Annotated in this window: 52 protein-coding genes and 2 pseudogenes (1 of these 54 running past the window's edge); 36 read left to right on the top strand and 18 right to left on the bottom strand. The window is 69.2% G+C overall.

Annotated elements, in window-relative coordinates; translation table 11 throughout:
- From ABD374_RS20300 to ABD374_RS20255, 10 genes and pseudogenes are all read left to right on the top strand, one after another.
- Window positions 1–486: the final stretch of a hypothetical protein gene (locus ABD374_RS20300; RefSeq protein ID WP_344496999.1), read on the top strand. 1,161 nt of this gene lie to the left of the window's left edge; the window shows 486 of its 1,647 coding nt (coding positions 1,162–1,647); its start codon lies beyond the left edge, outside the window; the stop codon is at window positions 484–486.
- A 6-nt stretch (window positions 487–492) separates the two neighbouring features.
- The gene (locus ABD374_RS20295; protein ID WP_344496998.1) at window positions 493–2,019 is read left to right on the top strand and encodes an SCO6880 family protein; all 1,527 of its coding nucleotides are present in this window, start codon (window positions 493–495) and stop codon (window positions 2,017–2,019) included.
- Entirely contained in the window at window positions 2,016–3,452 is a 1,437-nt protein-coding gene (locus ABD374_RS20290; RefSeq protein ID WP_344496997.1) for an ATP/GTP-binding protein, read from the top strand. The genes ABD374_RS20295 and ABD374_RS20290 overlap by 4 nt, the downstream gene beginning before the upstream one ends.
- 62 nt (window positions 3,453–3,514) lie before the next feature.
- Entirely contained in the window at window positions 3,515–3,835 is a 321-nt protein-coding gene (locus tag ABD374_RS20285; RefSeq protein WP_344496996.1) for a DUF6238 family protein, read from the top strand.
- Window positions 3,835–4,098: a hypothetical protein gene (locus ABD374_RS20280; protein WP_344496995.1), complete on the top strand. Its 264-nt coding sequence runs from the start codon at window positions 3,835–3,837 to the stop codon at window positions 4,096–4,098. The genes ABD374_RS20285 and ABD374_RS20280 overlap by 1 nt, the downstream gene beginning before the upstream one ends.
- A 43-nt stretch (window positions 4,099–4,141) precedes the next feature.
- The gene (locus ABD374_RS20275; RefSeq protein WP_344496994.1) at window positions 4,142–5,590 is read left to right on the top strand and encodes a type IV secretory system conjugative DNA transfer family protein; all 1,449 of its coding nucleotides are present in this window, start codon (window positions 4,142–4,144) and stop codon (window positions 5,588–5,590) included.
- Entirely contained in the window at window positions 5,587–6,090 is a 504-nt protein-coding gene (locus ABD374_RS20270; protein WP_344496993.1) for a hypothetical protein, read from the top strand. The genes ABD374_RS20275 and ABD374_RS20270 overlap by 4 nt, the downstream gene beginning before the upstream one ends.
- The gene (locus tag ABD374_RS20265) at window positions 6,090–6,524 is read left to right on the top strand and encodes a hypothetical protein (RefSeq protein WP_344496992.1); all 435 of its coding nucleotides are present in this window, start codon (window positions 6,090–6,092) and stop codon (window positions 6,522–6,524) included. The genes ABD374_RS20270 and ABD374_RS20265 overlap by 1 nt, the downstream gene beginning before the upstream one ends.
- A 1,028-nt stretch (window positions 6,525–7,552) precedes the next feature.
- Complete coding sequence (locus ABD374_RS20260) at window positions 7,553–8,152, top strand: RICIN domain-containing protein (protein ID WP_344496991.1); 600 nt, start codon at window positions 7,553–7,555, stop codon at window positions 8,150–8,152.
- 123 nt (window positions 8,153–8,275) lie between these two features.
- Window positions 8,276–8,452, top strand: a pseudogene (locus ABD374_RS20255) (transposase); the annotation flags it as partial.
- Window positions 8,453–8,472: 20 nt separating this feature from the next.
- On the opposite strand, the gene ABD374_RS20250 reads toward ABD374_RS20255, so the two are convergent.
- Together ABD374_RS20250 and ABD374_RS20245 are read right to left on the bottom strand one after the other, a co-directional pair.
- Window positions 8,473–9,360, bottom strand: a complete 888-nt coding sequence (locus ABD374_RS20250) for a phosphotransferase (RefSeq protein ID WP_344496990.1) — start codon at window positions 9,358–9,360, stop codon at window positions 8,473–8,475.
- A complete protein-coding gene (locus tag ABD374_RS20245; RefSeq protein WP_344496989.1) occupies window positions 9,357–10,748 on the bottom strand; it encodes a helix-turn-helix domain-containing protein in 1,392 nt (463 codons plus the stop codon). Before ABD374_RS20245 ends, ABD374_RS20250 begins: the two co-directional genes overlap by 4 nt.
- Window positions 10,749–10,923: 175 nt before the next feature.
- On the opposite strand from ABD374_RS20245, the gene ABD374_RS20240 reads away from it, so the two are divergent.
- The 10 genes and pseudogenes from ABD374_RS20240 (at window position 10,924) to ABD374_RS20195 (ending at window position 20,306) form a co-directional block, all read left to right on the top strand.
- Window positions 10,924–11,397: an ATP-binding protein gene (locus ABD374_RS20240; RefSeq protein ID WP_344496988.1), complete on the top strand. Its 474-nt coding sequence runs from the start codon at window positions 10,924–10,926 to the stop codon at window positions 11,395–11,397.
- A 38-nt stretch (window positions 11,398–11,435) separates the two neighbouring features.
- Window positions 11,436–11,888: a DUF6415 family natural product biosynthesis protein gene (locus ABD374_RS20235; RefSeq protein WP_344496987.1), complete on the top strand. Its 453-nt coding sequence runs from the start codon at window positions 11,436–11,438 to the stop codon at window positions 11,886–11,888.
- Window positions 11,885–12,354: pseudogene (locus ABD374_RS34680) on the top strand (DUF6302 family protein). The gene ABD374_RS20235 and the pseudogene ABD374_RS34680 overlap by 4 nt, the downstream one beginning before the upstream one ends.
- Window positions 12,355–12,407: 53 nt before the next feature.
- Window positions 12,408–12,611 (top strand): DUF5999 family protein, encoded by a 204-nt coding sequence (locus tag ABD374_RS20225; protein WP_344496985.1) that lies wholly within the window; start codon window positions 12,408–12,410, stop codon window positions 12,609–12,611.
- Window positions 12,608–13,255 carry a hypothetical protein gene (locus ABD374_RS20220; RefSeq protein WP_344496984.1) on the top strand — a complete coding sequence of 216 codons (648 nt, stop codon included), beginning with the start codon at window positions 12,608–12,610 and terminating at the stop codon, window positions 13,253–13,255. Before ABD374_RS20225 ends, ABD374_RS20220 begins: the two co-directional genes overlap by 4 nt.
- A gap of 203 nt (window positions 13,256–13,458) precedes the next feature.
- Window positions 13,459–14,694, top strand: coding sequence for a methyltransferase, FxLD system (fxlM, locus tag ABD374_RS20215; protein ID WP_344496983.1), 1,236 nt, complete (start codon window positions 13,459–13,461; stop codon window positions 14,692–14,694).
- A 50-nt stretch (window positions 14,695–14,744) separates the two neighbouring features.
- Complete coding sequence (locus ABD374_RS20210; protein WP_344496982.1) at window positions 14,745–14,948, top strand: FxLD family lanthipeptide; 204 nt, start codon at window positions 14,745–14,747, stop codon at window positions 14,946–14,948.
- 95 nt (window positions 14,949–15,043) lie between these two features.
- Entirely contained in the window at window positions 15,044–18,109 is a 3,066-nt protein-coding gene (locus tag ABD374_RS20205; protein WP_344496981.1) for a lantibiotic dehydratase, read from the top strand.
- Window positions 18,106–19,335, top strand: coding sequence for a lanthionine synthetase C family protein (locus tag ABD374_RS20200; RefSeq protein WP_344496980.1), 1,230 nt, complete (start codon window positions 18,106–18,108; stop codon window positions 19,333–19,335). The genes ABD374_RS20205 and ABD374_RS20200 overlap by 4 nt, the downstream gene beginning before the upstream one ends.
- A 2-nt stretch (window positions 19,336–19,337) precedes the next feature.
- Window positions 19,338–20,306, top strand: coding sequence for a thiopeptide-type bacteriocin biosynthesis protein (locus ABD374_RS20195; RefSeq protein ID WP_344496979.1), 969 nt, complete (start codon window positions 19,338–19,340; stop codon window positions 20,304–20,306).
- Window positions 20,307–20,344: 38 nt separating this feature from the next.
- Here the strand turns inward: ABD374_RS20195 and ABD374_RS20190 are convergent, their stop codons facing one another.
- A complete protein-coding gene (locus ABD374_RS20190) occupies window positions 20,345–20,695 on the bottom strand; it encodes a DUF6233 domain-containing protein (protein ID WP_344496978.1) in 351 nt (116 codons plus the stop codon).
- Between the two features lie 218 nt (window positions 20,696–20,913).
- On the opposite strand from ABD374_RS20190, the gene ABD374_RS20185 reads away from it, so the two are divergent.
- Window positions 20,914–21,321 (top strand): actin-binding ADF family protein, encoded by a 408-nt coding sequence (locus ABD374_RS20185; protein ID WP_344496977.1) that lies wholly within the window; start codon window positions 20,914–20,916, stop codon window positions 21,319–21,321.
- A gap of 271 nt (window positions 21,322–21,592) precedes the next feature.
- Here the strand turns inward: ABD374_RS20185 and ABD374_RS20180 are convergent, their stop codons facing one another.
- On the bottom strand, window positions 21,593–22,105 hold the full coding sequence (locus tag ABD374_RS20180) for a hypothetical protein (RefSeq protein WP_344496976.1): 513 nt from the start codon (window positions 22,103–22,105) through the stop codon (window positions 21,593–21,595).
- A 315-nt stretch (window positions 22,106–22,420) separates the two neighbouring features.
- On the opposite strand from ABD374_RS20180, the gene ABD374_RS20175 reads away from it, so the two are divergent.
- Window positions 22,421–23,455: a PLL family lectin gene (locus ABD374_RS20175; protein WP_344496975.1), complete on the top strand. Its 1,035-nt coding sequence runs from the start codon at window positions 22,421–22,423 to the stop codon at window positions 23,453–23,455.
- A 644-nt stretch (window positions 23,456–24,099) separates the two neighbouring features.
- Here ABD374_RS20175 and mobF read toward each other — a convergent pair.
- Complete coding sequence (mobF, locus tag ABD374_RS20170; protein ID WP_344496974.1) at window positions 24,100–28,563, bottom strand: MobF family relaxase; 4,464 nt, start codon at window positions 28,561–28,563, stop codon at window positions 24,100–24,102.
- A 241-nt stretch (window positions 28,564–28,804) separates the two neighbouring features.
- On the opposite strand from mobF, the gene ABD374_RS20165 reads away from it, so the two are divergent.
- The 10 genes from ABD374_RS20165 (at window position 28,805) to ABD374_RS20120 (ending at window position 41,745) form a co-directional block, all read left to right on the top strand.
- Complete coding sequence (locus ABD374_RS20165; RefSeq protein WP_344496973.1) at window positions 28,805–29,545, top strand: TnsA-like heteromeric transposase endonuclease subunit; 741 nt, start codon at window positions 28,805–28,807, stop codon at window positions 29,543–29,545.
- Entirely contained in the window at window positions 29,542–31,581 is a 2,040-nt protein-coding gene (locus ABD374_RS20160; protein ID WP_344496972.1) for a Mu transposase C-terminal domain-containing protein, read from the top strand. The genes ABD374_RS20165 and ABD374_RS20160 overlap by 4 nt, the downstream gene beginning before the upstream one ends.
- On the top strand, window positions 31,578–32,660 hold the full coding sequence (locus ABD374_RS20155; protein ID WP_344496971.1) for a TniB family NTP-binding protein: 1,083 nt from the start codon (window positions 31,578–31,580) through the stop codon (window positions 32,658–32,660). The genes ABD374_RS20160 and ABD374_RS20155 overlap by 4 nt, the downstream gene beginning before the upstream one ends.
- Window positions 32,660–33,805, top strand: a complete 1,146-nt coding sequence (locus tag ABD374_RS20150; protein ID WP_344496970.1) for a TniQ family protein — start codon at window positions 32,660–32,662, stop codon at window positions 33,803–33,805. Before ABD374_RS20155 ends, ABD374_RS20150 begins: the two co-directional genes overlap by 1 nt.
- A gap of 674 nt (window positions 33,806–34,479) precedes the next feature.
- On the top strand, window positions 34,480–36,339 hold the full coding sequence (locus ABD374_RS20145) for a fatty acyl-AMP ligase (RefSeq protein WP_344496969.1): 1,860 nt from the start codon (window positions 34,480–34,482) through the stop codon (window positions 36,337–36,339).
- Window positions 36,336–38,771 carry a thioesterase domain-containing protein gene (locus ABD374_RS20140; RefSeq protein ID WP_344496968.1) on the top strand — a complete coding sequence of 812 codons (2,436 nt, stop codon included), beginning with the start codon at window positions 36,336–36,338 and terminating at the stop codon, window positions 38,769–38,771. The genes ABD374_RS20145 and ABD374_RS20140 overlap by 4 nt, the downstream gene beginning before the upstream one ends.
- Before the next feature lie 3 nt (window positions 38,772–38,774).
- The gene (locus tag ABD374_RS20135; RefSeq protein WP_344496967.1) at window positions 38,775–39,164 is read left to right on the top strand and encodes a hypothetical protein; all 390 of its coding nucleotides are present in this window, start codon (window positions 38,775–38,777) and stop codon (window positions 39,162–39,164) included.
- A gap of 896 nt (window positions 39,165–40,060) precedes the next feature.
- Entirely contained in the window at window positions 40,061–40,411 is a 351-nt protein-coding gene (locus tag ABD374_RS20130; RefSeq protein WP_344496966.1) for a hypothetical protein, read from the top strand.
- 262 nt (window positions 40,412–40,673) lie between these two features.
- Complete coding sequence (locus ABD374_RS20125; RefSeq protein ID WP_344496965.1) at window positions 40,674–41,246, top strand: hypothetical protein; 573 nt, start codon at window positions 40,674–40,676, stop codon at window positions 41,244–41,246.
- Between the two features lie 13 nt (window positions 41,247–41,259).
- On the top strand, window positions 41,260–41,745 hold the full coding sequence (locus ABD374_RS20120; RefSeq protein WP_344496964.1) for a hypothetical protein: 486 nt from the start codon (window positions 41,260–41,262) through the stop codon (window positions 41,743–41,745).
- Between the two features lie 556 nt (window positions 41,746–42,301).
- Here ABD374_RS20120 and ABD374_RS20115 read toward each other — a convergent pair.
- Window positions 42,302–42,505, bottom strand: coding sequence for a hypothetical protein (locus ABD374_RS20115; protein ID WP_344496963.1), 204 nt, complete (start codon window positions 42,503–42,505; stop codon window positions 42,302–42,304).
- Between the two features lie 467 nt (window positions 42,506–42,972).
- Here ABD374_RS20115 and ABD374_RS20110 point away from each other — a divergent pair, with 467 nt between their 5' ends.
- Together ABD374_RS20110 and ABD374_RS20105 are read left to right on the top strand one after the other, a co-directional pair.
- Window positions 42,973–43,599: a hypothetical protein gene (locus ABD374_RS20110; RefSeq protein WP_344496962.1), complete on the top strand. Its 627-nt coding sequence runs from the start codon at window positions 42,973–42,975 to the stop codon at window positions 43,597–43,599.
- Window positions 43,600–43,616: 17 nt separating this feature from the next.
- On the top strand, window positions 43,617–45,035 hold the full coding sequence (locus tag ABD374_RS20105; protein WP_344496961.1) for a hypothetical protein: 1,419 nt from the start codon (window positions 43,617–43,619) through the stop codon (window positions 45,033–45,035).
- Between the two features lie 935 nt (window positions 45,036–45,970).
- Here the strand turns inward: ABD374_RS20105 and ABD374_RS20100 are convergent.
- The 10 genes from ABD374_RS20100 to ABD374_RS20055 all read right to left on the bottom strand — a co-directional run bounded on the left by ABD374_RS20100 (window position 45,971) and on the right by ABD374_RS20055 (window position 52,834).
- The gene (locus ABD374_RS20100) at window positions 45,971–46,147 is read right to left on the bottom strand and encodes a hypothetical protein (RefSeq protein WP_344496960.1); all 177 of its coding nucleotides are present in this window, start codon (window positions 46,145–46,147) and stop codon (window positions 45,971–45,973) included.
- A gap of 3 nt (window positions 46,148–46,150) precedes the next feature.
- Entirely contained in the window at window positions 46,151–46,804 is a 654-nt protein-coding gene (locus ABD374_RS20095; protein ID WP_344496959.1) for a hypothetical protein, read from the bottom strand.
- A gap of 44 nt (window positions 46,805–46,848) precedes the next feature.
- Window positions 46,849–47,127 carry a DUF6211 family protein gene (locus ABD374_RS20090; protein WP_327436048.1) on the bottom strand — a complete coding sequence of 93 codons (279 nt, stop codon included), beginning with the start codon at window positions 47,125–47,127 and terminating at the stop codon, window positions 46,849–46,851.
- Between the two features lie 199 nt (window positions 47,128–47,326).
- On the bottom strand, window positions 47,327–47,935 hold the full coding sequence (locus ABD374_RS20085) for a DUF6349 family protein (protein WP_344496958.1): 609 nt from the start codon (window positions 47,933–47,935) through the stop codon (window positions 47,327–47,329).
- Window positions 47,932–48,330 carry a DUF6181 family protein gene (locus ABD374_RS20080; RefSeq protein ID WP_327436046.1) on the bottom strand — a complete coding sequence of 133 codons (399 nt, stop codon included), beginning with the start codon at window positions 48,328–48,330 and terminating at the stop codon, window positions 47,932–47,934. The genes ABD374_RS20085 and ABD374_RS20080 overlap by 4 nt, the downstream gene beginning before the upstream one ends.
- 44 nt (window positions 48,331–48,374) lie before the next feature.
- Window positions 48,375–48,800: a DUF6197 family protein gene (locus ABD374_RS20075; protein WP_344496957.1), complete on the bottom strand. Its 426-nt coding sequence runs from the start codon at window positions 48,798–48,800 to the stop codon at window positions 48,375–48,377.
- Window positions 48,801–48,860: 60 nt separating this feature from the next.
- Window positions 48,861–49,511, bottom strand: coding sequence for a hypothetical protein (locus ABD374_RS20070; RefSeq protein WP_344496956.1), 651 nt, complete (start codon window positions 49,509–49,511; stop codon window positions 48,861–48,863).
- Between the two features lie 76 nt (window positions 49,512–49,587).
- Entirely contained in the window at window positions 49,588–51,072 is a 1,485-nt protein-coding gene (locus ABD374_RS20065; protein WP_344496955.1) for a DUF3560 domain-containing protein, read from the bottom strand.
- A gap of 327 nt (window positions 51,073–51,399) precedes the next feature.
- A complete protein-coding gene (locus tag ABD374_RS20060) occupies window positions 51,400–51,822 on the bottom strand; it encodes a DUF6409 family protein (protein WP_344496954.1) in 423 nt (140 codons plus the stop codon).
- 121 nt (window positions 51,823–51,943) lie between these two features.
- On the bottom strand, window positions 51,944–52,834 hold the full coding sequence (locus ABD374_RS20055; RefSeq protein ID WP_344496953.1) for a hypothetical protein: 891 nt from the start codon (window positions 52,832–52,834) through the stop codon (window positions 51,944–51,946).
- A gap of 212 nt (window positions 52,835–53,046) precedes the next feature.
- Between ABD374_RS20055 and ABD374_RS20050 the strand changes: the two genes are divergently transcribed.
- Window positions 53,047–54,108 (top strand): IS630 family transposase, encoded by a 1,062-nt coding sequence (locus ABD374_RS20050; RefSeq protein WP_425577284.1) that lies wholly within the window; start codon window positions 53,047–53,049, stop codon window positions 54,106–54,108.
- A gap of 381 nt (window positions 54,109–54,489) precedes the next feature.
- On the opposite strand, the gene ABD374_RS20045 is transcribed toward ABD374_RS20050, so the two are convergent.
- The gene (locus ABD374_RS20045) at window positions 54,490–55,095 is read right to left on the bottom strand and encodes a hypothetical protein (RefSeq protein WP_344496952.1); all 606 of its coding nucleotides are present in this window, start codon (window positions 55,093–55,095) and stop codon (window positions 54,490–54,492) included.
- An 879-nt stretch (window positions 55,096–55,974) separates the two neighbouring features.
- Between ABD374_RS20045 and ABD374_RS20040 the strand changes: the two genes are divergently transcribed.
- On the top strand, window positions 55,975–56,286 hold the full coding sequence (locus ABD374_RS20040) for a hypothetical protein (RefSeq protein WP_344496951.1): 312 nt from the start codon (window positions 55,975–55,977) through the stop codon (window positions 56,284–56,286).
- Here ABD374_RS20040 and ABD374_RS20035 read toward each other — a convergent pair.
- Window positions 56,256–57,541, bottom strand: a protein-coding gene (locus ABD374_RS20035) for an IS3 family transposase (RefSeq protein ID WP_344496950.1) whose coding sequence is annotated in 2 segments (ribosomal slippage) — window positions 56,256–57,268 and window positions 57,268–57,541 — 1,287 coding nt in all. Because the reading frame shifts where the segments join, the coding sequence is not laid out codon by codon here. The genes ABD374_RS20040 and ABD374_RS20035 overlap by 31 nt on opposite strands.
- Window positions 57,542–57,671: the final 130 nt, after the last annotated feature.

Genomic DNA, 57,671 nt, shown 5'->3' with positions numbered 1-57,671 from the left:
ACTGCTGTGGCCGGACCGGTCGCGGCCGGTGCCGCCATCGCCAAGGCCGGCGTCGACATGGCGAAGAACAAGGCCACCAGTTCCCCGGGCGCGCAGGGCACCGACGCCGCAGGCGGCGGCAAGCCCGAACAGCCCGAAAGCCAGCAGGGCGGCGACGACACCGCCGGTACGTCCGGTGCACCGGCCGCCGCTCGTCCCCAGGGAGCGACCTCCGACCCGGTCGTCAGCTCTTCTCCGGACTGGTCCTCGGCCGGTGGGCACGCCTCGGCCGGACGCCCACCGGGAGCCAACGGGGCACCGAGCACAGCACAGCCGCCCTCCCCGCCGTCAACCGGCACGGGAACCTCGGGCCCGACACCGCCCGCCTCCCCCTCCTCCTCATCAGGAACCACCTCGGGCTCCGGGCCCTCCGTCACGCCCCCGCCGCCGTCGCGGCCCTCGGGCGGCCAGGCACCCGGACGACCGAACCCCAGCAAGGATCAGTGACCCTCCATGTCGACTCGTACGTATCAGTTCGGAAAGCACCGCCCCACAGGGCTGGTCGGCCGCCGCGACCTCGGCGAACAGGTCGTCCTCGGCGGCGGCGCCGTCACCGGCATCCTCTTCGGCTACCTCTTCAACGGCGTGACGGCCATCGCCGCAACGTCCCTGGTCCTGCCGATCCTGCTCGCCCTGGTCATCGTGTACGCCCCGTACCGGCCCAAGGGCACGTCCCAGCGGCGCACCATCTACCGCTGGTGGCGGATCAACCGCTACCACCGCAAGGCGCTCCGCCGTACCGGCGGCGTGTGGGTGTCCCCGGCTGTCGAGGCCGGCGTGCGTGCCAATGGCACGCCCCCGGACGCCGCTCTTGTGGAACCGGAAGGCGTCACGGGCATGACGTGGGTGCCGGTCACAGTTCGCGGCCAGCAGGCCATCGTGGTCCTCCAGCCGGAGGCCGGGTGCGTCACAGCCACTCTGGAGATCGCCTCGCCCGGCCTCGGCGGCAAGGAAGTCGGTGAGCAGATCGTGGCCCTGGAGCGCTGGGGCGAACTCCTCGACGCCTTCGGGAACGTCGAAGAACACCCGGTGAAGCGCATCCAAGTCCTGGCCCGGCAGATGAAGTCGGACCCCTACGCCCACCAGCGTTACATCGCGCAGCGCGACGAGTCGGCCGCGACGACGGACGCCCCGCAGTGGCTGAAGGACTCGTACGACGTACTGGCCAACGCCGTCTCCACCAGCGCCGAGGAACACCGCTACTACATCACCATCCACGCCCGGTTCACCCGCGACCTGGCGGCCGAGGGCGCCGCCCGCGGTACCGGTGACGAGGGGATCGCCGCCGCCATGGCCGCGTACCTGGATGAGCTGTGGTCCCGCGCGGAGGACGCCGACCTCTCCGTGATCGCACCCCTGGACGAAGGCCGGATGACGGCGTTCATCCGCAACTCCTACGACCCTGACCACGCCATCTGGGACACAGACCTCCGACAGGCGCACGCCTTCCCCCGCAACGTCGACGTCCGCGACGGCGCCCACGTTGCCACCCGCGCGGCAGGCTCCACGGACAGCTGGTACCACGCCACGGCCGCCGTCGTCGGATGGCCCACGACCCCCGTCGGCCCCGACTTCCTCTCGCCTCTGCTGATCGGGATGCCCGACGTCATCCGCACCATCTCGATCACGCAACAGCTCGAACCCAACGACAAGGCCGTGGAGCGGATGCTCGCGGAGGACACGAACAACCAGGCCGAGATCGACCGCGACCGCAAGCGCGGCAAGAACATCGACCCGCGCGACCAGATCGCCGCCAGCGCTACCGGATCACGCGGCATGACCCTGGCCTCCTCCGGCGCGGCCGGCTCCGCCGTCGTCGGCTACATCACCATCTCCTCGCGCAGCGCCGAAGAACTGGAGCGCACCAAGCGCACCACCGCCTCCCGCGCCCGCAACGCGCACCTGCGGATCGAATGGCTCGACCTCGAACACGCCCGTGCTTTCGCCACGACCCTGCCCCTCGCCGGAGGCATCAAGTGACCGACCTGCTCGACCTCGCCCCGCTGTCGCCGATGCACGAGACGGTGCGCCGTCCCCTCTACACCGAGACGACCACCAGCCAGGCCCTGTACCTGCCGATCGCCCCGCCGACCCTCGGCACGGCGGGCGCGATCATCGGCCGGGAGCTGTACTCGGGCAAGGCGTTCATCTACTGCCCATTCTCGGCGTTCGGTGACGGCCTGCCCGGCGGCAACATGATCGTCATGGGGGACACGGGCCGGGGGAAGTCGGCCCTGACCAAGACGTACGCCGCCCGGCAGATCCGCCTCGGGCGTCAGGTCGTCGTCCTCGACACCAAGGAGCAAAAGGAGCGCGAGGAGGGCGAGTGGGCCGCGCTCGGTCGCTCGCTGACCGGCAAGGCCCCGGTGAAGTTCGCCCCCGGCGGCGGCCGTGGTGCCTCGTGCATCAACCCGATGGACCCGGCCATCGCGGGCAAGCGGCAAGTCGAGCTGGTGCGCACGATCGTTGAACTGGGTCTCGGCAAGGCCCTGGACGAGTTCGCCGGCTCGGCCCTGCGGATCGCGATCCGCAGGGCCCACCAGAGGGCGGGAGAACTCGGCCGCACCCCGGTCCTGGCCGACGTCTCCGCCGCGCTGCGGTCCCCGGAGGAGTCCGACGCGACGGCCAAGAAGCGCACGCGGGACGAACTTCTCGGTGATGGCCTGGAGGCGTCCTACGTCCTGGACCGGCTCTGCGGCAGCGAACAGGACGCGACCGGCGACCTGACGGGCATGCTCGACGGCCCGACCAGCCTGGGCGTGGATCTCGACGCCGACATGATCGTTTTCGACCTGACCAAGGTCCCGTCCGGCGGCGTCGCCATGACCATCCTCGTCGCCGTGATCTCGGTCTTCCTCGAAGAGGTCTGGCTGCGCCCGCTGTGCGAATGCGGGACGGAGCCGGGGCAGCACGACCGCGTCGTGGTCGACGCGAACTCCGGAGCCTGGGAGCTGGGGCCGAACCCCGCCTCCGGCTGCCGCCGCTACACGCAGCGCAAGCGCATCCTCGTCTGCGAGGAAGCCTGGCACATCCTCGGGACCCCCCAACTCGCCTCGTTGCTTGAGAAGTTCCTGAAATTCGCGCGGGGATACGGGCTGAGCTGCATCTTCATCGTCCATCACCTGTCCGACATCGACGACAGCCCGGAGACCCAAGCGGCGTTGAAGATGGCCGACACCATCGTGATCTACAGCCAGAAGAAGGCCGAGGCCGAAGCGACGGTGGCCCGGCTGGGTCTGCCGTCCTGGACGGCCGAGCACATCATGCGCCTGCGCCGCGGAATCGCGCTGTGGAAGGTCGGCGAGGTGATCTACCCCGGCGTCCAGCACCTCTTGGTGGAGGCCGAGCAGCACCTGTGCTTCTCCTCCGGCTCGATGACCGACCTGACCAGCACCTCCCCGGACGCCGAATGAGCGGGCACCGCCTCCTGTCGACCGCCGACCCCTTCCACACAGATTCGGAACGAGCCCCCGCCATGACCGTCACCACCGACCACACCGCGCTTCCCGCCGACGAGCGCGCGGTGCGACAGGACATCGACCAGCTGCACGCCGAAGCGCTCGACCTCGCACGGCGTATGAAGGAGTTGGCCCTCGTGCTGGACCACGGCGACTACTCCGCCGCTGGAGGACGCGTACGTACGGCCGTCGCCCACATCTGGCGAGCCGCCGAGGACCTGCACAGCGCCTTCCACACCGCGCCCCCGCGCTGTGCCGGGCCCGACGCGTCGATGTCGCGGCTGTGCGGCCGGCGGATGCGCTACCTGGCGGCCCGCGTCGCCCGGAGGGCCGAGTAATGGACATCATGCCCGGCGGCATCTCCCTTGCCCTGTACGCCGTGACGGCCGTGTGCGCGGTAGCCCTGGTGACGCTCTGGTTCCTGCTGAACCGCGGGCGGCGCAACGCCGGGTTCGCGAGCAAGGGACAGCTCAAGCGCCAGATGTCGGCCAAAGCAGTCCTGAAGGCCACCGAGATCCGGCCCTCCCTCACCAGCGACGACGGCCACCCCAGCCGCGTAACCGGGGTGAGCTTCGCGAAAAACCGCCCCGCCGCTCGCTGATCCTCTTTCCTCGTCGCCCGCCCACCTGGCTCCGGAGTACGTCATGCACCACCCCCTCGATCCTCACGATTTCGGCTACTCGCTGGGCACCTCGCAGCGCCCGAAGGGCGTCGAGCTGTGGTCCCGCGCCGACAAGGCATGCCGGGTCATCGGCCCGATGGGCAGTGGAAAGACTCTGCGATTCTTCGCCCCGCTCGTCCGCCGCTGGGCGGGGCCGGTCCTCGCCACCTCGACCAAGCCCGATCTGGTCGAACTGACTCTCGACGCGCGGCAGCGGGACGGCCGCCCCGTCGCCGTCTTCGACCCGCAGAACATCGCACCGAGCCTCCCGCGCTTCCGGTGGACACCGATCAACGGCGCAACCGACACGGAGGTGGCGATGATGCGCGGGAAGGCGTTCGTCGCGGGCTCGCGCACCCCCAACGGTGCGGCACAGTCCAGCGAGGGCAGCGCCTTCTACAAGGGGCAGGCGTCCAAGATCCTCGCGGCCTTCTTCCACGCCGCCGCCCTCGACGGTGCCGCACTCGACTGGGTGCTGCGGTGGGCCCGAAAGCTGACCGACCCAGCACCCCTCGGCATCCTCAACGCTCACCCGGGCGCCGGCCCCGGCTGGGCCGACATGCTCCGCACGGCCACCACCGGCGACAGCCGCACCGTGGGCAACACCGCCTCGACCCTCGACGCCGCCCTCGAACCCTTCATGCACCAGTCGGTGATCAACGCCCTTCAGGGAGACGGAGAGGACCCCACGGACTTCGGCGCGTTCCTCGACGCCGGGGGCACCCTCTACCTCCTCGGCAAGGACAGCGAGGTGAACAGCGTCGCGCCGCTGACCACCGCGATAGCCGAAGACCTTCTGGATTTCGCGGAAGCGCACGCCCTCGCGTCCCCGGCCGGGCGGCTCGACCCCGCACTCCTCGCGGCCTTGGACGAGGCACCGAACATCGCGCCTATCCCCTCCCTCCGCCAACGCGTCGCCGACGGTCGGGGCCGAGGCATCACAGTGGTCTACGGCCTCCAGGCGTGGGCATCGGCTCGCGCCCGCTTCGGCGAGGACACCGCCAAGGAGCTGGCTGCCTTCACCAACAACGTCATCGTCCTGCCGGGGGACAAGGACCCCGACTTCCTGAAGGACATGTCCGATCTGTGCGGTCAGGTCGAGCGAGAGCGCACGACGAAGACCACGTCCGGCGGGGACCGCGGCGGTCACTCGACGGCCACGCACATGGCGCTCGAACCCGTCCTTCGAGGAGACGAGATCAGGGGCCTTCCCGAGGGGCACGCCCTGGTCCTCGCGGACAACCTCCCGCCGATCGTCTCCCGGCTCGACGGCATGTGGACCTGGGACTCCTGGCCCGAGATCGAGGGGCACGTCCGGGACCTCCGAGCCGCCAACGAAGCCGAGCGGACCCGGCGGGCTACCGAGAAGAAGAACCAGGCCAAGGCCCACGCGGTGGCGTGGGCCGGCCGTGAAGGAGCGGCTGCCGCATGACCGAGACCCTGACCCACTTCGAGCCCTTCCCCGAGCCGCCCGCGCTGATCCTGGAGTACATCGCGGAGCGGAGCACGGAGGAGTCCGTGGCCGCCGACGGTCCCGTCCCGTGGGACATCGGCGCCCTGTCAGCAGAGCTGATCAAGCCGATGCCCGCGTGGCTCGATTCCGTCTGCCGCTGGCTGAACCGGACGTACGCCTGGCAGCCGCAGGATGTCATCCCGCCGTGCTGGGCGAAGCACGATGGCCTGGCATACGAGATCGCAGCCCTGGCCTTCGCCAGGGGAGACGCGTATACGGAGGCGGGCTCGTCCGTGATCTGGCATGAGCAGTACGACCGATTCCTCACCCGAATGAACAAGGCGTTGGGCAAGGCGGGCGACGAATGCCGCGTCGGCAAGCACGACGAGCGTCCAGCGCGTTTCCAGCTCGCGGCCTGGCCCACGGCCAAGGGCGAGGAGACGGGATCTGCGGGACGAGTCGAGGAGATGGCCGGATGATGACGGACCCGAACATGGTCTTCTCGACGGACCCTCGTCACGGACTGGTGGCGCGAAGCGGCTGGGAGCAGGAGGAAGCCCGGACCGTGCTCCGTGATCTCGGTTGGGAGTGGACGGAGGAACTGCACGCCCTCGTCCCACCGGACGACGTGCCGGAGGTCGACGCCGGCCTTCAGGCAGTGGAGGAACTGCACCTGCACGGGCACCGGACCGGGTACGCCGTGGGGCCTTACGGCACGATGCGGTTGACCCTGGATCGCGCGGAGCAGGTGTTCACGAAGGTCGCCGCCCGGGAGCCGGGTGAGATCACCCCCGAAGTGGGCGCGAAAGATGATCAGCTTAGAAGAGCGGAGATCAGGCGGCCTACGTACGGGGGCGTATCCGCTTCAGAAAGGCCGAGTGAACCCGACGTGCCCGAGCCCCCAGCAATCTAGAACGCCCGCCAGCCCCCGCCGCCACCTCGCCTGCCTTGACCTCACATGATCACGAAACCGGACATCACGCGACAACGACGAAGCCTTGAGTAAAACCCCCATGAACTGACCTGAAATTGTCCTGTCGTGGCCTTGCGGACAGGACTCGCGAAGGTCAGACTCGTGAGTCAACAGCAGGGTACTGAAAGGATTTGAGGAGAGTTATGCGTCGTTTACTTTTGGCACTATTCGGTGCCGCAAGTTTGACCATAGGGGCAGGATCGGTTCCGGCTGCTGCATCCTCCCCTCAGGCTGCAGAGGTTTCGTCCCCCGCGCGGACGGCAGTCAATGAGCAGCAGTGCACCGCCATGGACTCCGAGTCCAGACTATGCCTGGCCTTGGTCAGTTCGACGTTCATTGGGCAAGCAACCGTCCATTACCCTCCCGCGAATTGTGCTGGCTACCGCGTTGCCCTCTGGTCCTCCAGCAAGGTGGTGGCATCCACCAGTCTCAGGCCCTGCGGCGAGACTCCCTCAAAACAGGTGACCGCCGACGCCTCGCGCTTCACTGGGCTGACGGCATACGCATCATTCACCATGTACAACAGCGATGGCGACATAATCTACGACGCTTACACCAACACGATCACTTACCCCTGAATGTGTGATGCCGTCAGGGCGGGGCGTGCGTCAAGCCAGCGTCGGTATGAAAGCCTGAGGCGGAAGCTGGTAGACGGTGAGCCATCATCTGAAGCGCGGGCCGAGTTGCACCGTTGCCAGGCGACGCTTGCGAAAAATGATCAGCCTGCGAGAGCGGAAACCAGGCGGCCTACGTACAGGGGCGTATCCGCTTCAGATGGGTCGGTTGAACCCGACGGGCCCGAGTCCCCAGCAATCTAGAAGGGTCGCCAGGAAGGGGTCTGTACGGTGTGAGCCTGTACAGACCCGGCTCAGAAGCAGGTTCTCGCAGACTGCTGGCGCGTTCGAGCTGACCGAGGTGCAGTTCGTCTAGGTGGTGACGTTGGCTCGGTGCCGTAGCCGGTGCATTCAATGAGGCCGGTCCGTGGCAACGTCGTTCCGGGAACAGGGCGTTGCAAGCGGCCGCGCACTAGCGCACGGACCTCATGTCGCGGCAGACTTCTGCTGTCATGCTCTCGCTCAGCTCTATGCGTCCCGGAGGGTCTCATGGTGTGGAAGAGGTTGGCAGTGATCGTTGCAGCTTCCGGGATGATGATGGGGCTGAACGTGCCATCGGCGAGCGCGGCGGCGGCAAGGTCGGCGTTCGAGGGCATGCCGCACACAAATAAGTGTCTGGACTATCGGTCGGACCCGGGCTTCGGAGTGTATGTGACCGACTGCAACGGCGGCGGCTACCAGACGTGGTACCGGGACGACGCCCTCGACTACACGGCCCTGCGGCAGAAGGCAACGGGGTTGTGCCTGACGGTGCGGAGCGGGCTGCTCGCTATGAAACCGTGCCTGGCCGATGACCAGGCGGCGTACTGGTCGGTGCAGCTGTACGCGGAGGGTGCGATGATCGTCAACAAGGCAACAGGTACGTGCCTGGCCAGGAACACGCGCGACCGGGTGCAACTGTCGTTTTGCACGGGTGGGACTTCGCAGCGGTGGGCGGTCCGGAACATCGGCTAGAAAGCAAGCGTCGTGATCAATCTGTGGGATGTGCCTTCGCGGCACGGCCCGGTCCGGTCCGGTAACCATCTTGCGTGACGCGAGGACAACGAACGATTCCGAGCGGGGGTTCATGGGCCGTACCTGCCGGTAGGCAGGTACGGCCCATACCCCGAGCGGCTGCGGCAGCAGTTCGAGCGCGTGATTTGGCGGTTCAGGGAGGGCGGGCAGTGGCGGGAGATGCCGGCGGAGTTCGGCGCTTGGCCGACCGTCCACAACCGTTACGAAGCTCTCCTTGATCGCAACCAAATACGCTCCTTAGCAGGGTGCTGAGCCCTCCTTCAGAGAATTCCTTTCCACGCCCAAGGCCGCGGGCCGGATCGACCACGCAGACAGTCGATCCGGTACTGCGCCTGACTGCTCCACTCCGGGTTGTTTGCTGCGTGCTGGGCCGCGTACGTCACCATCCGCAGCTCTCGGGCACGCGCGAGGATGGGATAGCCCTCCCACGTCGTCACGTCGTGCCCGTAGACGGCACAGAACCGGTCGTACTCGCGCGTGCTGACGGCGCCCGTGGTCTTCGCGCGCACGGCGGTGGACACGAGATCCCACTCCGGAGGTCCCACGGAGAAGCGCTCCAGGTCCATCATCAGGGTCCCGTCGACCGTGCGGACGATGTTGCCGGGCCAGGCGTCGCCGTGCACAGCTCGGTCAGGGAGACCGGCCGGCCTCTCGGCCCAGGCCGCTGCGAGGTCGCGGTGAAGGCCGTAAAGCCACTCCCTGTCTTCGTCACGGATGGCGTTGGCCGCTTCCAGTCGCTCGCCGATCCGGACGAAGGGATCGAGATACCCCAGCTCGATGTCGGGCACGGTCAAGGCGTGGAGCTGCGACAGCACGTGGGCGACGTCTTCGACGGAGCCGTGCTCCTGCGGCGGGAGTTCCACCCAAAAGGTCACGGGCCTACCGCCTGCCTCGACCGGCTGCTCCACGTCGACCAGGCGAACAGCGGCGACGCCCTCCTCGGCGAGCCAACGCGCGACGCGTACCTCGCGGGCCGCCGCAGCACTCTGGCCTTCCCGTGAGATCCGCGCGATCACCCGTTGACCATGTAGCCGCCATATCTGGTTCTCAGCCAGGCGTAGCGGTTCCGCTCCGGCGGAGTCCAGTCCGGCCGCGGAACAAGCCTGCTCCAGGACGTGGCGCGCGGGTGCGGCTGGCGAAGCAGTCATGCGGAAACCGTAGCGGCGATACGATCTCGCAGTCCCGAAGCCTCTGGGACCGTCCGGTACTTCGAGGCGAAGCGGCCGAGCTGCCGCAGATCGTCGGCGGCTCGCCGGGAGGTGAGCCGACCTACCTCGTCCAGGGCGTGGTGGCCGAGCGTCGCGGCCTGGCGAGGGTCGCCCTTGGCCATGATCAGGGAGGCCAGTTTGGTCCGCGAGATCGCCCGGGACCGCTTGTAGGCGTCGGTGTGTCCCTTCACCGCTGTGTCGAATCGGCGGGCTGCCCGGCCCGGGTCTTGTCCGGCAAGGATGGCGAGATCGAACAGGGCGTGTGCTGTGTCCCCGTTGTGCTGCGCCTCGTCGTAGTAGGCCATCCAGGGCGCATCTTCGGCAGGCCGGGCCCGGGTGAATGCTTCATCCGCAGCACCGACGGCCGCCATGGTGTCGCGCACGTTGCCCATCTTCCCGAAGGCCCTGGCCCGTGCCGTGTGAAGCATCGCCTGTTCCGTCGCGGTCAGACGGTCGGAGCGTACGAGCCCTTTCTCGGCGTAGGTGAGGCCGTCATCGGGTGCTCCGATCCATGCCGCTTGCCGGGCGAGGAACGAGTACGTCTTGGCTCGCAGGTGCCAGTGGCCAGCCTCCTCGGCGCAGTCTGCTGCGAACCGAAACGTCTGCGTGGCTTCGTCGTGGTGGTAGGCATCGAAGGCAGAGGCGCCCACCACGATGCCAAGTCGCGATACGGCGGCGAACAGTTCGGTTCGCAGGTGCTCGGGGCACTGGGCTTGCAGCAGGCCGGCCGACCACTGCATCGCGCGGCTGGCTACGTCACGCACCATGCCACCGCCGCCCAGCTCGTTGTCCATACCGCTGATGGCGGTGGCCGCGGCCAAGACCTGGTCAATGTGGGTCGGGTTGACGGTCGTCGGCAGAGACAGCTCGGAGGGGGCGAAGACGTCGGTGAGGTCGAGGGGTGCTATGGCGGCGAGGCCGCCGATTTGGAGGAACGAGCGTCGAATCACGGGCTCATGGCTCCCAGGGCGAAGAGTCGGTTCGTCTCTGCCCAGGATGCGGCCTGTCGGCGCCTGAACGCGTCCCTCCCCCCTGCGCGTGGAAGCGTTATCGGCATCAGCCCGCTTTCTATCGGCATCGCGGTTGCCGAACGCCATCGGCCACGCACGGTCAAGCAGCCCTCCCGTGCGGAGGACATCATCGAGCCGTTGAACGACATCGCGACGGCAGCTCGGGTACTTGCCCTTCTCGATCGACAAGATCATGTCGTCGCTGACCTGCACTAACCGTCCCAGCTCCTTGGCCGACAGTCCCTGCTCCAGGCGCAGTCTGCGCAGCTCGTTCCCGAACCACTCCTGGGGGGACGCCCCCGGATCGAGCTGCTTCATTGGCTGCGGCATGTTCTGTCCCCGAAGTCGTTGATGCCGAACTCTTCACCTCTCGGCATCAGGCTCTGCACGTGCTCGGTGCGCTCTGCCTAAATGGTTGCTGATCGGTTCTAGTCCAGTACACACCGCAACCACCCCTGCCTGAAGGGGTTCTGGCAGAACGGAGGAAGCAGCGATGGAACTACTCGTCGACACCCGCGAGCGGGACGCTTCTGTTCGAGCCACGTCCAGAAGCGTGGGCGGCCAACTCGACATGAGTTTTGACGTCCGGGCTGAAGACCTGGGAACCGTGCGGGACATCGTCGCAGCGCACCTTTGCTGGTGGCGCATCGACAATGGCACCGCGCACCGCATGCTGACCGTGGTCAACGAACTCCTCACCAACGTCTTGCAGCACACCCCTGCAAACGACGACGGATGCCGGATGGCCAGCCTGCTCCTCCAGAAGGTGCCGGACGGTGTCACCGCCGTCGTCAGCGACCAGGACCCCTGCCCGCCTGTGTACACGTCGCCGGACTCGCTGGCCGAAGAGGGGCGCGGGCTGATGCTGCTGCGCGCCTTGGCTGACGACACGTCCGTGTCCGTGACCCCAGCGGGCAAGGACGTGTGGGTCTTCATAGGGACCCCGGAAGCGACCGAGCACTTCTAGCCCCTACGGCCGGCACTTGGCCCTCTTCAGGAGTTCCGATGTCCCTCACCGTTCTGGTTCCGGAGAACGACGTGGTTCCTCCGCCAGTCGACGAACCCAGCACAGCGCAGTGGACCCCTCCGCTCGATGCAGAGGGCTTGAGGTTCGTCCTGGAACGGATCAAGGACTGGAAGCCGTTCGACGTGGAGGAGGTCTTTGACGACCTCGACACGGCAATCGGCAACCAGCCGCCGCCCGTCGCGACCACCGGTGCCCTGATCGACCGTCTCCGCGACCACCTGAAGCAGCTCAGCGACATCACCGTTGCCGACGACAAGTATCCGCCCACCGCGGAGATGGTCCTACTCGTTGAGCGAGGGCGCCCCCTGCGGGAGGAGCGCACCCCGGCCGACCATCAGCGGGCCGTCGGCCTCGCTCGCCGCCTGGCCTTCGTGGCCTCCGACCTGGTCGAAGAACTGATCGAAGCCCGCTACATCAAGGGGGCGGAATGATGCACTGCACCAGCTCCGTCCGGCACCCGGCCGTGACCGCCACGGTGATAGCCCTCCCGCAAGACGCATACGACTTCGACTACTTCGAGCAACGGATCTCCGACACTTGGCTGCTGGATAAGAGCATCGCTGTGCGCACCCTGCGCATGCCCTTTCTCGCGGTCCCCGTCGGGGCACGAAGCGCGGCGGGTACTACCCGGTGTCGTGTATCTGCTTCGGGCTCAAGGTCCGTGACCTCCTCCTTGAGCAACCCGGCTTTCCAGACCTGCGCGTTCGCTGGTCGCCGTACCGCGACACCTGTCACACGGTCGAGTGGGGTGACGCCGCTCCCGAGTGGTGGGAGGACGACGCGGTCTTCGGCCGCTTCTACGGCTACAGCGAGTCCGCCAACACCTCGTTCGTACGCGAACGCCCACAGACACCCTCTTCGGCAACCTCCACTCCGTGTTCCCCCACGGCTTTGTAGTCGCCGAAGCGGGCTCAACTGCCCCAGACTGCCTTGAGAGGACGACGAGTACGATGTGCCAGCACACCCCGCCGTGTCCCACGGCCGAGGCTTCCGACCGAGAGGCCGCCCACCCCACGGTGGCCCACCCTGAACAGGGCTGGAGCCTGCTGTGCAACGGGGTGTTGCTCTTCGAGGACACCGGCGAGCTGTTGCCGGACGGCCAGATCGTCGCTCCGCACCGGCCGGTCGCGCTCGCCGCCGGGAGCACCGCGTGACCACCGCTCCCCAGATCGTCGTGCCCTACATCACCGCCCGGGAGGGCGAAGAGGCCGACTCATTCCTCAATCTACGCATGGGCCGCGGGCCGGACGGCCGACCACGTCTCCGATACGTGGATGAGGCGCCGCCGGACCGGGACCTCAAGGACGTGCTCTGGGCCCGCTACTCCATGTCGCTCGACACCTTCGGGCAGCCCTGCGGGACACCGCGCTGGCGGATGGTTCACCCGCACCGTCAACGCGTGACGATGGCGCTGCTGCGGTGCCAGGTGTGCACCGTCCAGTTGAAGCGCACCGACGGCATCCTCTTCCTGGAGACGGCGGGCGAACAGGACTACGCCGGTCCAGTGAAAACCGCGCAGCCGCCGGTCTGCCTGAAGCACGCCCGGATGGCGGCAGGCCGGTGCCCGCGGCTGAGGGCCAGGGGCCACGTAGCGCTCCTCGCCACCCGTTTCCCGCTGTACGGCGTGATCGGCCACGCGTACCAGTGGAGTGCGAACGGCCTACAGGCCCTCTCGGACATGAACTCCCCCATCCCTTACCGCCATCCCCAGATCGGCATGTTCCTGGCCTCCCAGCTCGTACGGGAACTGCGGGAGTACAAGGTCGTCAACCTGGACGATCTTGTGCCCGCCGCCTAGACGGCCGCCCGGCTCTCCTGAGTGGTACAGACAGGACCGCCGGGCGGCTCACCACCGGCGCCGGACCTTCGCGCGCCGTCCAGCACGAACCCGCCAACCTTCGGCGGTCCGACGAGAACGGAGAGCTTTCGCCGATAGCCTCCCGGCCCCCGGCACGCGTGCCGGCCTACCCCCCCCCGAACACGAACGACCGAAGGAAGTCCATGACGAACACGACCGTCGAGCCCGACGAGGCGTCCCGCCTGCGGAACAAGGTGGTGGACGAGCTGTGCGCGGACGGCAACATCACCTCCTCCGAGGTCGAGGCGGTGATGCGCAGGGTGCCCCGGCACGCGTTCATCCCTGACACGCCGCTGGACAAGGCGTACGACACGTACGCCGCCGTGATCACCAAGACGGACGAGCACGGCGTGCAGCTCAGCTCCGTCTCCGCGCCGCAGATCCAGGCCATGATGCTGGAGCAGGCCCAGGTGAAGCCCGGCATGCGGGTCCTGGAGATCGGCTCGGGCGGGCTGAATGCGGCCTACCTCGCCGAGCTCGTCGGCAAGGACGGTGAAGTCGTCACCGTGGACATCGACCCGGCCGTCACCGACCGCGCGCGACGGCTCCTGGACGAGCACGGCTACGGCCAGGTGCACGTCGTCACCGCCGACGCGGCCGAGCCCGTCCCGGATCTCGGTGAGGTCGATGTCGTGATGGTGACCGCCGGGGCCTGGGACATCTCCCCGGCCTGGACCGCGCAGCTCAGGCAGGGCGGCCGGCTCGTCGTCCCGCTGCGGATGCGGGGCCTGACCCGGTCGGTCGCCTTCACCCAGGTCAAGGGCGAGCACGGCCCCTATCTGGAGAGCGAGTCGGCGCGGATCTGCGGCTTCGTCCCGATGCAGGGCTCCACCGCCCACCGGGAAGAGCTCCTCCTCGTCAACGGCACCCCGGAGATCGGGCTCAAGTTCGATGACGGCCTGCCGGCCGACCCGCACCGGCTGGACAACGCCGTTACGTTCCCGCGCCACGAGCTGTGGATCGGCGTCACCGTCCGCATCCAGGAACTCATCGACACCCTCCAGATGGCGATGGCGATCAGCCTGCCGGGCTTCTGCACGATGGCCGTCGATGAGAACTCGGACACGAGCGTGGTCGATCCCGTGAACAAGCGGTTCGCGCTCGCGGCCGTCCAGGACGACACCTTCGCCTACCTCGTCACCCGCCGCACCGAGGACAACAAGCACCTGGAGTACGGCGTGCACGCCCTCGGCCCGCACGCGGAGCAGTTCGCCGAGAAGATCGCCGGCGTCCTCCGCGACTGGGAGGCCGACCGGCGCGGCGGCCTCAGCCCGGTCATCCGGGTCTATCCGGCTGGCACCCCCGATGAGCAGATCCCGGCCGACCGGGTCATCGACAAGGTGCACAGCCGGATCTCGCTCTCCTGGCCCCCGGCGTAACACCGGGAGCCAGTAGTCCCGCACCATCCGAACAAGAGGAAGGGCACATCATGACGAGCGCCACTCTCGCCCCGCCCCCGGTCGCGCCCGCGTCGTCGGCGGACCTGGACGACGACTTCGCGCCCCTGGACGTGAAGGTCGTCATCGCCGAGCACTCGTACGGCCATCTCATGTGCGCCACGGGCGACGGCTGCGGCAGCACCTGCGCAACCGGTGCCTCCGCCTGTGGTTCCTTCACCGAGGACCCGGCCTGATCCAGGCCGACCCCTCACCTGTGGGGCCGGGCGAAGCGCTTCGTCCGGCCCCACAGGCCCCTCTCCCTCCCCGCGCCGCCTCATGGAAGGGCCTCATGGCTTCCCGAGCAGCCGCCGGATACCAGTGGCAAGGCGTTGCGATGCTGCGCGCCACCACCAGCCCCGGGCCGGCAGACATCCCGCGTACCCTCGACCTGGACAACGTGGCCGTCACCCGCGGATGGCTGAACCGCATCTGGCAGCGCGAGGACTTCCGCAGCGCGCTGGAGCTGGCCACCCCCGTCCTGTCCGACGCCATCGAGGCCGTCGTCCGGGGCCGGCAGACCGAGCCCCGTCACGTCCGCCGCACCGCACTGTCGACCGTCTCCTACCTCCTGCGGTGGCAGCACCGGCCCACCCCGCTCGGGCTGTTCGCCGGCACCGCCCCGGTGTCCGTCGGGCCCCGGGTGAGCGCGCGGTGGCGCGACAAGCACCGCGCGGTGATCCGGCCGGACGCCGAATGGGTCACCGACATGGTTCTCCGGCTCCAGCGCACCCCCGCGCTACTGAAGCGGTTACCGCTCGTCGCCAACAACGCCGCCCGCGCCCGCGGTGACCGGCTCGTGGCGCCGGGCCCGCCCTCCGACGGTCACGCCGTCCTGCTGGCCCCGGTCGAGATATCCGTCCGCAGCGCCCGGCCGGTGGCCGCCGCCATGGAGGCGGCCCGCACCCCCATCTCCTACGGCGACCTCCACTCCCACCTGCGCGACCGCTTCCCGCAAGCCACACCTGAGAAGATCGACGCCCTTCTCACCGGCCTGGTCGAGCAGCAGTTCCTCATCACCAGCCTCTGGGCGCCCATGACCACCGTGGATGCCTTCCAGCACCTGTGCCACGAGCTGGAGGCGCACCAGGCGGACAGCGTTTCCGAGGTGCGGGACCTGGTCCACGCGCTGTACGCGCTGCGCGACGACGTATCCGCCCACCAGCCGACGCTCTCCGACACCAGCGTGAGCGCCGTCGCCGCGCGGATGCGCGCCCTCACCACCGTCACCCCGACACCGCTGCTCATTGACACCGCCCTCGACTGCGAGACCCAGCTCCCGCAGGCCGTGATCGCGGAAGTGCAAGCAGCCGTGTCGGCCCTCTACCGGACCACCCCGCAGCCCTACGGCTACCAGCACTGGCGCGACTACCACCGCCGCTTCCGGGCCCGGTACGGCGTCGGCGCCCTGGTGCCGGTGATGGACCTGGTCGCCGACAGCGGCCTGGGCCTGCCCGCCGGATACGTCGGCTCCGAACGCGGCGCCGCCCTGAAGGTGCGCACCGACCGCGACGAACTACTGCTCGCGCTGATGCAGCAAGTCCTCCTGGACGGCCGCGATGAACTCCGCCTGACGGACGACATGGTCGACGCCCTGGAGAAGGCTGCCGGAGAGGACGAGCGGCTGTTCGTGCCCCGGGTGGAGGCCGCCTTCGAAGTCCACTCACCCAGCACCCGGGCACTGTCCAGCGGCACCTTCGACGTCCTCCTCACCGCGGTCCCCCGCCCCGGCAGCAGCATGACCGGCCGGTTCGCCCACATCCTGCCGCCCGAACATCAGGACGCACTCGCCGCCACGTACCACGGGGCGCCGGATGGCCTCACGGCCCAGCTCGTATTCCCGCCGCGCCGCCACCGCAACGAGAACGTCACCCGCACACCGCGGCTGCTGCCGCACGTCATCGAGCTGTCCGGCCACCAGGAGACGGACGAGACGACGATCCCGCTCGCCGACATCGCCGTCACCGCCGACCCGCGCAGCTTCCACCTCGTGCAGCTCTCCACCGGCCGGCGCATCGACGTGCGGGTCCTGCATGCTCTGGAAGGCGGGACGCAGACCCCACCACTGGCCCGGTTCCTCGCCGAAGTGGCCCACGGGCGGTACGCCGCCTACAAGCCGTTCGACTTCGGCGCCGGCTCCCGGCTCCCGTTCCTCCCCCGGGTGCGCTACCGCCGCACCATCCTCACGCAGGCCCGATGGCTGCTGATGGCCGACGACCTGCCCGGCCGCAAAACCTCGACCGAGGAGTGGGAGAACGCCTTCACCGCCTGGCGGGACCGGCTGCGGGTCCCCATGCAGGTCGCCATCATCGAGTACGACCAGCGCCTCCCCCTCGACCTGTCCCACCCGGTCCACCGCCGAGTGCTGCGCGCCCACCTCGACAACGCCCGGCGCCTGGAGCTGCGCGAGGTCCCGGACGCAGACGCCCAAGGCTGGATCGGGCGGGCACACGAGATCTGGCTCTCCCTGGGCCGGTTGGAGCCGGACACCGCTGATGTGCCCCGGCCGCGCGCCACCACGGCGCCGGCCCTCGGACGGTATCTTCCGGGTGCCGGCGACGTCCTGCTCGCGCAGCTGCACGCCCACCCGCGCCGCTACGACGAGATCCTGAGCCGCCACCTGCCCAGCCTCCTCGCCGCGTTCGGCGACACCCCGCCGGTCTGGTGGTTCACCCGGCACCGGGAGATGGCCCGCCCGGACGCCGACCAGCACCTCGACCTCACGCTGCACCTGCCGCCGGACGCATACGGGGCCGCCGCCCAACACGTTGGTACCTGGGCGGACAGCCTGCACGGGACCGGTCTGGCGGCCGGGCTCGTCCTGGCTCCCTACCAGCCGCAGACCGGGCGCTTCGGCAGCGAGGCAGCCATGGACGCCGCGCACCAAGTGTTCGCCTCAGACTCCGCCGCCGCCCTCGCACAGATCCAGCTCACCGAGCGCACCGACGCCTTCGCCCCGCAGGCCCTCGCCGCGGCCAGCGCTCTGCACCTCGTCACCCCCCTGGCGCCGAACAACGCGGCGGCCGAGGAGTGGTTGGTGCGCAACCTCCCCCAGAGCACGGGGCGACTGAACCGGACCCTGCGTACCCAGGTGCTCGAACTCGCCGCGCCGAACGGCGCCTCCGCGCTCGCGGCCCTCCCCGGCGGCCCTGCGGTCGCCGAAGCATGGCGGGCCCGCGCCGTCGCCGTGGACACCTACCGGAACACCTTGACTGGCCAGCGTGATCCCCTCGACGTCGCCAGGTCGCTACTGCACCAGCACCACGTCCGGGCCCTGGGCGTCGACCCGCGCGCCGAGGAGACCACGATCCGGCTCGTACGAACCGCCGCCCTCCAGCACAGGATGGCCGCCCGATGACCGCGCCGGCCGCCACCACCGCGACGATCCTGGAGCAGTACACCGCCCACCTCGCACAACCCGCTCCGCCGCCCCCGGGCGAGCCTTGGGCGGTGCAGTCCCTCGCCGACGGCGCCGCCGGAATCAGCCTGCTGCACATCGAGATGGCCAGCCGTCACGGCGGCTCCTGGCGCCCCGCCCACCGATGGATCACCGCCGCAGCGGCCGGGCACATCAGCGCGGCCGACACCGCCGGACTGTTCCTCGGCGCCCCGGCCCTCGGCTTCGTCCTCACCACCGTCCCGCCGTCCTTCCAGCACCTGTACGAACCGGCGCGCCGGACTCTGCACCAGCACATCACCGACCTGACCCACCGCCGCGTGGACGCCGCTCTCACCCGCATCCGCAAGGGCGACCTGCCCACGTTCGCCGAGTACGACCTGTTCTACGGCCTCACCGGCATCGGGGCGTACCTCCTGCGGACCGACCCCGAAGGGCTCCTCCTGGAACGGGTCCTGAAGTACCTCGTTGCCCTGACCCACCCCCTTGTCCCCGACGGCCGCGGCCTGCCGGGCTGGTGGGTCCGCCACGACCCGGCCCGCGGTGAATCCCCCCACTTCCCGGGCGGCCACGGCAACTTCGGTGCAGCCCACGGCATCACCGGTCCGCTCCTCCTGCTGGCCCAGGCCATGCGCCGCGGCATCGCCGTCAGCGGCCACCGCGAAGCCATCTGGAGCATCTGCGAACACCTTGACACCTGGTGCCAGCTCAGTCCCTCCGGTCCCTGGTGGCCGGAGCACATCTCGCGCCGCGATCTCGACCTCGGGCGCCCGCACCACGACGCTCCCACCCGCCCAAGCTGGTGCTACGGAACCACGGGCATCGCACGGGCCGGGCAACTCGCCGGGCTCGCCTTGCGTGCCCCCGACGTCCAGGCGTTCTACGAGGACGCCCTGTACCGCGCCCTGACCGACCCCGAACAGCTCGCCCACGTCACCGACTCGGGTCTGTGCCACGGCTGGGCAGGCATCTACCAGACCGCAACCCGCGCCGCTGCCGATGCCCGCGACCCCCGCCTTCAGACCCTCCCGAAGCGCCTCGGCGACACCCTCGCAGCGAACGCCCAGCCGTGCCTTCCCGGGCCCGGCCTGATCAACGGCGACGCCGGTACCGCGCTCGCCCTCACCACCTACGCCTCACAGCAGGCCCCGATCTCCGGATGGGACGCATGTCTCTTGATCAACTGATCTTGACGGAGCCGAGCCCGATTCAGCGCGCGGTCTCCGCTGCCCTCACCGGCCTGCCGATCCTCGAGGTCGCAGCTCAGTACGGGATGGAACCGACGATCCTGTCCGACGCCGTGGCGGTCTACGACCAGGCCGGCCGGGAGGCCCTGGCCCGCCACGCCGCCGCCACCGACTGGTGGCAGGTGTACCTCCACTTCACCGACTGGACGGACGCCGACACCACCTTCACCACGCACGTGCTCCCCGTGCTTCGGGAGGCAGAGGCCGCGGGGCTCATGAGCGGCTGGTGGTACACCCGCAAGCACCCGTGCTGGCGCCTGCGCCTTCGTCTACAGCCCGAGGCCGGAACCAAACTGACCCTCGGCGACGGCTTCGACCGTCTTGTCTCCGACGGGCATCTGCAACGGTGGTGGCCCGGGATCTACGAGCCGGAAACCGCAGCATTCGGGGGCGCGGTCAGCATGACGGCTGCGCACGCGCTGTTCGTCACCGACAGCCGAGAGGCACCGCAACTGAGGCAGCGCGGGGGCCTGGCCGTGGGACCGCGGGAGCTGTCCGTTCTCCTCTGCACGATCATGATGCGCGCCGCGGGTCTGGAGTGGTATGAGCAGGGGGACGTGTGGCACCGCGTCATCACGGAAGAGCACCGATCGGCCGTCAGCGACGTCCCGGCAGACCGGCTCGACGCCCGCGCGCAGGAGATCCGGCCGCTGCTCTTCGCCGACAGTGATGTCCTGCTGCGCCCCGACGGGCTGTTGGAGCCCGTCGCCGAGTGGGCCGCCGCCTTCCGCAGCACGGGGCAGGAGCTCCGCCGTGCCGTACAGGACGGGACGCTCGACCGGGGGCTGAGGCAGGTGCTCAGCTACCACGTGATCTTTCACTGGAACCGGCTTGGGCTGTCCATGCGGGGACAGAGCCTCTTGGCCTGGGCAGCGAGGGCGGCGATCCTGCACCGGGAAAGCGGGACATAGGTCGGCCGCGAGCCGTGTAAACCGCCAGGGGCCACTAGCTAGTCGAGGATGCCGAGGGCCGTGTCTGGTCGGCAGTGGACGCAGGCCGGCACCTGCTGGCGCAGTGCCTCCAGCGCCTGCTGCCGGGTGGCCGGACGGCACCGGCCGCTCTTGGCCGCTGCCCAGCATTCACCGGTGTGCACGGAGTCGACGTTCGTGCGGTTGAGCCCGTGCTGGATCAGCCACTCAGGCGGAGGTGGCCGCATTTCCTCGCCCCGGCGTCGTTCTGCCTCGTGCCGCTCTTCCACCGCAATCCAGCCGTCGATCTGGGCGAGGGCCGCCGTCGCCTGCTCGACCACCACGCGCCGGGCGAAGCGGAGCAGCTGAAGCCGCGACGGTTCATCGTTCACGTGTTCGATTCTATGCACGTCTCGCCCAGGTGGCGGTGCCGGGCAGGGCCGCCCCGCCCGGCTGCGGTGGCCACTCCCAGGGCCGCGGTTAGTCCCTCCCGCCCAGGCCGGTCCGTACGGGCACCGATGTCCGGGGCCGATGTGAGCATGTTGAGCGTTGCATCCGCTCCGCTACTATGCTGATACGCAGGGTAGTTTTCGAGGGGTGGAGGAATGCCATGGCAACGGTCAACGATGCGTGTCGGAAGGCGTACGAGGAGCTGAAGGTCTCCCAGAAGCACAAGTACGTCATCTTCACCATGAGCGATGACTGGCAGGAGATCGTGGTGGAGAAAGTGTCCGGGGCTCCCGACTACGACACCTTCCTCGCGGATCTGCCGGAGACGGCGTGCCGGTGGGCTGTCTATGGCTTCGAGTACGAGAAGGAAGGGGCGGGCGCGCGGAGCAAGATCGTCTTCTACGCCTGGATGCCGGACGGGGCCCCGATCAAGCAGAAGATGGCCTTCGCCGACGCCAAGGACACGCTGCGGCGGACGCTCCCGGGCATCGGCATCGACATTCAGGGAACCGACTACAACGAAATCACCTTCGAGTCGGTCCTCGGCAAGGCGAACCGCGGGGCCTGACCTCTAAGCGGGCCCGACGGACCAGGGCCATCGGCTCGGCGAGATCATCACGACCACCGCCTTCCGATCGCGGACAGCTGCTCCATCCTGTGCAGATGGCCGAACAGGCCCTACGGAGCCCCGGGAGGTCTACCTCCCGGGGCTCCGGCCTTGGTGGACACTCCAGCGAGCGAAGCCGTCTGCCTAGGCAGCCCAGTCGAGCCCGAGGTCGGCGGGAGCCTGGAGAGCCACTCGAACCGTCCCGGGGCGGCTGAAGCGTACGGTGGCCCATTCAGCACATGGTGTGGGTGACGGTGGTGTCGGGGATTTCGGCGGCCTGGTAGTGGCTGTAGCTTCCGGTCAGTTGGGCCTTGGTGTCGAAGGTCTTGAAGGTGAACTGGCCGTGGGTCCTTCCGTCGCAGTTGAAGCGGAACGCGTTGGTGGTCAGGGTGGGCTCGTCGATCAGTCCGTTGTAGCCCAGGCCGAAATCACCGCTCTTCACCAGGTTTTCTTGCCCGTCGCGGATCTCGAACCGCCCGGTGACAGTGCAGTTCATCTGGCTCCAGCCGATGGTCTGCCCGCGCCAGCACTTCGCCTGGAAGGAACCGTGGGGCCCGCCGTAGGTGCTGAGGCAGCTCTGCCAGCGGGCTGAGGTCCACCGGTCGGAACTGTAGGTGTCCGTCTCCGGGGTGCAGGTCTCGTCGATGGCCTGACGGGCGGTGGGCGCTGCGGAACCGGTGTGGGAGGGGGCTGCCGCTGCCGTGGCGGCCACCGTCATGCAGACGGCGGCGACAACGCGGATCATCTTGATCGTCTTCACATGCCGGTGAACGACGAGCATCGTGAACGGTCACTCTGTACTCGCCGGCAGACACCGGCCCCTGGTTTCGCCCGTCGTGCGGGCACCTCGCAAGCCGCCTGGGCGCTGTCCCCGCAACAGTCGCGTCACCACAGCACTTCGCCCCCTCGGGGCGGGTCCCGCCCCGGGCGAAACCGGGCTGTTCACCCCATGGAGTGGTTTCCCGTTTGTCTCATCTTGGGGCCGCATCTTCCGCCATTCGAGTGGACACGCTGCGGAGTGACACGACTACATGACGTGTCTGTGATGTGAGGAGTGCGTATGCCCGTCTCCACCACCCCGGGCACCCAGTGGGGTACCTGGATCAACCTTCAGGGCGGCATCTTCGCCGAGCCCGCCCCGGTACTGACTGCCGACAACCGGGTCCAGGTCTTCGTCCAGGGAGGAAGCAACACCCTCTACAGCAGGACGGAGAACCGTGACCGCTCATGGGGCGGCTGGGTTCAGCACCAGGGGTCCGCCGTGGCGGGTGTGCCCAGCGCTGTCCGGGGCAAGGACGGCAAGATCCGGGTCTTCTACCGGACCCCGGACAACCACCTCGAGGTCATCACCCAGACCGCGATCAACTCCGCCTACGGCGCCCCGGCCCGCATCGTGACCAACATCGGCGGGGACCCGGCCGCCGCGCTGAACGCCGACGGCCGCATTCAGGTCTTCTTCCGCGGCACGGACGGCGCGCTGTGGCACGTGCGCAACCAGGGCGTGCAGTACGAGGCGTACACCGGGGCGGTCTCCCTGGGCGGGGGGATCTTCGCCACCCCCTCCCCGGTCCTGGACGGATCGGGCCGCTTGGTGGTTGCCGTCAAGGGCGGCGGCGACACCCTGTACACCATCCAGCAGGCGGCCGCGAACTCCTGGGACTCCTGGGAGTCCTGGCACCACGAGACCAGCGGTGTCACCACCCGGCCCACCGCGGTCGTGGACGCCGCCGCCCGCGCGCAGATCTTCTACCGTGGCTCGGACGGCGCCGCCTGGCGCGTGGGGCAGACACCCAACTACGACTCCTTCGAGACCTCCGTGTCCCTGGGCGGCGGCATCATCGACCGGCCCACCGCGGCCCTTGGCCAGGACGGCCGTCTCAACGTCCTGGCCAAGGGCACCGACAAGGCCCTGTGGGTCGCCGTGCAGAAGACGGAGAACGAAACCCCCTACAGCGCCTGGGAATCCCTGGGCGGTGAAATCGGAGACGCCCACGTCAGCCCGGTCATCGCCAACCACGAGGGCCTGCTCTTCGCCTTCACTCAGGGCTCCGGCACCACCAGGCACCTCTTCCTCCAGCGCCAGACCTGGGCCTGACACCCTGGTCCCGAACCGGTAGGCCGGCCGGGGCAACCGCAGATTTCACCGACCCGGGCGCAGAGGGGTGCCGACGTCCACACGTGCGGCTGTTTCGACGCACAGGAAAACCCCCGTCCGGGGTCCCGAGATGCGCTCCCAGGTAGCAATCACGTTCGCTGACGGGGACAACCCTGGCCCGGATGGCTCCGATCCGGGTATGACGACGAACGCGACACCGGACCTCCTGACGGAGGTCCGGTGTGCGCCACTCGATCGGCGCAGAAACGCGCAGCATGATCGCCGCGCGGCGGGGTGTTTCACGAGCGACCACGAGACGCCGCGACGGTCACCACCGAAACGTTCGCGCCCATCGGCAGGACCACCGCATCCCGAGCACAGACAGCTGATCCAGCGCGAACGCGGAACGGGGGCCTCAGCGGATGTTTGCAGCGGCCAGTCGAGCAGCCAGGACTCCTCCGGAGAAGATGCCTCCGCGTAGGTCATGCACCAGAGGTTCAACAGCGCCCAGGAGTACGGTCTGAAGTCTTGCTAGCGCCCACCGCACCCACACCAGGGCACCGTGCACGCACGCCTCGACTACCTCGGCAGTGATCTCGTGTGGCGATCTTCGCTCCGCCGACCTAGGCACTCTCAGGCACCTTCTACACGGGCGGTGCGTCCTGAGCGCTGTCCGGCGGCGGGCCGGGCTGTGTGTGGTCCATTGCGGTTCGGTTGGCGTACGAGGACTCGGGTTTCGGGGATGACGGCGCCACGGACTCGTCGGCGTCGAGGTGCTGACCCCGGCGCTGGGTTCGCAGACGCCCCTCCTTCTGGAGGCTGGACACTCGGTGGTCCGCGCCGCGAGCAGTGCTGCGAGCCTTGATGGCCTCGGCCCGAAGCTGCTTGGCTGACTCGTTGTCCTTGTCCATGGCTCGCCGAAGCAGCACGGCCTTCTCCTGCTGCGGCATGTCCGCTTCCGTAAGCACAGCTTCGTGTTCGCTGACGGGTCCGGCCTGCTCGGCAACTTCCTGAAGCCGCGCATTCATCTGCTCCAGCTCCTGTCCGGTCGCCTCACAGGTACGAAGTAGTGCCTCCCGGTCCGCCTCAACCGCAGCACGCTCGTCACCGCGGAGCGCTGGGCGTCGCCCGAAACGGCCCGTCGCGGCCAGTTGCTGTTCGAGACCTTCGATACGGGCCTGCGTGCCGTTCAGTCGGGCGGTGCGTTCAGCAATCGTGCTGTCCAGCGCTCGGACTTCGCGGATGGCTGCGGCCTGTTCGGCAACATCCTGATGGCGGCGGTGGAGCGCGAGCGAGTTCGGGCCTGATCCGGCAGCAGCCTCCCGTTCGGCATGGTCGGCAGCGGCCTCCGCCTTCTCAGCAGCCGTGCTGGTGGCGCGAGCCGCCGTCGCCGCCTTGCGCACAGCGTCGCGCAGGGCTGAATTACTGAGGTGGACGTACGGACGATCAGCCGTCGGCGCGGCTTCAGGAAGAGTAGTCAGCGCCTCGCGCCGCCCGGCCGTGGCCGGGGTAGATCGGACCTCGGGCTCCGCGCCCTCTCGGGGGGCGTCCGCGTCGTGTAGTTCTCCCGCACCGGGGCCGCGCGGGATCGGCAGATCCGCTACCGCCTGGCGAACATGGGCGGGCACCGCGTTCCTGGGGAGTTCGGAGAGAATCATGCGTTCCTCGGTGCCGTTCTCGATCTCGCGGATGAGACCGGCGACGGCGCGGTCAAGCTGTTCCTGCTCGGTGAGTGCGTCGCCGCTGCGGGCGCGGTCGGCGTCGGTTTCGTAGACGGAGAGCGGCAGGAAGAGGTGGGACTCCTTCTTGTCGCGACTCATCATCGTGTAGAGCGCGTTCGCCTGGGCTCCGGGACCGTAGACCAGGGCCTCTTGCACGCTGAGACCTTGCGACTTATGGCCGGTGATCGCGTATCCGAGGCTGAGTCCGCCCTGTGCGATGTAGTCGGCCTCGACCCATTCGGCAACGTCGCGGTGGCCGTCGGCGGTCTTCTCCCGCCACTCGATCAACACCCGGCGTTCCTCGTCCACGGCCCGCACGATTCCGCGGAGGCCGTTCAGCACGTCTTCGTTCTCGCCTCGGGTCCGCTTGCCCCGGTAGTCGTTGATCCGAAGGAGAACCTGGTCACCGACGGACAGCATCAGCTCACCGCCGCCGGGCAACGCGTAGGTGTACTCGGGACCGGTGAGGTCGCCGTTCTCCTTCCGCAGGGCACGAGCCCCGACGTTCAGTTCCTCCACTACCTCGTTGGTGGCGGCGAGCATGAGGAGCTGCTGCACGGCGGTGTGGTCGTCGGTGTGCGCGGCGCGCTTGTCGGCCCAGATGGTGAGCATCGCGGCGAGGGTGGCGTCCTTGTCCGCGAGGGCGTGCACGCGGCCGGTCCCGGCGAAGGTGCGGAGTGCTTCCACGCGGTTGTCGTCGCGCCACAGCTCCAGGGCCCGCCGCTCGATCGCGTCCTTCTGCCGGAAGTTCTCGTTGAGACTGAGTCCGCCCACGATGTGGTGCACGGCGGCGAAGGAACCGCCGATGCCGGGCGAGTGCAACTGCTTCGGGTCACCAATGCCGACGACCTTCGTGCCGGTCATCGCTGCGTGGGTGAGGAGTTCGGCGATGTCGCGGTCATCGCACATGGCGGCTTCATCCACGACTAGCACGTCAACGCCCGTGAGGCCGGGGCCGCCGTTGCGGATGCCGGTGAGCCAGGCTGCGAGGGTGCGCGACTCGATGCCTGCCTCGGCCTTCAGGTTCGCGGCGGCGACGGCGGCCGTGCTCGCGCCGGCGATGACGAGACCGTAGGCCTCCCATGCCTGCCGGGCGGTGTCCATGATCGTGGTCTTGCCCGCTCCGGCGATGCCCACGACTGCGTCGATTCCGTGCCCGGCCGTGAGCAGCCGTTCGAGGACGGCGCGCTGTTCGTCGGAGAACGCGAAGGTGCCACCGTGCTGAGCCTCGACGGTGGACAAGGTCATGTCGACCGTGTCGCGGCTGACGACGGCGGCCTGCGTGCCGAGCCGGTTCGTTGCCTCGGAGACGATCAGCGCTTCCGCCGCCACGACGTCCGCCGTGGTGTACCGGTCGGCGTGCGTGAAGTGTTGAGCGCCCTTCGGATTCAGCTGAACCGCGTATCCGGCGTGACGAAGGACGGAGGTGGTGAGTTGTTCGGCTTCCTCGGCGTTCGCGACTCCGTACGGGAGGGCGTCCAGCACGGCGGCGATGGCGGCGGCGTGGGTGAACTCCTTGGAGTGGCTGGTCAGGCCGGTCTTCGGGTCGAAGACCTGGGCGCCCAGCTCGTCCAGAGACGGGTTCCGGTCCGCTCGGGCCTGCTCCATCGCGCTGGCCGCGATGGCGTCGGGGTCGTCACCGGCAGCGCGGCCTTCGGCCTGCCAGTAGGCGCGCAACACGTCGTCCTCGACTCCGGCGGCTTCACCGTTCTTCGCGGCCTTGGACGCGGTGGAGGCCGCGGTGCGCTCCCGGGTCGTGGCGCTGTCGTAGTCGATGCCAAGTTTCGTCAGCAGGTCCCGGACCTGGCTGTCCCGCTTGCTGAACAGCCGGATCGTGGCCTCGGGAATCGCTGCGATCTCCCACGCACCGGTCCGCTCCTCACGACGGAAACTGATACCGAACGTGTCGGTCAGCTCCCGGCGGATGCGGGCGTTCATGAGGGACTGGGTCGCACGGGTGTGCCGGTGGAGGTCGCGGCCCCCGCTGGCCATCGTGGACCACTTGCCGTCGGTGCCCTTGACCATGTTGGCCAGGGTGAAGTGCAGGTGGAAGTGGGGGTCGCCGTACGGGGCGCCGTCAACAGGGCGGGCGGCGCGGTGGACCATCATCCAGCCGGAGAACCCGCTCGTCGTCACGGTCTCGGCTTCGTCGCCGTCGCCGTGGTGGCCGCGCATGGCGTACGCCGTCCACCGCTCCAGGGCACCGATGGACTCCCGGCCGGCGGCCGTGTAGATGCCCTCGACCTGGGCGGCGATCTCCTCGGGCGCGTAGGCGAGGAACGCGGACTTCGACTTCGCCAAGTCCAAGGTGACGTCGGCACCGAAGTTGCCGACCTGCACGCGGCCTTCGAGGAGAGCGGCCTTGATCTCCTCGGCGTCCCATACATCCTCGGGCGAGAGTCCCGCTGCCTTGGCCATCGCGACAGCTTCACGCACGTCCATCGGTAGGTCGCGAAGACGACGTGCACCTTCGCCCTCGGTCTGGACGTACCGGCGCTTCATGAACGCGGCGTCGAACAGGTCGGCGGGCTGCTGTCCGGTCTCGGTGGCGCGGACCTCGACCGCGCGCAGGAGCGCACGGGCGTCCAGACGGCCGCCCGCCTCTGCGGCCACGGCCTTCTCCACCAGGTCCTCTCCGTAGAGGCCGACGGCGTCGATACCGACGGCGTCGGCGAGCTTCAGCACCGTCGAGACGGGGACGCGGTGCGACTCCCCGAACCGCTTGAGCTGGCTCTCCATCCGGCGGAAGGCGTCCTGCTTGCGCTTGGAGTCCAGCAGCGAGGCGGGGTTCACGCTGCGTTCGGCGGCGGCGCGGCGGATGGCACGGGCCAGCGGGGCGGCGGGGAGCTTGGCGGCCGGCGCAATGGCGAGCTTGGGTTCTACGAGAGTCTGCCCGGTCCGGGGGTCCTCGCCGTGCATGAGGCGTCGGGCGGCCTGGAAGCGCTCGGGGGCGAGGACGCTGCCGGGGGCGATGTCGAACTCGGTGAGGCCGTTTCCGACCCAGACCAGGGGGCGTTCGCTGGCATCGAGGTGGTACTCCACCTGTCCGTCGGTCGGCCGTGGGGGAAGGGTCTGTTCGCCGTAGAGGTCGCGGGCGTCGAGTCCGGCTGCGGCAGCGACTTCGACGGCGTCGAAGCCGGTGAACCTCGCGGTGCCCTTACTGCGGATGAGTCCGCGGGCGCGGAAGAAGGCGCGCTTGGCCTCGCGGTTGGCGAGCAGGGAGGCGACGGAGGCACCAGCAGCTTCGGCCTTGGCCTCGATGGCGGCGACGAGGGGGGCGGCGTCGACCGCTACGGACTTCCCACAGCCGTGGCCGCCGGTAAGGCGGTACTCAACCTGCTCGTCGGAGGGGCCGATCATGGTCACCCACCCCATCGGCCCGCTCACCCCCCGCTCTCATCCGGTCCGCTTCGGTCATCTTGGCTGATTGTATCGTCACGAAGTGACGATACCTTGGTCCTCTAAATTCAAGATCATGATCAACGAGGGGGATCTCGGGCACTCGGATCTGTCCGGTACGGCTTGACCTTGCAGATGTCAGCTCTAAGCTGCATCTGATCTTGCAGTGGTCCATGTGACCTTGCATCAAGGGGTGGGGTTGCCGGAAGTGGTGCGTGCGTTGGAGGTCTTGCCGGGTGGATCTGCTGGTCCTCCGGAGACCGGGTTCGAGGTTGCGTACGTCGCGCCGGACGGGACGGAGTTGCGCCGGCCGCTGGCGGATGTCTGGGCTGTTCCGTTCGAGCACGCTCTTCCCGTACGCGCCTTCACCTCGTACCGCCGCCAGCGCAACCTGCCGGGCCGGTGGTGGTCGGCGACGACCGGCGGTCACGTGGGGTACGAGTCGTGGCTGGAGCGGGACCATGTGATGCTGCTGGACTTCGATCCGGCGGTGGTGGGGATCTCCTCCCAGCCGTTCTGGCTGTTCTGGGCGGGCTCGGGCGGGCGGCCGGTGTCGCACGCGCCTGACTACTTCGCGCGCCGCGACGACGGGTCGGCGGTGGTCGTGGACTGCCGCCCGGCCGAGCGGCGCCGACCTCGGGACGTGGCGAAGTTCGACGCGACCGAGGCGGCCTGCGCTGAGGTGGGGTGGGAGTTCCGGCTGGTGGGTGCCCCGGACCCGGTGATCGTCCGCAATGTCCGGTGGCTGGCGGGCTACCGGCACCCCCGTCACCGGGTGGAGCCGGCCGCGACGCGGTTGCGGGAAGTGTTCACCGAGCCGCTGGCGCTGATGGACGGCGCCGCGTCGGCGGGTGAGCCGTTGGCGGTGTTGCCGGTGCTGTTCCACCTGCTGTGGTCGCACGAGCTGACGGCGGAGATGTCGCAGCCGCTGAGTGCCGGATCGCTCGTCTCGTCGGGGGTGATCCGGTGACCGCGGGCGGGGGCTCGGTGCTGCGGCCGGGCGACTGGGTGAGCTTCGACGCGGACGACCATCAGGTGGTGGGCCTGGCAGGGACGGCGGTGCGACTGCGGTCGGCCGGAGGGGCGGAGTCGGTGGTGCTGGCCTCGTACTTGATGGCGGCGCCCGACTTCGCTGTTACCGGTGTCGAGCCGCTGCCTGAGATGGAGCCGGTCGGCCTTCTGGAGACGCTGCCGGAGCCAGCGCGGACGGCGGCGGTGAAGTGGCAGCGGCACGTGGTGGAGGTGGAGACCGGCCTGCCACCCGGCGCCGAACCAGGCACCACCCCGCGCAGTGAGTACGACCCCGTCGCGCGGAGCGTGGTGGAACGGGCCCAGGCGAAGGCCGACGAGCTGGGGGTGAGCCTGCGCACGGTGATGGACAAACGGTCGCGTTACGCCCGGCAGGGGTTGTGGGGGCTGGTCGATCAGCGGCTGGTGCGGGTGCGGGAGGCGACCGGGCGGGCGGATGCGCGGGTGGTGGCGGCGGTCCGCCAGGTGCTGGAGGACCAGACGCAGGTCTCGACCGGGACGCGGTCACGGGTGATCCGGCGGGCGGTGAAGCTGGTGGAGGCCACCCACGGGGAAGGGGTCGTGCCCCTGCCGAGCCGGAACACCTTCTACCGGCTGATCGACGCGCTCTCCTCAGGGCGGCACTCCTTCGGTTCGGCAGTCACCCGGCGGCAGACGGCGAACCGGCCGCAGGGGCCGTTCACGCCGACGTTCGCGGACCGGCCCGGGGAACAGGTGCAGATCGACTCCACCCCGCTGGACGTCATGGTGGTCCTGGACTCCGGGGTGACCGCGCGGGCGGACCTGACGATCGCGGTCGACGTCGCCACCCGCACGATCTGCGCCGCGGTGCTGCGGCCGGTGGGCACCAAGGCGGTCGACGCATCCCTGCTGCTGGCACGCATGCTGGTCCCCGAGCCGATGCGGCCGGGCTGGTCGGCGAGCCTGGCAATGGCGTCCTCACGGTTGCCGCACCGCCAGCTCCTCAACGTCGACGCGCGGATGGACCAAGCCGCGGCGAAGCCGGTGATCGTGCCGGACACGGTGGTCATCGACGGCGGAAAGGTGTTCATCTCCGACACCTTCGTGCGGGCCTGCGAACGCCTGGGCATCTCCGTCCAACGGGCTCGTCCGCGCACGCCGACGGACAAGGGAGTGGTGGAGGCGACGTTCTCCGCGATCAACACGCTGTTCTGCCAGCACCTGGCCGGCTACACGGGCCGGGACGTCACCCGCCGCGGCGATCGCATCGAGCAGGCCGCGGTCTGGACGATTCCCGAACTCCAGGAACTGCTGGAGAAATGGTTGCTGGCCGGATGGCAGGCCAGGCCGCACGATGCCCTACGCGACCCGTTCAGGCCGGGGAAGGCGGTGTCGCCGAACGACAAGTACGCCTCCCTGGTCGCGGCGGCCGGCTACCTGCCGCTGGTGCTGCGCGGGGAGGACTACCTGGAGCTGCTGCCGGTGGCCTGGCGGGCGATCAACGACTACGGCATCCGCATCGGCCACCGCACCTACGACGCGCCCGAGCTGGGGCCCTGGCGGCGCCAGCACTCCGGCCACGCGGCCAAACGCGGGCTCTGGGAGGTGCACTACGACCCCTACGACCTCTCCCGCGTCTTCGTCCGCACCTCCGGCGGCTGGATCACCGCACCGTGGGTGCACCTGCCCCTGGTGAACGGCCCCTTCGCGGACTTCACCTGGGACCACGCCCGGCGCCTCGCCGCCGCGGCCGGCCTGGATGATTCCAACGAGGCCGCCGTCGCCCGCGTCCTGGAGGCACTGCTGACCCGCGCCGAGCACGGACCGGACACCCGCTCCGCCCGCGTCCTGGCGCGCACCCGCGCCGCCGCGGCCCTCCCCGGCCCCACCGCGGCGTCCGACATCGCCCCCTCCTCCAACCCCGCGCCGGACTCCGCGGCGGCGGCTTCGCCGTCCGCGGAGGTGGTGCCCTTCGGGGTCTTCGACCCCCACGCCGAAGCCGAAAGGTGGCTATGAGCACGCCCGCGAGCAGGACGCCGCAGCCGGACACCGAGGACCTGGCCCCGCCGGACTCCCCGCTGACCACCAAGGAGGGCTGGCGCCGCTACGTCGAGCACGAGACCGCGGCGCCGACGCTGCTGAGCGCCGCCGAGCGAGCCGCCCTGACCGCACGGGTACGGGGGCGCCAGGATGATCGACGGCGGGAGTATCACGCGGACCTTCCGCTGGTGAACACCCCGACGATCCGCAAGGTCATATCCACCTCCCGCCTGCTGGTCCAGCTCAACCGCCACCAGGTCTCCGCCCGCCGCGGCGTGATCCTCTCCGGCGCCTCCGGCACCGGGAAGACGACCGCGCTCACGCAGTTGGGCCGCGCGCACGAGCTGGCCACACGCAGACGGCACCCGCGCGACCGCTCCCGGCTTCCGGTCCTCTACGTCACCGTCCCGCCGGCCGCCACACCGAAGATGCTCGCGACGGAGTTCGCCCGCTTCTTCGGGCTGACGTTCCCCGCCCGCGCCACCCACACCGACATCGTGGACGCGGTCTGCGCCACCGCCGCCCACGTCCACGTCGACCTGGTCCTGGTGGACGAGCTGCACAACCTCAACCTCGGCTCCCGGGCCGGGGCGGAAGCCTCCGACCAGTTGAAGTACTTCGCCGAGCGCCTGCCCGCGACCTTCGCCTACGCGGGCATCGACGTCGAGAGCCAGGGCCTGTTCGCCGGCACTCGGGGCCGGCAGATCGCCGGGCGCTTCGTCGTCATCCCCGCCGTCCCGTTCTCCTACGCCACCAACGCCGACAAGGACGCCTGGCGGGGTCTGGTCAGCACCCTGGAGACGATGCTCCGCCTCCACGAGCACACCCCGGGCACGCTCCCGGCGATGAGCGACTACCTCTTCCACCGCACCGGCGGCATGATCGGCAGCCTGTCCCACCTCATCCGCGGCGCCGCCGTGCTGGCGATCGAGGACGGCAGCGAGGCGGTCACCGAGGAACTGCTCGAACTCGTTCCCGTCGACTTCGCCGCCGAGCAGTCCGAACAGCTCACCGCCCCGGCCAAGGCGACCGGGCGGCGGAGGCGCGCGGCCTGATGCTCCTGCGCACGCTGCCCGACCCCGTTCCTCCCGCCCGGCACGAGATCCCCCCGTCCTACATCAGCCGACTGGCCATCCTGCACGGCCTGGACGTCGACGGTCTGTGGTCGCAGGTCACCCGCCCCGCCCATCCCGGGGCCGGCCGCCGCGTCGTCGTCCCCGAAAGGCTCGCCGCGCTGACCGGTCGCAGCGTCCACGCCCTGGCCGGGGCCATGCCGGAACTACGCGACCCGCCGCCGAACTGGGAGATGTTCCGCCACCAGCCGCAGACCGGCTGCCACCTCTGCGACACCCGCCACCCCGGCGGTCGGGTCGTCCGGCTCCTGCCCCACCACACCTACGTCTGCCTGCGGCACCACACCTGGATCGGCCCGCCCGACATCGACCACCCCGCCGTCGACCTCACCCGACTCCCGGACATCATCGACGCACAGCGGCGCCACCTGCTCCTGCTGCGGCGCTACGGCTGGGCCGCCATATACGACGCGGTGCTGACCGGCCTCATGCTCTGCGCACACATCTGGTCCCCCGACGGGCGCCCGGTTGCCTTCGGCACCTGGGACACCTGGGACGACCGCCTGGACATCCTGATCCCCTTCGACCGGGAGAAGCAGGACTACCTCGACTTCAGCACCTCGCGCCTGTTCGCCGCCGTCTATCCCGAGGCCGTCGCCCTCGCGCCGCTGATCGCCTCCCCCTACTGGCGTCGGCTGGCCGGCGGCACCGAAGCCGAGCAGAACCGGTTCTTCGCGGAGGTCGCCCGCCGCGTCACCTACCCCTACAAGCCGACCGACCGCACCGGTGATGCCGTCGCACACTGGGCCCTCGCCGACTCCTGGCGCCCGCCGAGCTGGCCCCTGATCACCTACACGCCCGGCCGCGTCCGCGGCACCCTCCCCGGCCTTGCGGCCAACCGCCTCGCCCGGCACGAGAGGAGCGCGAAGTGGTTCAGCCGCAGCCGCCGCAACCAAGGCCGTTACCTCCTCTTCCACGGACACCTCAAGCCCGTTCTCCTCCGCGAGCGCGAAGATCAGTACGTGAAGTGGGAGGGCACCGTCTGGCACAGCGAGCGCACCGACGACCTGATGAAGGAACAGGTCGCGAAGATGCGCCGAACAGCGGACGAGAACGGGACTGGGTAGGAACGGAACCACGCGGGGCTCGGGAACGGCCGAGGACCCCAGGGCTCGGGCCGGGGTCCTCGGGTTAATGTCAGGTCGGCGTGCCACCCGCACCTGCGCCGCACTCTCGGCTGCTCAGGTGGCCACAGTATTCTTCGTCGCCGTGTCAACGACCGCAAGTCCTCCCGGAACAACCGTCCCACTGACGACCGGCGGGGCCGAACCGTCCACGAAACCGAGACGGGGCACACCGACCGTCTCGCACCGAATCTCAGCACGCCGGTAGAACGGTACGCCGTCACTCGGGAACGAGAGGCCGCACATCGCCGACGCGTCCTCCCCGTGGATACTGCCGAATTAGGCGTTCGGGCCGGCCACAGGTGATTCCTCTCCTGGGCCGACACCCCGTCGACCCCGGGTGATCATGGCATGACAAACCGTGATGGCACCATCCCTCTTGACAAGTCCATGCCGCTACGCGAGCTGGCCGGCCCCGCCCGACACAGCGGCAGCGCCGTCGCCGACGGTCAGTGCCCGCCCCGGCCTTCAACCTTCTACCTCCCGTGGAGACGGCAGCCGTCGCCTGGGCCCACGCGACCAGTGAGCCAAGGAGCTGCGTCTCAAGGCGTTTTCGGACTGGTTTACTGCTGGGTAGTCCATCTGGATCAGTGTGCCGACCCTCTGTGAGGCTCCAAATGACCGCTGCCCCTTCGACGACGCGGAACCTGCTCAGTTCCTTCCTGGACCTGTACGAGCGGGACCCTGATCGGGTCCTGTTCACGTTCGTGGACGACAAGGGCGTGGACCGCCAGCGGCTCACGGTCGCGGACCTCGCCGGTCAGGCGGACGCGGTGGCGCGCGCACTGCCCGGCTGGGGTGTGGTGCCGGGGGATCGGGTGCTGCTGGTGTACCCGCCGTCCCTGGATTTCGTCGGTGCGTTCTTGGGGTGTCTGGCCGGCGGTGTGCTGCCGGTGCCGGTGTGTCCGCCCGATCCGCTGCATCTGCGTCACGACGTGGCCGCCTTCACGCAGATCGCCGCCGACTGCGGGGCCTCGACAGTGCTGACGAACAGCTCCTACGAGTGGGCCAGGACGGCGGGGAACTTCACCTCCCTGTTCGCCCGCCACCAGGTGCGCTGGCCGGACCTGGCCTGGCGGCGCACCGACCGGGCCCGCCCCGCAAAGCCGCTACGACTCCGATGGCGCATACCCCAGGATGCGGGCCAGGCGGCGTTCTTGCAGTACACGTCGGGGTCGACCAGCACCCCGCGCGGTGTGGTGGTCACGCACGGCAACATGCAGGCCGAGGTGGAAGCGAACACCGAGGCGCTGGGGCTGAGTCCGGACACGCGCGGGGTGTGCTGGGTGCCGCACTTCCACGACCTGGGGCTGATCAGCTTCGTGCTGTCCACCGTGATCGGGAACTCCCACACCTACCTGATGTCCCCGATGTCGTTCCTGCGCCGGCCCGCTCTGTGGATGGAGACCATGCAGCGGGTCCGTGCCACCCACACCGCAGCCCCGAACTTCGCCTTCGACCTGGTGGTGCGCAAGAGCACCCCCGAGCAGCGTGCCCGCTGGGACCTGAGCTCGCTGCAGGTGATCTGCTCGGGCGGTGAACCGGTACGGCCGCAGACCGTCCGACGTTTCCTCGACGCCTTCGCCCCCGCCAGGCTCGCGAAGAGCGCCTTCTACCCCGCCTACGGGCTGGCCGAGGCCACGCTGAGCGTGACCATGGGCGGTCGCGCCGTCCTGCGCGTCGACCGGAACGCCCTCGCCGACGGACGCATCGTTGCGGTGGCGCCGAATGCCGAGACCACGTGCGAGAGCGTCGAGGAGACCGAGGAGGCCGTGACCCTGATGGGGTCCGGCCGAGTCCGCAAGGCGGATTCGCGGGTCCGGATCGTCGACCCGCACACGCGCCGGCCCTGCCCCCCGGAGCGGATCGGGGAGATCTGGGTGGACTCGCCCACCAAGACCGCCGGTTACTACGGGCTCGGCGAGGAGAACGCAGACCTGTTCCAGGCCCAGGTCGCCGACGACGGGGAGGATCCTCGCAGGTACCTGCGCACGGGGGATCTGGGGTTCTTCCACAGCGAGGAGCTCTTCGTCACCGGGCGCCTCAAGGACCTGATGATCGTGCACGGCCGCAACATCTACCCTCAGGACGTCGAGGCGAGCGTCGCCCAGGCCCACCCGCTGGTCCGTCCCGGCGGGACAGCCGCGTTCGCCGTGGAGCCCGAGGCCGGCGGCGACACCGAGCGCATCGTGGTCTTCGCCGAGACCCGCCAGACGGGGCTGACCCCTGAGCAGCAGCAGGAGGTGATCACCGCGGTCCGCCACCACGTCCGCCTCGACCACGGGCTGGTGTGCCACGCCGTGGTCCTGGGCCGCCCCGGCACCGTCGTCAAGACCACCAGCGGAAAGGTGCGTCGCGGTGCCTGCCGGGAAGCGTTCCTCTCCGGGGCGGTGCATGCGGCCCTCACCACGCTCACCGTCCACGAGCAGCCCGCACCACGCCCCTCCACCCTGCCCGGACAGGAGTCCTCGCGATGACCTCTGCTCGCACCGTGTGCATCGTCGGGGCCGGCCCCACCGGGCTGACCCTGGCCCGCGAACTCGATCGCGCCGGACACCACCCGATCGTCCTGGAGGCGGCCGAAGGACCTGGCGGCAAATGCGCCTCCCTCGACATGGACGGACGCGGTTACGACCTGGGCGGGCACATCTGCACCCCCCGCTACACCACCTTGGCCCAGCTCGCCGCCGAGGTCGGCGTGGCCACCGAACAGGCCACGCCGACCCTGGTCCAGGACTCCACCACCAGGGCCTGGGCGGCGCCCGACCTCTCGCCGCTGTTCCAGGGTGACGGCCATCGCCGGTACGCCGACCTGCGCGCCGAGCACTTCCCCGACATCGCCGCCCCCGGGCTCGCCCACTGCGCACGCGCCCTGGCCGCTCCCGTGGGCCAGTGGCTGGCCGACAACCGCCTCCAGCCGCTCGCCGGCGCCCTGGGACCGGGCTTCACCGCGTCCGGCTACGGATCCCTGGACTCCGGCGTACCCGCGCTGTACTTCGCCAAGTACGCCGAACTCACCGGCCTGGTGGCGGATCAGCCTGCGCTGGCGGCGACCGCGGGCGCGTTCACCGTCGCCGGCGGCTTCAACCGCCTGTGGCAGCGCATCGCCGACGCCCTGCCCGACGTGCGACTCGCCGTCCGGATTGAGCGCGTCGAACGTGGCGACGAGGGAGTGCGGATCACCACCGGATCCGGCACGGTGGAGGCCGACGACCTGGTCCTGACCGTCCCGCTCGACCGGCTCCTGCCGGTGCTGGACGCCACCGACGAAGAACGCGAGATCGCCGCCAAGGTACGCCACATCGACTACCGCACCCTGGTGTTCACCGCCGACGGCCTGCCCCGCTCCGGTTTCCACCTGCTGCCCGAGCAGACCGCGGGCTCAGCGGCGTCGGCGCGATGTGCCTCCTTCCACCACCGCTACGACGAGAGCGACGTCTACACCGGGTACCTCTACGGCAGCCCCGACACCGGCGAGAAGCAGGCCGCCCAGCTCCTCGGCCAGAACGTAGACCGGCTCGGCGGCCGCATAACGTCGGTGCGCCTGCAGCGCCGATGGGAGTTCATGCCGCACTTCACCAGCGGCGACCTGCGGGCCGGGATCCTAGACCGCCTGGAAGACCTTCAGGGCCAACGTCGCACCTACCACGCGGGCAGCCTCCCCGCCTTCGAACTGATCGAGTGCAACGTCAGCTACGCCCAGGACCTGGCGCGCCGCTTCTTCCCCACACTCAACACGGCCACCGCCGCCGCCCAACCGCAGACGGTGCCCGGCGCCACGACACTGGACGAGGCCGCGCTGGGCGCCTGGCTCACCGCCGCCGTCGCCACCGAGCTGGACCTCCCGCCCGAAGACATCGACCTGGACGCGGCGCTGTACGACTACGCCTTCGACTCCATCAGCTTCGCCTCCCTGCAAGCCGCCCTCTCGGACCTGCTGGGCACCCACGTGCCATCCATCGACCTGATTAATCAGCCCACCATCGGCGCCATCGCCCGCCACCTCACCGCCGGGCGCCAGGCCGTACCCCACCAGCGTCCGGCGCTATTGCTGCCCATGACCCCCGCACGTCCGTTCTTCTGCGCCGGCGGCGCGGTGGGCACCGTGCAGTACCTGCGCCCCCTAGCCAAAGAGCTGGGGCCCCAGCAGCCGTTCTCCGCGATCCAGGCGCCGGGCCACGACGGCGGCGAAGAGCCCTACACCGATGTGGTGGAACTCGCGGCCCGATACACCGACGAGATCCGCCGAGCCCAACCACACGGCCCCTACCTCCTGGGCGGGCACTCCTTCGGCGGCCTCGTCGCCTACGAGACCGCCCTGCAACTCCAGGCCGCCGGTGAAGAGATCTCCGGCGTCCTGGTCCTCGACACCTACGTGCCCCTCCCGGGCCAGAACCCGCCCCCGGCCAACGAGAGGGCCGCCATCGAAGAGCTGGCGACCATGAACAGGATCGTCGCCCCCACCGACGCCACCCCGGCACCGCTCCTGGATCCGGACGCATCCCCCCAGCAGCAGCGCGAGCAGCTTGCCCGCCTCCTGGGCGCCACCGGCATGCTCCCCCACGAAGACTTCGTACTGGCCATGCTGCGCATCTACCAAGCCAGCCTCGAAGCCTACGTCCGCTACCAGCCGCCCCCCTCCGACCTGCCCGTCACCGTCTTCAAAGCCACCGACGGCTTCCCCCCGGTCCTGCACGGCGACCGCCACATCGCCCTCCCTCTGGACGACCCCCACAACGGCTGGAACCCCCACCACCTGCCCAACCTCGTGACCGTTCCCGTCCCAGGAGACCACTTCACCCTCTTCCGACAACCCCACCTCACCCCCCTCGCCAACGCCATCCGCCACCACCTCACCCCCACCCCACCGCGAAGCGACAAGAGTGTGTGCAGGGAACACCACGGATGAGGAGTGACTGATGCCGAAGCGTTCATGGTGGCTAAGCATCGAGCCGCGGACTACGAGGAGGCCGACAAGGACGCGCAGGCCAACGGTGACGAGATGTTCACCATCTCCGGTGCCGGGCTGACGTACGACGGGCGGGGCTGCCTGGAGGGCGACTGGACCCGGCACTTCCCGACGATGGAGCTGGATGCCTTGGATGCCTTTCTGCAGGAGGCCGACCTGAGTGTCTCCGTGGTGTGGTTCGCTCGGGTGGTCCATTCCAAGAACGGGACATCGGACCCCCGCACGGACGAGTTTCCTCTGCATGGACATCAAGGGCCAGTTCGCCGACACCGGGGAGCCCCCGGAAGGCTCCGGCCAGCTCGCGCAAGCGGTATATCGCCAGCTCCCTGCTGAAGTGAGGAACCCGGTCCCCGGCGAAGCAGCCGGGGACCGGCCGGCGCGGGTTCGACCAGGGATCTCCAGGACTCCGTTGGCCCGCGCGTCCCGTGCCTTGGCCCTACCCCCGGAAACGTCCCGGCGTGATACCAGCGCGGTCATCGGGCGGGTACGGGTCGGCTGAACCACCTCCAGCCGGGCTTCCCCTCCCATGACGCATCGGGCCGCTGTCACTTCCGCGTCAGGCGACACCTGCATCCGTGGGGTGTCAGACACGTCAGCCATTCACGGAACGGTGTGTCCATCAGGTGGGGGGCGACGTGTTGAAGCCGAGCGAAAAACCGCTTCTCCGCACGGACAAGCGCCTGACCTTCGTCCAAGACATGACGACGGGAGCGATCCTCTCCGTCGCGGAGACTCCAAAGGATCGCCGAGACTTCTGACGGCACGCTGGTCGGGCCGTTGCCGCGATCGGCCGTCGGCCGAGACGGCCCGGCACCACCACTCGCCACGCCCCGGCGCTGGGGCAATGGGCGGGCGCTCGGGGTCGAAGATGCAGGGTGAGTCTGACCTTCTGCGGCGCCGGTCATCCAACTCATTCCTTCACCCCGCTGGTCACGGTCGCCGAGCGATGCAGCCTCCCGCGGGAAAGGACAGGATCAGTGTCCTGTGACGTCGAAAGCTGCGGAGTGAAGCTTCATTTTGCGGGGAGTCTTGCGGGCTGAAGATCTACCTTGTGGTGAGGGGTTGGGGTAGCTGGTCCCCGCAACCGTTCTGGCTGTTCGGGACAGTGGCGAACGGGAGGCCGGTTTCGCACGCGCCGGACTGCTTCGCCCATCGCGACGACGGGACGGCCGTGGTCGTCGACTGCCGCCCGGCCGAACGCCGCGGCCCGCGGAACGTGGCCAAGTTCGATGCTCTTCCACCTGCTGTGGTCGCACGAACCGACGGTGGACGTGTCGGTGCCCCTGCACGGCGGCTCGCTGGTCTCCCCGGGGGCGGAACCGGTGACCGCGGGGAGGGGCTCGGTGCTGCGGCCTGGCGACTGGGGTCACCTTCACGACGGCGAGCATCAGGTGGTGGCGCTGGCTGGAACGGCGGTGCGGCTGCGGTCCGCTGCCGGGATGGATTCGGTGGTGCTGGCCTCCTATCTGGTGGCGGCGCCGGACTTCGCTGTTACCGGAGAGGAGCCGTTGCCGGGGATAGAGCCGTTCGGTCTCCTGGAGACGCTGCCGGAGCCGGCGCGGGCGGCGGCGGTCGAGTGACAGCGGCACGTAGTCGAGATCGAGACCGGGCTGCCGCCCGGCGTCGAGCCGGGCACACCTGTCCGGCTGGAGTACGACCCGGTGACGCGGTCACTTACCGAACGGATGTTGGCGAAGGCAGCCGAGCTGGATGTGAGCCTGCGGACAGTGGAGGGCAGGCGGTCGCGCTACCTGGAGCAGGGGCTTTGGGGGCTGGTGGATCAGCGCACGACGCGGCAGTGGCAGGCCACGGGATGCCCGGCTGGCGGCTGCGATCCGCGAAGTGCTCGACGGCGAGACGAACGTCTCGACCGGCACACGGTCGCGGCTGATCCGCCGCGTGATCAAAACGGTGGAGGCCGCGCACGGTGAGGGGGTGGTGCCGTTGCCGAGCACGCGCACCCTCTACAAGGTTATCGACGCGCTCGCCACGGGACGGCACGCCTTCGGTTCGGCGGTCACGCGGCGGCAGACGGCGAACCGGTCGGCGGGGCCGTTCACGCCGACGTTCGCGGACCGGCCCGGAGAACAGGTGCAGATCGACTCCACCCGCTGGACGTCATGGTGGTCCTGGACTCGGGGTGACCGCGCGGGCAGATCTAACGATCGCGGTCGAGGTCGCCACCCGCACCATCGGCGCGGCGGTGCTGCGGCCGGTGGGCACCAAGGCGGTGGACGCCTCGCTGCTGCTCGGGCGGCGGCGCCTCTCAGTGATCAGGTGTGGTTGAAGCAATCCGCGATCCTCTCGCGGGTTCATCCTGTGGTCGTTGTTCGCCTGTGCCGTCGGGTTTCGGCCTTTGCCGGGGATCGTAGGGATGTCAAGGTGCTGTGGGGACGACACCGCCAGGCCTTGTGATCGTTAGCGGTGCATGAAGACATCACACCTGACGCCGACCCGCACGCCGGGCCGTCTCCTTGTTGTTCTCGCGGCGACCGGCGCCGCCGTGCTGGCCTTGGGCGCGGGCCCGTCCGCCGCCGCGTTCGACCCTGACGCACCGTCGCTGATCACACAAGGAAACTCGTGTGCCCGTATCGACGGGGACGACCTGGCTTCCGTGGTGCGCCTGGGCAGTTGCAGCGCCGATCCCGTGCCTTCCTGGTCCTGGAACCCCACCAGCCATGAGTTGAGGTCCGGCAGCCTGTGTGCGACCAACGAACAGGACTTCGTCGTGGCTCGTCCCTGCATCGGTGGGGGGCAGGGCTGGACTCACACAGGGGAACGCACAGGGCAGATCAAGCTGGACGTCAAGGACGAGGAGGGTGGCGAGCTGTGCTGGGCGAACCAGGACGGAACCGTGGTCGTGGATCCGTGCACGGCCGGTGAGCCCAAGCAGCAGTGGACGCTCGTCCGCTGATACCCCGGCCCCGACAACGGATTAGCGATTGGTGCTACGTCGGTGATCTTGAGCATCTAGCAAGGTCCGGCGGCGGCATCGGCTTCGGTGGATGGGCGCCGCCGGGCATCATCCACTCTCGCACTCGCCACCGACGGGGCGGGCAATGGCCACTGCTGCTCGGTCTTCGAAAGCCGCGGCGAACCGGAGAGCCGTGGCCGTTCTCCCGGTTTCGGTGTGCGGCTGGGGGGTGAAGACCAGTCCGGCAAGCCCAGCGGACTCCTCCACCGCGCCTTCGACCGCGTTCTCCTGCACCGCCTGCGACGTGACCTGCGCCGTTCAAGGGGATTGTGGTCAGCAGAGCGGGCTTCGGCTCTGTCACGGGAGCGGTTTGGACCATTCGGTCTCGCTGCCGACCGGTTGCAGGCCGGTGGCGCGGTGGAGGCGCTCCCCGGGTTTGCCGGCAGTCGCAAACAGGCACACACCACGCGTGCCCTGCCGGGGGCTCGTTGGGCCAGAAGGCGGACCATGGCCCGGCCGCGGCCGGTGCCCTTGCGGCGATGTGCTGTGTGCGTGATCAGGTTCCTTCGCGTAGCCAGGTCGGCATCGCCAGGGCGGAGACCAGGCCCACCACGGTGCCGTCGCGTTCGGAAAGGAAGCAGTCCATGCCGCCGGTGTTGGCTTTGGCGTGTTCGATCACGACCAGGTCGTGGCCGTGGGAGTGGTGCCAGTCCGGCAACTCGGTCGCCTCCGCGGTAGAGGGCGCGCTTGGCGGCCGCATCGGTGTCGTCCTTCACCAGGCACACGTTCCTCCCAGTCCTGCAACCGTCCGCCGTGCGCGTCCCCACGGTTCGGGAGCAGCAATGACATCTGTCTCAAGGCCGGCCGAAAACCCGCGACATCGGCAGTGGCCGGGAATGGTTGAGGGTGCACCGCTGAAGGCGTCGCTGAGGATCGACCCGCAGTTGCGCTGGCCACCGCGTTTGGCAGGGATGCCCACCGCGTGAGGTGGGCGTAGATCCGGACATTCTTCGGCGGCGGAGGTCTCTGCGTCCCGGATGTGGTCCGGATTTGACGGGGTTTTCTGGGCTCGGAACGAGCCGTCACGCGTGCGTGGCCGGATCCGATGTCTTGTCCGGCTTCCGGGAACGTGCCGAGGATGGCGAAGCCGCGACGGTGATCACGGGTCGTTCCTGTGACGGCTGTCCGTGCTTTCTGCTCTTTCCCGATCTGTCAGGAGCGCTCTCAGTGCCCGATGTCACCATCGATCTGCCGCTCAGCTTCGGAGTGCCGGAGCATTTCCAGGACATCGACTTCGCCGTCTCCGCCGAGGTGAACACCAACCGGCTGATCGAGCGGTTGAACATGGTCGACCCGAAGCCGTCGGACGAGGACATCGCGCACGCTGTCCTGTCCCAGCAATCGATGTACGAGATGCTCAGCGCGGCGGGGGCCGTCTACGCGGGCACCCTGCTGTCCGGGCCCTCGCGGGAGGAGCCGAAGAAGAAGCTCTCCTCGGTGACCCTGACCGTGACCGCCCGCCCTGCCGAGCTGTCGAACGAGCTGACCGTGCACCGCTTGGCCCGCACCATGGGGGCGCTCTACCCGGACGCCGAGGTCGGTGTTGTCCGCCTGAAGGCCGGCCCCGCCGTGCTGCTCACCGAGGACCGGAAGGTCGAGCGGCCGGTGAACCTCCTCGGCGACGGAGGAGGCGCCACCATCGTGCGCCAGCTCCATGTGTTCGTGCCCATCCCGGGCCGCCTTGCCATGGCGGACTTCGCCATCGCCACCGAGAACATCGCCGAGTGGGACAACTGCGTCGAGATCATCGGCCAGGTCTGCAAGACCATCGCCTTCGCCGAAGCCGCTGCCTGAGAAGGGACCTCCCTGCCATGAAGATCTCGTACCAGATCAGCTCACCCCTCTACAGCCTCGGTTTCGACCCGGGCAGCGACAAGTTCGTCGGCGCGGTCCATTCGGAACTGAACATGTACACCGACGACGCGTCGGTGGCGATGAAGATCTGGGGCTGGGACCCGAACGCCCTGACCAGCGTCGAGCGCTACAAGATCGACCAGCTGCTGCGGATGTTCGTCTTCCAGGAGAACCAGATCCTCTCCGCGCTGCGCCGTCTCGACACGGAGTACCGCGCGTACCTGGAGTCGAACCCGGAAGCCGCCTCCCAGGCCAAGGCCTTCACCGACTCTCTCCGGTCAGACCTGGACAAGCAGTCCACCCAGATGCGGGAATGGGAGCCCTCCGAAGAGTCACCGTGGCCGCCAGACCAGCACGACATGTACGCGCTGCGGGAATCGGTGCAGGGTGTGATGTCCTTCATGCACCCGGAGATCGCCCGCAACACCGGACCCAACCACTCCCTCGCCATGGGCGGCATGAGCTTTACGGGCAACTACTGGCGGCTGAAGGACAACGGCTACGCGCGCGACCGGATCCCCGACGGCTACCTCTACGACCTGATCGACACCGCGATCGCCCTCCAGGCCGAGTTCCAGCTCCAGTGCCTGCTCACCGACCGGGAGTTCACCCGGGTCATCCAAACCCGGGGCCAGGAGTTCGAGTGGCTCAAGGCGGAGGCCGCGCGCAAGGCGGCCCAAGCCGCAGCCGCCGAACAGGGCGGCGGTTTCTGGGGACTCTTCGGCGACATCCTCGGCATCGTCGCCGCGGTCTCCGGCGTCCTGGCTCTCATCCCCGTCCTCACGCCCATCGCGGGGCCCATCGCCGTCGTGACCGCCGTCGCCTCGCTCGGCGCGCACACCGTGAACGAGTCGATCAAGGGCGACTGGGACGCGATGACGTTCGTCGGTCTCGGCGCCGACGCCCTCGCAGCCCTGCCCGGGATCGGCGCAGTCGCCAAGAGCCTCAAGGCCGGGCGGGTCGCCATGAAGACGATCGGCATGACCGGTGGCGCGGTGTCCAAGGCCAGCGTGGTCTCCAAGACCGCCGGCCGCACGTTCCTGGCCACCACCGGCGGAAGCGGCGCGTCCGAGGCGACGACCGTCTTCAACTACATCGGCACCAAGGGCGCGAGGGTGGTCGGGACCTCCACCACCTCCGGGAAGATCGCCGGTAAGGTCCTCCAGGGCTCCGTCAACCTCTCCACCCAGGTCCCGCTGGTCGTGGAGATGGCAGCCGGCACGGACATGTCCGCCCCGAAGAACGCAGCTACCGGAACCGCCTTGACCGCGAACTACGGCCAGTCCATCGGCAGCTGGGGTGCCGTCGGAAGCGCCGCGAAGAAGACCGGCACCGTCTCCCTGGCCGCCTTCGCAGGCGTCATCGGCCGCCGCTGACCCCCACTGATACGGCGGATCGACCTGGGCAGTACACGACCGCGTGCGCTGGCATCCAGAAGCCAGGCAACCACCCTGGCTGCCAGCAGCAGCCAGCGCAGGCGTAGATGGCGGGCGGGATCGGGCAGGGCGGCAAAATTCCACCGTCCTGCCCATCTTCTGGTCGCAGTGCTAGTTCTTCTCTACGCACAACCCGTTACGCGGGACGGGACAACTTCGAAGTCTGCGGTTGCAGACCCATTTTGCGGACGTGCCAGCGGGTGGACGAGCTACTTGCGGGCTCCTGAGGTTTTGGCCACGGAGGGGCGTCCGGGAAAGTGGCTGTTCGTCGGATCCGCAAGGTTGGTCCGCACACTCTCGCTGTGAGCCGTGAAGACACACCCCTCCCCCCGCTGGTCAGCCGCGCCGGCGGACGCAACTTCCAGCATCACCGGACAATCAGCCTGGTTCCTCCTGGATCAGGCTCCTGGAGCCTGGTGTCCTGTTGGACTGTTACCTCTGTGCGAGGTGCGTGGGCTGGGGTGCCGTACGTGCTGAGGCGGCATGACGATCCGATGTCGGTGCGGTGCCTACGCGGCGCTGAGCCGTTGGTCCGCGTATGGAGCACACCTCGTATCCGGCGGCTTCCCGCCGGTTCGCCGAGTTGTCGGGCCCGTACTGGATGGCCTCGGACTCCCCGGCGTACGGGGCGACGCGGAGAACCGGTGCGGACCGGGACGTCAGACTCCGCCCCCGCACCCGGGCGATCGGCCGGAGGGCGGAGCGGGCTCCCGACCAGTGGGGGGCTCGTAGCCGCTGATCTGTCGCCCGCGGTCGGGTCGAGCGGTCTTGGTTGGGCCCTGCCGACCCGCAAGCGCCTGGTGACATGACGAAGGTCCCCGCTCCGGGTCGGAGCGGGGACCTTCGTCATGCTGGCCGTGTGGCTCGGCCGACGGCTACGTGTTCAGGGGCCACTCGCCGAACGGCACCGGCGCCTGACCGTGGGCCTCGCGCACGGCTTCCTCCGTACCGCACGTGGTGCAGATGAAGACCTCGCGGTCGCTGGTCAGCCGGGAACGTGCGGGTCGTTCACCGAGCGGGCCGCCGCAGCGCGGACAGCGGGTGTCGGGCACGGATCACTCCTCGGGGTGCTCGCGGGCGGACTTGAGGATCAGGTTCCAGGTCGGACGGGAGTAGGTCTTTTCCGTCTGCTCCTGGAGCTGCGGGATCAGCTCGGCGTTTTTCGCGCTGGGGTTCGCCGCGATGGCCTGCCGGGCGAGGGTCAGCCGCTCGTCTCCCTGGTAGGGGTAGGCCAGTCCGCGGCGACCCGCGGGCCGTCCGCCGGCGTGACCACGGCCCTTGCGGTCAGCAAGGTACTGCCACAGCCGCCAGCGCTTCCACTTCGGGCGGCGCCGGGTAGGAAGCTCGTCCCAGTCATCCGGTGCCGGCCACCCCTCGGGCGGGTTCTTGACGTAGTGCGACACGGTGGCGGAGTCGGCGAACCCGCAGATCTTCGCCGCCTCGGCCGGGCCCACCATCTCTTCGGGGTCACCGTCGAGCTTCGGCGGGTTGGTGGTGTTCGCGGCGGCGCGCTGCCGCTGAAGCTCGTGGTGCCACTTCGCCCATACGTCGCCGTCCCAGTGCATGACGCCGTCGGTGGTGTCCGCGACGGGCGGGTGCCCGTTGTTCTCCCGGTCGGTCCAGAGGTTCTGAAGGGTCGGCTCGCTGATGCCGTGGACCTTGCGGAGGTCCGCGCGTGAGTAGAGCGTGCGGCCGGTCTTGGAGGACACGGTCGTCTCCTGTTCTTGGTCGGGGTCGTGCCCGCTCGGCGGGGTCACTCGGGTTCGTCCGGGTCCGGGGCCGGCGTCCACGTACGGCTGCCGGCCGGTTCGAGCCGGGTGAGGGTGGCTATGTCCGCCAGGGGGACGGCGGCGGCCCAGTCGGCGCGGTCGGGGTGGTCGACGGGGAGGTTGAGCACGAGGTGTCGGCCGGTCGGGGGGAAGTCCTCGACGATGACGAAGGTGTCGGCCTGATCGGCGCCGATGCTGTTACCCCTCGTGAGCTGGGCGATGTCGCCGGGCTGGGGACAGTCGGGGTGTCGGTCACATAGCATGGTGTGGTCTTTCTGGTGAGAGACACCGACGGCCAGCGCCTTGTTGCCCTTGTGCGCTGGCCGTCATTTGTTGTCTGGGGTGCGTGGCGCCCCGTGGGACGCTCGGCCGGTCGGAGGTTGCCCGCTCCGCTGATGGCGGAGTAATTAAACCACCTTTGGGTTAAGTGGGGCGGGGCCCTGATCCGGAGGACGGCGGTCATCAGAAGAGGGCCCGTTGGTCTGCGGGGTGGTGGCCCAGGTTGCTCGGTGGCCGGGTGACGCGGAGTTCGTAGCGGGGGCGTCCCGCGTGCGGCGGAGCGTGGGCTTCACGGCGGTACCGGCTCCAGGCCAGGACGGGGGCGCACTGGTTGATCCAGCCCGGCGGGTATTGGGCGGTGAGCTGAGCCCAGCGGCTCCGGCTCCGCGGGACGGCCCATCGGTCCTCGACCGTGGTGATCGGCGGCAGCCTCCTCCAGCCGGGGAAACAGTGGTCGTGGGCGTCCTCCACCGCCTCGTTGTCACCGTCCCCGAACCCGTCGCCGGAGTACACGGGGCCTTCCCACTCGCACGCGAGACACCCGCCGCGGAACTCCTGCTCGTGCCCCCGGCGGCCGGTCGGCCGGCTGCGGGCGAGCAGGGTCGGCGCGTGGTGTGAGGGCGGGTCCAGCTCGTGGCCGAGGTCGCAGTACGCGCCGCCGGGGTGTCCGGCCTGTATGTGCCACGCCTGCCCGGCGCTTTCCGGGCGGTGGCGCGTCCGCGCGTTGCGCACTCGCCAGTAGTACGTCTGCCGTGCCCGTGCTCCAGTCAGCTCGGCGACGGTGGCGGTCACGGCTTCCTGCTTCCGGCGGCAAGGACTTCGCGGAGCGGGTCCGCGAGCGCGGCCTGTTCGTCGGGGGCGTCGAGGAACCGGGTCCCGTACGCGCGGCGCACCGCGCGGCGGGCGTCCCGGTGACGGTCGAGCTCCGGGTAGTACGGCGACCGGTCGAGCACGTCATAGCCGTGCTGGGTGAGCACGTCGGCGATGAGCGACCGGACCTGTACTGGGTCGAGGGCGGCGAGGTCGGTTTCCCCCGGGGCCGCGAGGAGTACGCGGATCAGCTCGGTCGCGCTGAGCCGGGGGTGGAGGGGCACGCTGAGCCGGTGGACGCCGTCCCGGCTGGGGGTGGCGGCTCCTCGGCGGCTCGGCGTCCTGGTGGTGCTGCGGTCTTCTGTCGTCTCGTCCATCGTGTGGGCCTTCGATGACTCGGGATGCTGGCGGGCGGCGGGGGTTAGAACAGGGCGTGTTCGGCGCGGGCGGCGGCGGTGCGGAACGCGTGGGCGGCGTCGGCGGCGGTACGGCCGGGCTCGCTGCTCCACCGGTCGATGGCCTCGCGGTGCAGGGCCTTGGCGGCGGGGTCGTCGGCGGCGACGGGGTGACCGGTGAGGGTTTCCGCGAGGATGGCGAACGCCTGGACACGGGCAAGGTCGATGCGGTCCCAGTCGTACGTCCGGTCGGCGGCTCCCCGCCCGTGGCCGGCGGCGACTTCGAGGGCGCCGCGCGGCCAGCACGGCAACGTGGCCGTACGGCCCGGACCGGCGAACAGGCGTGTGCCCTGGTGGATGCCGACGTGTTCGATGTGGCGGGCGGCCCATTCCAGGATCGCGGCCGGGGTGTCGGCGATGACGATGCTTTCGGGCGTATGGCGGGTCGGCACGGTGCTGTCCTTCGGGAGAGCGGGGGCGGCGGCGCGCTGCCGCCGCCCCTCGGTCGGCTGCTAGTGGTAGGCGGGGATCAGTCGGCGGACCTTGTCCTCTCCGATGCACCCGCCCTTGTGACGGCGCGCGCTCGGCGGCTCTCCGTTGCGTCCGCGCAAGTGGCTCCAGAACTTCGGGCCTTGCCAGTCACACAATTCGCAGCTGAGGAACCAGTGGTTATCGCTGCCGGGGAACCCGGTGAGCACTGCCCGCCAGTGGTGGGCCCGGAGTCCCGCGAACGCGATCTGCGCGCCCTCGATGTTGCGATCGTTGACCGGCATCCGCGGGTGCAGGAGAGGCACCGGCCCGCACAACGGCGTGGGGGCCTCGGCGAGCACCTGGTCCAGAGGGACGGCGCCGATCCGACCGGCGGCGTACTCCTCCGCGAGATGGGTGGCGGCCATGTCGGTGCCAGGGGTCCCCTTGGGCGGACGGCGGAGGTTGCGTTCGCCCTCGGTGGTGAGGACGAGCCAATCCCGGTGCCACCTGTAGGCGCGGCCGATGACCTGGTCTTCGCCAACGATCACGGGGTATCGGCACTGGATGTCGGGGGCGCCGACGCGGTACGTCGGGACGGTGGTGCTGCCCTCGGTCGCGGGGACGATGAGCCTGCCCGCTTCGGTGTCGGGGACGGTGAGGGTCGCGGGTCGTTCGAGGAGCTGCGTGGTCATGGTGGTGCCCTGTTCTGGTGAGAGAGGGGCCCGTCCCCCGGCGTGCTCGGCCGCCGGGGGACGGGTGGGGGCTTGGTTACGCGGCCTCGGCCGGGGCCTGCGGGGCGGCGGTCCATTCACGGCGCGGAATGATGCCCAGCTCGTCTAGGACCGGGGCGTGGCTGCCGTTGTCCGGGACCCATTCCCAGTCGGCGCCTTCGGTGCCGGGCCTGTCGGTCCAGGTGAGCATGTAGGAGCGGCCGGAGGTGCGGGGGTCGCCGCACACCGCCTGTGCCTCGCGGCGGGTCATGGCCCACAAGGCGCGCTTGCGGGAGCGGCGGGAGTTCTTCGAGGTGATGAGCACCAGTGCCATGCCCTCCTGCCCGTTTGCCTTTTCAGCGGGGGCCGTCGCCGGGGTCGACCTCCCTTCAGGGGCGTGTTGACAGAGAGCCCAGCGGCGCGCTTTCGCGTGCCATGGGCTTGGGTGACTGGTAGGGCACGTCTCAGCCGCCGGTACCGGCTTCTTGATCGGCGGGGCCTGCTGGGCCTGCTGGGCCTGCTCCTGGTGCTCGGCGGCCGCGGCCCGAGTCGACTGCTGCATCTCGTCGGCGCTCTTGCGCCCGGACACGTCGTCGTAGGGAGCGGTCCAGGTCCAGCCGTCGTGACGGTTGTCCGCCGCGCGAACGACGCGCTGACCGACGCCGTTGTGAATGTGCGGGATCGTCACCGACTTCGGGTTGACCCGCAGGACCTCGTACCAGGTGTCTCGGTAGAGAACGAAGTCCCCGCGCGTGAAGTCGGCTTTCGACCACATCTTGAAGCCCTCGGCCTCGGCGTCCTTGATGACCTGCTCCCAGTGGGCGATCTCCTCCGTCAGCTCCTGGTGCTCGGTCTCCAGCTCGGGGTCTGCCGGACTCCGGGAAAACCCCTTGGCGGACTCGCCGCGCTGCCACTTCTCGACCGCGCGGAGGTCTGCCCGCAGCTTGTCGAGACGGCGTAGCGTGCGGCCGGGGTCCTTTTTGAACCGCTCGTAGTTCGCGGCGGCCTGTGCCCGGCCGGTCCAGTGGGCGGCGCGGTCGCTCTCGCCGATGCTCTTGCGCATCGCGTTGTCCATCCGCGCGTGATCACGGCGGGCGCGGCCCTCGGAGTGGTGTCCGATGAGGATGGGCTGACCGAAGGCGAACCGCTCGGATATCTCGTGGCTCGACTTCCACGCGGCCTCGGAATTCTGGGCGGCGCTGGCGGCGTATCCGCCGAACCTCTCCGCCCGGCCTTCGGCCTTCTCTTCCCGCTCCTTCTCGGCGTCGGAGAACGATCGGCGGTCGGCGTTGTCGATGGTCAACGTGACCTCGAAGCCCGCGTCTCGGAGTCGCTGCGCGAGGAGTTCGAGCGAGGGGGTGTAGGTGGCGTGGTCACGGCTCTGCGGGAGGTACCAGCAGTCAAGGTTCCTGCTCCAGCGGAAGGGCTGGCTCTGGGTCCGGCCGTACTCGCGAAGTCGCAGGATCTCGGCCGATCCGTCGCCACGGCTCGTGCCCTCGATCAGGGTTCCTTCTCGGCGGGTGTGGGTGATCTCGATAGTCACTGAACTGGCTTTTCCTGGTGAGAGTTTGGTCCGTCCGCAGGGCGGACCGTGCGTTGGTAGCGGCGCTGCACCACCGGCGCGGGCCGTGAGGGACGATCGGCTCGCGGGTCGTCGCGCCTGCGCGACGACAGGGGCTGCCGCGCCCCCGCGGGGCGCGTCCGCTGCGGTCCGGTGCCCGTCGTCGGTCGGCGGAGCCGCCTGCGGCGGAGTCGGCCGGCGGCGGTGAACGCACCGGACCTGTCCTGCCGCCCCGAAGGGGTGTCCGCTGGGGTGCTGGGGGCCTGCCGGTCCGGAGGGTTGCCCTCCCCCGGACCGGCGGGGCCTTGGTCAGCTGCGGTGGAGCGTGTGCCGGGCGGCCGGGTCTGCGTCGGCCAGTCCGGCCCGCTCGCGCCATGCCTGGCGGACGGCGGCACGGAGCGCGTCCCCGTCGTCGTAGGCGAATCGCCCCCGGCGCAGGCTGCGGACGATGTCGCGGAACGTGTCCTGGTGCATCGTGGTCAGCGTGTCGTCAAGCGGGGCCAGCTCGTGCGGGAACATCGCCTGGACGCTGTCGCCCGGCTGCGGGGCACCGAGGGTGAAGAACCAGACCACGGACATGGTGGCCTCGTCCGCGAACTCCGGCCCGCCGAACGGGCCGACGACGACGGCGGGGCGGGTGTCGAGCTGGTGGCCCCGGAACCAGGGGCCACCGATCACGAGCGTCGCGGTGGGGAAGTCCTGGACGGTGGGCTTCTTGTCGGTGGTGAGCATGTCGTGTCCTGTCTGGTGAGAGATTCCGCCGGGGCCGGTCGGCCCCGGCGGCGGTGTCGCGGTCGGGGGGTTGCCCTCCCCCTTCCAACACCATTAATTAAACCATGTTCTTGGGTCTGGGTCAACCGGCCACGGCAAGTTCGCGGCGGCGCTCGGCGGCCGTGGTAACGGCGCGGGCGATGGCGCGGCCGGTCTCGATGGCCCGGACGGCGGACTCATGCACCGGGGGCTTCTTCTCCTGGGTGATGATGCCCGCGAGCGGCGGCATGACGGCGGGGCCTGGGGCGACGTTCAGGATGAGCGCGGCAACGTGGGCGGCTGAGGCAACTTCGGCGGCGCGCTGCCCCGGAAGGGGGGCTTCCGCCTCTGTGATGCGTCGCCACGCGTGGCCGTACAGCAGGATGCGGACGGCGCTGTCGGGGGCGTCCTGGGTGAAGTCGAACCCTCCGGCCTGCTCGGGGTCCTCGTGGTGCTGGTCGCGGTACTGGTTCACCAGGACATCGCGGATGACCTCGGCGGCGAGCGGGGCGGCGGCGGGCGGCTCGTAGGCGTCGCCGTCGGTCTGGCTGATGTCGAAAACCGGCCCGGCCTTGAAGCCGGACACCTTGCGCCCCTGGCTCTCGGCGGCCTCGCCGGTGGCCTCTCGCTGCCCGCCGTCGGCGGCTGCGGCGGTGGCCTCCTGAGCATCCTCGGTCCGGCGCTTGATCGGCGTCCAGATACGGAGGGAGGTGGACCCCTTGGCCGGGAAGCGTCCGGCCTTTCGCCAGTCTCCGGAGCTGAGTACGTGGGTGGCGTTCGGGCACTGGGCGGCGATGGCGATGCAGTTGGTGGGGCTGCGGTCGTCGCGGTCCGGGTGGGTCAGGTTCGCGGCCGTGCGCATGACGGCGGCCCAGAATTCTTCGCTGCCGACCATCGCGCCGTACGCGCGATCCATGACGGCTTCGAGTTCACCGCGCATCTTGGCGGAGTAGGCCCGGCGCTCTTCGTCGGTCATCTTCGGCTTACGGGGCATGTCGCAGTCCTCCTGGTGAGAGATCGTCCGGGGCCGGCTGGCCCCACGGTGTCGGTCGGGGGGTTGCCCTCCCCCTTCCGACACCACTAATTAAACCACGTTTTTGGATGATCGGCAACCCACTAAATCCAGTACAACCCTGCTTCGTTGCTCACGGCGCGGTATGCGGCTATTGATCCGAAACGGCTTGGGTTCTGGGTCGTTGGTGGGGTGTGAGCGATTTGGTGGGGGACGCGCGGCATCTGTCGCCGTCGGCGCAGGAGGCCCTTCGGCTGCGGGCGGTGGCCGCCTTGGTGGCGGGACGGGACCGTGAAGACGTGGCGGCAGTCTTCGGGGTGTCGCTGAAGGCAGTCGACGGGTGGTGGGCGAAGTGGCGGGCCGGCGGCCGGGAGGCGCTGGTCATGCTGCCGCGGGGTAAGCCGGTCGGGGTGCATCAGGTGCTCGGGGATGCCGAGCAGGCCGCTGTGCGGCAGGCGGTCCTCGATCACCGGCCCTGCGACGTGGGCTTGAGCGGGCAGCTGTGGACACGGCGGCTGGTCGGTGACCTGATCGCGAAGCTGTACCGGGTGCGGCTGACCGAGCCAGGGGTGGGCAAGTACCTGAAGCGGTGGGGGCTGTCCTTCCAGCGCCCTGACAAGCGGGCCGTCGAGCAGGACCCCGAGGCCGTGGCGCGCTGGCATCAGGAGGCCTGGCCGAAGATCCGGGCCAAGGCGAAGAAGGACGGCGGCGAAATCCTCTTCGCCGACCAGGTCGGCATCCGGTCCGATCAGGTCACCGGCCGCACCTGGGGTGAGAAGGGCAGGACGCCCGTGGTGCGGCGGAGCGGGAACCGGTTCTCCATGAACGCGATGTCGGCGATCAGCACCAAGGGCCGGATGCACTTCATGGTCTTCACCGAGAGCTTCACCGCCGCGGTGATGTGCCGCTTCCTGGACCGGCTCGCCGGCCACTTCGAGACCAAGGTCCATCTCGTGGTCGACGGGCACTCCGCCCACCGGTCCAAGAAGGTCCGCGACTGGCTCGCCGCCCACCCCGACGCCGTCGAGTTGCACTTCCTGCCGCCGTACTCGCCCGAGCTGAACCCCGATGAGCTGGTCAACGCCGACCTCAAGCACAGCCTGCCCCGGCAGCACCGAGCCCGGAACCGGGACGAACTCGCCGCGGAAACCCGCCGCTTCTTCCGCCGGCGGCAACGTCAGCCACACATCGTCCGCGGTTACTTCGGCGGCCCGCACGTCCGCTACGTCCTGAACGAGAACCCCATGAGTTTCTGATCAATATGACCTCGTCCTCTATTCGCGTCCAGCGTTCGAGAATATCGGGGGCGGTCTTCTTGTCGCTGGCCGCGCGCGTGGCCCTGCGCCACTCAATGGCAATTTTAAGTGTGCGGAGTTGGGAACGGGTCAGTTCCCATCGGCCGGAGTCCGGGAGTTGATCACCGTAGGCCATCGCTACGGCGTTGTTGATGTGCTCGGTACCGGACCACACATTCTGTGTGGCCTGGAGCGCAAGGGCGCGTTTGAGGGTGCACCGGAGGTGCGGGGCCTGCACGATCCATTGCGGCTCGATTGTGAATACGTCGGCGCTCATCACGGGGCCTTTTGCTGTGGGGGCGGCGCGCTACGGGAGCGCGCCGCCGGGAAACATGGGGGAGGTTAGAGGGCGTATCCGTCGACGTATTCGCCGCGCTCACCCTCGGGGGTCTGAACGTGGGGAAGGAATCGACTCACCGCGAATACGACGGCGTCGGCGATGATCCGGGGCGCGTCGTTGAGCACGAGGCTCACAGTGTCGCCGTCGAGTCCGATACGGACTTCTCCCGGCTCAAGATTCATGTAGACAAAGGCAGTTGTGCCGTCGACTCGGGTTCGCGCTCCGGGGAGTCGGGCTGAGAGATCGCGTGCGGCCTCCTCGACATCCCGCCGCATCTCGGCCTGTGCGCGGTTGTGCTCGGCCACCCGCTCGTGAACCTCACGGTGAGCGGGGATGAGGTCGGCGGCGATCCGGGCCGCGATGTCCGCCGGGTCCTCGGTCACGGCGACTCGGACGGTGTCGCGCTCGCCCTTGCGGAACGGGTAGTCGGTGGCGGGGAACGCGCCTCGGATGTGCAGGTGACCGGGGTCGTCGAACCGCTCGGAGAGGTGAAGCTGTCGGCCGTCCAGGTGGGTGAAGGTGGCGGCGTGATCCAGCTCCTGAACGCCATGGCGCGCGGGCTGCGGTCGCCAGTTCCCGCCGAGTTCGAGAACGATCGGGTGGGCCAACTCTGCGACGGTAAGGGGCGTGTTCATCGCTTGTCTCCTGGTGAGAGGGGTTGTCGGCGGCCGGTCGGCCTGCCGTATGTCGGTCGGGGGTTGCCCTCCCCTTCCGACATCACTAATTAAACCACGTTCTAGGGGTTCGAGTCAACCCGGATATGGGCTCCGACCTGGCCTTTTCTCACACCCCACGGCCCGCACCCGCCCGGCCGGGCCCGGCCACAACGGGCCTGGGCGGGGTTCCCTCCTCGGTCNGCCTGGACGCCGTGTCCGGGTTCCTGGTACGCCCCTTGGGGTGTCCGGCCGAGGAGGGAACCCCGCCTTCACCACCTGCACCACGACGGCGCGGCACCCGACCAACCAGCCCCCACCCCCTCCGAGGAGGACCCGCCGGAGGCAGCCTGTTCGCCCTGGCCGGCACCCAACGCCCATCGACTGCGGATGCTCCAGACCCGAGACAGGTCAGGAGATGGGTTGGCCGTGGCGTGTTCCGTGCAATGCTGCCCAGCCCGCTGACCGCTGCCCTTGCCAGTGTGGATGGAACAACACCGCCGACGACAGATGGATCAGCCTTCTACGGAGCGCGGTGCACGGGTGCGCGGCGAGCTGCCGGTAGGTGGCGTGCCACTCGTCTTGGGCGCGATCAAGATCATCAGGGGTCGTCCGTCGCATAGCGTAATTCCATCATGTGTTCGATTCATGAGGCACGTCGATCTTCGAGGACGCGCCGTCTGGATGTGGTCGGGCCTTCGTTGGCCACTGAGCGCGGTAGCTGGCCAACTTGGCCAAGCGCCGTGCTCAGCACGAGCCTCGCAATGGCGCTGCCCTGCCCTAGCACGGTCGATGTACCGGTGTCTTCATGCTGGTTTCTTCGTTGATCAAGGCATGATGAACACGCGAACTCTGCTCGCTTCCTCCGTCCTTGTTGTCGGCGCCATCTCAGTGTCTGCCGCTCCCGCCAGCGCGGTCGAACCGCCCAAGTCGGACAACGACATGGCGATCTACCCTGGCGCGACCAACAAGCTCAACCAGCTCAACCAGCTCGGCCAGCTCGGCCAACTGAGCCAAGCCTCACAGGCTCTCGACCCTGTGCTCGGCCTGCTTTCGCCCGCGTTCGGCGTCTTGAACCGTTCCGACTTTCCTGCCGGTGTTTTGTTGGCCGGTGATCAGTCGGCCGAAGGTTCTGGGTCAGCGTAGTGTGCTGCCTCGTACTCGGTGGGGCTGATCATGCCCAGACTTCCGTGCAGGCGACGGTTGTTGTACCACTCGACCCACGAGGCGGTGGCGTACTCGACGTCCGAGACCGTTCTCCACGGGCCGTCATGGAAGACCTTGGTGCGTATGCACTCGGACTTGTAGAGGCCGTTGATCGTCTCCATCAGCGCGTTGTCGTATGCGTCCCCGACGCTGCCGATCGAGGGCCTGATGCCCTCGATGCGCAGGTGCTCGGTGAAGCGCACGCTGGTGTATTGCGACCCGGCATCCGAGTGGCAGATGAGCTGGTCGCGACCAACGGGGTTGCCCTCGTGGGTGCGACGCCACAAGGCCATCCGCAGCGGCACGTTGACCAGTTCCACGTCCCGTTTGACCGAGGCGTGCCAGCTCACGATCTTCTGGGAGAAGCAGTCGACGATGAACGCGACGTAGGTGAACGACTCATACGTTCGGACGTAGGTGAAGTCGGTGATCCATTTGCGGTCCGGTGCCGGGGCGGTGAAGTCGCGGTCCAGCAGGTCCGCCGCCCGCGCGTCGGCCGGGTTGGGGATCGTCGTTCTTGGTCTTCGCCCGCGCACCACACCACTCAGGCCGAGCGAGCGCATAGCGCGGTCGACGGCGCCGAACCCGGCCTCAGGCAGGAGGGTGCGGCGGATGAGAGCCAGCATCTTGCGCCGGCCATAGAGCCCCTCGGGAGCCAGCACACGCTCACCGGCCCCGTTCGTGGTGAAGGCCAGCCGGCGGACGGCGTCCTCGACCAAGGCGTCAGTTACGGTTCGGCCCGCGGCCTGGTTGGACGGGCCCGCTGGGGCGCACCAGGCTCGTAAGGTTCGTGCCGCGATCTTCAGCCCTGCCTGTTTCAGGGCGGTGAGGATCGACTCGACGGCATACCCGGCGGCCCGCATCTGATCGGCGAACGCCACGATCAGCGGTTTCGGGGGTCGAGTTCCCCCGCGAAGAAAATCGTCGCGGACTTCAGTACCTCGTTGACCTCGCGCAGGCGCTTGTTCTCCGCCCGTAGCCTGCGCAGTTCCTCCCGCTCGTCCGTCCTGACACCCGCGACCTGGCCGGCGTCAACCTCGTGCTGCATCACCCAGCGCCGCACGGACTCCCGGGAGATACCGAGGGATTCGGCGACCTGAACGTGCAGTGCACGCTCGGAGGAGTACTCCGAACGATGCTCTGTCACCAGTCTCACGGCCTGGCTACGAAGGGCTGCGTCAATCTTCTTGGGCACGAGACCCATCCTCTCTGCTGGCTCACAACGGAGCGGCAGAGAAGTCGGAACGGTTCATCTTGCCTCTGTAAAGACTGGCGGTGCCTATGCCCTGAGCGCCGTGGTTGGCCAGACTGGCCAACCACGGCGC

Source organism: Streptomyces enissocaesilis, from assembly GCF_039533765.1.
GTDB lineage: Bacteria > Actinomycetota > Actinomycetes > Streptomycetales > Streptomycetaceae > Streptomyces > Streptomyces enissocaesilis.
The sequence above is the reverse complement of the archived record's forward strand: the minus strand, read 5'-3'. Positions and strand labels throughout refer to the sequence as shown.

Bases quoted from the DNA above. Each gene is read 5' to 3' on its own strand.
- ABD374_RS20295 (WP_344496998.1), top strand. From the start codon at position 493: ATGTCGACTCGTACGTATCAGTTCGGAAAGCACCGCCCCACAGGGCTG.
- ABD374_RS20285 (WP_344496996.1), top strand. From the start codon at position 3,515: ATGACCGTCACCACCGACCACACCGCGCTTCCCGCCGACGAGCGCGCG.
- ABD374_RS20280 (WP_344496995.1), top strand. From the start codon at position 3,835: ATGGACATCATGCCCGGCGGCATCTCCCTTGCCCTGTACGCCGTGACG.
- ABD374_RS20275 (WP_344496994.1), top strand. From the start codon at position 4,142: ATGCACCACCCCCTCGATCCTCACGATTTCGGCTACTCGCTGGGCACC.
- ABD374_RS20270 (WP_344496993.1), top strand. From the start codon at position 5,587: ATGACCGAGACCCTGACCCACTTCGAGCCCTTCCCCGAGCCGCCCGCG.
- ABD374_RS20265 (WP_344496992.1), top strand. From the start codon at position 6,090: ATGACGGACCCGAACATGGTCTTCTCGACGGACCCTCGTCACGGACTG.
- ABD374_RS20260 (WP_344496991.1), top strand. From the start codon at position 7,553: ATGAGGCCGGTCCGTGGCAACGTCGTTCCGGGAACAGGGCGTTGCAAG.
- ABD374_RS20250 (WP_344496990.1), bottom strand. From the start codon at position 9,360: ATGACTGCTTCGCCAGCCGCACCCGCGCGCCACGTCCTGGAGCAGGCT.
- ABD374_RS20245 (WP_344496989.1), bottom strand. From the start codon at position 10,748: ATGAAGCAGCTCGATCCGGGGGCGTCCCCCCAGGAGTGGTTCGGGAAC.
- ABD374_RS20240 (WP_344496988.1), top strand. From the start codon at position 10,924: ATGGAACTACTCGTCGACACCCGCGAGCGGGACGCTTCTGTTCGAGCC.
- ABD374_RS20235 (WP_344496987.1), top strand. From the start codon at position 11,436: ATGTCCCTCACCGTTCTGGTTCCGGAGAACGACGTGGTTCCTCCGCCA.
- ABD374_RS20225 (WP_344496985.1), top strand. From the start codon at position 12,408: ATGTGCCAGCACACCCCGCCGTGTCCCACGGCCGAGGCTTCCGACCGA.
- fxlM (WP_344496983.1), top strand. From the start codon at position 13,459: ATGACGAACACGACCGTCGAGCCCGACGAGGCGTCCCGCCTGCGGAAC.
- ABD374_RS20210 (WP_344496982.1), top strand. From the start codon at position 14,745: ATGACGAGCGCCACTCTCGCCCCGCCCCCGGTCGCGCCCGCGTCGTCG.
- ABD374_RS20205 (WP_344496981.1), top strand. From the start codon at position 15,044: ATGGCTTCCCGAGCAGCCGCCGGATACCAGTGGCAAGGCGTTGCGATG.
- ABD374_RS20200 (WP_344496980.1), top strand. From the start codon at position 18,106: ATGACCGCGCCGGCCGCCACCACCGCGACGATCCTGGAGCAGTACACC.
- ABD374_RS20185 (WP_344496977.1), top strand. From the start codon at position 20,914: ATGGCAACGGTCAACGATGCGTGTCGGAAGGCGTACGAGGAGCTGAAG.
- ABD374_RS20180 (WP_344496976.1), bottom strand. From the start codon at position 22,105: ATGATCCGCGTTGTCGCCGCCGTCTGCATGACGGTGGCCGCCACGGCA.
- ABD374_RS20175 (WP_344496975.1), top strand. From the start codon at position 22,421: ATGCCCGTCTCCACCACCCCGGGCACCCAGTGGGGTACCTGGATCAAC.
- ABD374_RS20155 (WP_344496971.1), top strand. From the start codon at position 31,578: ATGAGCACGCCCGCGAGCAGGACGCCGCAGCCGGACACCGAGGACCTG.
- ABD374_RS20150 (WP_344496970.1), top strand. From the start codon at position 32,660: ATGCTCCTGCGCACGCTGCCCGACCCCGTTCCTCCCGCCCGGCACGAG.
- ABD374_RS20145 (WP_344496969.1), top strand. From the start codon at position 34,480: ATGACCGCTGCCCCTTCGACGACGCGGAACCTGCTCAGTTCCTTCCTG.
- ABD374_RS20140 (WP_344496968.1), top strand. From the start codon at position 36,336: ATGACCTCTGCTCGCACCGTGTGCATCGTCGGGGCCGGCCCCACCGGG.
- ABD374_RS20130 (WP_344496966.1), top strand. From the start codon at position 40,061: ATGCTCTTCCACCTGCTGTGGTCGCACGAACCGACGGTGGACGTGTCG.
- ABD374_RS20120 (WP_344496964.1), top strand. From the start codon at position 41,260: ATGAAGACATCACACCTGACGCCGACCCGCACGCCGGGCCGTCTCCTT.
- ABD374_RS20115 (WP_344496963.1), bottom strand. From the start codon at position 42,505: ATGCGGCCGCCAAGCGCGCCCTCTACCGCGGAGGCGACCGAGTTGCCG.
- ABD374_RS20105 (WP_344496961.1), top strand. From the start codon at position 43,617: ATGAAGATCTCGTACCAGATCAGCTCACCCCTCTACAGCCTCGGTTTC.
- ABD374_RS20090 (WP_327436048.1), bottom strand. From the start codon at position 47,127: ATGCTATGTGACCGACACCCCGACTGTCCCCAGCCCGGCGACATCGCC.
- ABD374_RS20080 (WP_327436046.1), bottom strand. From the start codon at position 48,330: ATGGACGAGACGACAGAAGACCGCAGCACCACCAGGACGCCGAGCCGC.
- ABD374_RS20070 (WP_344496956.1), bottom strand. From the start codon at position 49,511: ATGACCACGCAGCTCCTCGAACGACCCGCGACCCTCACCGTCCCCGAC.
- ABD374_RS20060 (WP_344496954.1), bottom strand. From the start codon at position 51,822: ATGCTCACCACCGACAAGAAGCCCACCGTCCAGGACTTCCCCACCGCG.
- ABD374_RS20055 (WP_344496953.1), bottom strand. From the start codon at position 52,834: ATGCCCCGTAAGCCGAAGATGACCGACGAAGAGCGCCGGGCCTACTCC.
- ABD374_RS20040 (WP_344496951.1), top strand. From the start codon at position 55,975: ATGATGAACACGCGAACTCTGCTCGCTTCCTCCGTCCTTGTTGTCGGC.